This window comes from Bordetella genomosp. 5, assembly GCF_002261315.1.
In the GTDB taxonomy this organism is placed as follows: domain Bacteria; phylum Pseudomonadota; class Gammaproteobacteria; order Burkholderiales; family Burkholderiaceae_B; genus Bordetella.
The window spans coordinates 1-56,038 of the sequence record NZ_NEVP01000017.1 but is presented as its reverse complement, the minus strand read 5'-3'; the positions used below and the strand labels follow the sequence as shown (position 1 = coordinate 56,038).

Annotated in this window: 50 protein-coding genes and 1 tRNA gene (1 of these 51 cut by a window edge); 20 read left to right on the top strand and 31 right to left on the bottom strand. The window is 67.6% G+C overall.

The genetic code is table 11. The features are described 5' to 3' along the window. The 7 genes from CAL25_RS23330 to CAL25_RS23300 form a co-directional block, all read right to left on the bottom strand. Nucleotides 1-1,059, bottom strand: partial view of a type IV pili methyl-accepting chemotaxis transducer N-terminal domain-containing protein gene (locus CAL25_RS23330; protein ID WP_094804532.1) — the 5' portion only. 876 nt of this gene lie to the left of the window's left edge; 1,059 of the gene's 1,935 nt are visible here — the first part of the coding sequence; its start codon is at nt 1,057-1,059; the stop codon falls past the left edge of the window. A gap of 42 nt (nt 1,060-1,101) precedes the next feature. Then, a complete protein-coding gene (gene mobB, locus CAL25_RS23325; protein WP_094804530.1) occupies nt 1,102-1,650 on the bottom strand; it encodes a molybdopterin-guanine dinucleotide biosynthesis protein B in 549 nt (182 codons plus the stop codon). A gap of 73 nt (nt 1,651-1,723) precedes the next feature. Further along, nucleotides 1,724-2,407 (bottom strand): respiratory nitrate reductase subunit gamma, encoded by a 684-nt coding sequence (gene narI, locus CAL25_RS23320; protein ID WP_094804528.1) that lies wholly within the window; start codon nt 2,405-2,407, stop codon nt 1,724-1,726. Nucleotides 2,408-2,423: 16 nt separating this feature from the next. Then, on the bottom strand, nt 2,424-3,074 hold the full coding sequence (gene narJ / locus CAL25_RS23315) for a nitrate reductase molybdenum cofactor assembly chaperone (protein ID WP_094804526.1): 651 nt from the start codon (nt 3,072-3,074) through the stop codon (nt 2,424-2,426). A gap of 15 nt (nt 3,075-3,089) precedes the next feature. Further along, nucleotides 3,090-4,652, bottom strand: coding sequence for a nitrate reductase subunit beta (narH, locus tag CAL25_RS23310; RefSeq protein ID WP_094804524.1), 1,563 nt, complete (start codon nt 4,650-4,652; stop codon nt 3,090-3,092). Next, nucleotides 4,649-8,389: a nitrate reductase subunit alpha gene (locus tag CAL25_RS23305; RefSeq protein WP_094804522.1), complete on the bottom strand. Its 3,741-nt coding sequence runs from the start codon at nt 8,387-8,389 to the stop codon at nt 4,649-4,651. Before CAL25_RS23305 ends, narH begins: the two co-directional genes overlap by 4 nt. Before the next feature lie 77 nt (nt 8,390-8,466). Continuing rightward, entirely contained in the window at nt 8,467-9,837 is a 1,371-nt protein-coding gene (locus CAL25_RS23300) for a NarK family nitrate/nitrite MFS transporter (RefSeq protein WP_094804520.1), read from the bottom strand. A 234-nt stretch (nt 9,838-10,071) separates the two neighbouring features. On the opposite strand from CAL25_RS23300, the gene CAL25_RS23295 reads away from it, so the two are divergent. Continuing rightward, the gene (locus CAL25_RS23295; RefSeq protein WP_094804755.1) at nt 10,072-11,259 is read left to right on the top strand and encodes an NnrS family protein; all 1,188 of its coding nucleotides are present in this window, start codon (nt 10,072-10,074) and stop codon (nt 11,257-11,259) included. A gap of 62 nt (nt 11,260-11,321) precedes the next feature. On the opposite strand, the gene CAL25_RS23290 is transcribed toward CAL25_RS23295, so the two are convergent. The 6 genes from CAL25_RS23290 to CAL25_RS23265 form a co-directional block, all read right to left on the bottom strand. Continuing rightward, nucleotides 11,322-12,311, bottom strand: coding sequence for a tripartite tricarboxylate transporter substrate binding protein (locus CAL25_RS23290; protein WP_094804518.1), 990 nt, complete (start codon nt 12,309-12,311; stop codon nt 11,322-11,324). 62 nt (nt 12,312-12,373) lie between these two features. Further along, nucleotides 12,374-14,308 carry an acyl-CoA synthetase gene (locus CAL25_RS23285; RefSeq protein WP_094804516.1) on the bottom strand — a complete coding sequence of 645 codons (1,935 nt, stop codon included), beginning with the start codon at nt 14,306-14,308 and terminating at the stop codon, nt 12,374-12,376. After that, nucleotides 14,305-15,438 (bottom strand): acyl-CoA dehydrogenase family protein, encoded by a 1,134-nt coding sequence (locus tag CAL25_RS23280; protein WP_094804514.1) that lies wholly within the window; start codon nt 15,436-15,438, stop codon nt 14,305-14,307. The genes CAL25_RS23285 and CAL25_RS23280 overlap by 4 nt, the downstream gene beginning before the upstream one ends. An 11-nt stretch (nt 15,439-15,449) precedes the next feature. Then, complete coding sequence (locus CAL25_RS23275) at nt 15,450-16,646, bottom strand: acyl-CoA dehydrogenase family protein (RefSeq protein ID WP_094804512.1); 1,197 nt, start codon at nt 16,644-16,646, stop codon at nt 15,450-15,452. Nucleotides 16,647-16,655: 9 nt separating this feature from the next. Next, entirely contained in the window at nt 16,656-17,837 is a 1,182-nt protein-coding gene (locus CAL25_RS23270; protein ID WP_094804510.1) for an acetyl-CoA C-acyltransferase, read from the bottom strand. Next, a complete protein-coding gene (locus tag CAL25_RS23265; RefSeq protein ID WP_094804508.1) occupies nt 17,830-19,968 on the bottom strand; it encodes a 3-hydroxyacyl-CoA dehydrogenase NAD-binding domain-containing protein in 2,139 nt (712 codons plus the stop codon). Before CAL25_RS23265 ends, CAL25_RS23270 begins: the two co-directional genes overlap by 8 nt. 178 nt (nt 19,969-20,146) lie before the next feature. Between CAL25_RS23265 and CAL25_RS23260 the strand changes: the two genes are divergently transcribed. Next, nucleotides 20,147-21,085: a LysR family transcriptional regulator gene (locus tag CAL25_RS23260; RefSeq protein ID WP_094804506.1), complete on the top strand. Its 939-nt coding sequence runs from the start codon at nt 20,147-20,149 to the stop codon at nt 21,083-21,085. 49 nt (nt 21,086-21,134) lie between these two features. Then, entirely contained in the window at nt 21,135-21,542 is a 408-nt protein-coding gene (locus CAL25_RS23255; RefSeq protein ID WP_094804754.1) for a carboxymuconolactone decarboxylase family protein, read from the top strand. A 113-nt stretch (nt 21,543-21,655) separates the two neighbouring features. Here the strand turns inward: CAL25_RS23255 and CAL25_RS23250 are convergent, their stop codons facing one another. Genes CAL25_RS23250 through CAL25_RS23235 form a run of 4 tightly spaced genes read right to left on the bottom strand, consistent with a single transcriptional unit; the run spans nt 21,656 to nt 25,009 of the window. Continuing rightward, entirely contained in the window at nt 21,656-22,891 is a 1,236-nt protein-coding gene (locus CAL25_RS23250) for a pyridoxal phosphate-dependent aminotransferase (RefSeq protein ID WP_094804504.1), read from the bottom strand. A 27-nt stretch (nt 22,892-22,918) separates the two neighbouring features. After that, entirely contained in the window at nt 22,919-23,278 is a 360-nt protein-coding gene (locus CAL25_RS23245) for a RidA family protein (protein WP_094804502.1), read from the bottom strand. Beyond that, nucleotides 23,275-24,198, bottom strand: a complete 924-nt coding sequence (locus tag CAL25_RS23240; protein ID WP_094804500.1) for an NAD(P)-dependent oxidoreductase — start codon at nt 24,196-24,198, stop codon at nt 23,275-23,277. The genes CAL25_RS23245 and CAL25_RS23240 overlap by 4 nt, the downstream gene beginning before the upstream one ends. 31 nt (nt 24,199-24,229) lie before the next feature. Beyond that, complete coding sequence (locus CAL25_RS23235) at nt 24,230-25,009, bottom strand: GntR family transcriptional regulator (RefSeq protein WP_249279214.1); 780 nt, start codon at nt 25,007-25,009, stop codon at nt 24,230-24,232. Nucleotides 25,010-25,166: 157 nt separating this feature from the next. Between CAL25_RS23235 and CAL25_RS23230 the strand changes: the two genes are divergently transcribed. The 4 genes from CAL25_RS23230 to CAL25_RS23210 all read left to right on the top strand — a co-directional run bounded on the left by CAL25_RS23230 (nt 25,167) and on the right by CAL25_RS23210 (nt 29,592). Beyond that, nucleotides 25,167-26,837: a thiamine pyrophosphate-binding protein gene (locus CAL25_RS23230; RefSeq protein ID WP_094804498.1), complete on the top strand. Its 1,671-nt coding sequence runs from the start codon at nt 25,167-25,169 to the stop codon at nt 26,835-26,837. A 370-nt stretch (nt 26,838-27,207) separates the two neighbouring features. Beyond that, nucleotides 27,208-27,888 carry a GntR family transcriptional regulator gene (locus CAL25_RS23225; RefSeq protein ID WP_094804496.1) on the top strand — a complete coding sequence of 227 codons (681 nt, stop codon included), beginning with the start codon at nt 27,208-27,210 and terminating at the stop codon, nt 27,886-27,888. 112 nt (nt 27,889-28,000) lie between these two features. Further along, nucleotides 28,001-29,104 (top strand): hypothetical protein, encoded by a 1,104-nt coding sequence (locus CAL25_RS23215; RefSeq protein ID WP_212590934.1) that lies wholly within the window; start codon nt 28,001-28,003, stop codon nt 29,102-29,104. 128 nt (nt 29,105-29,232) lie between these two features. After that, a complete protein-coding gene (locus tag CAL25_RS23210; protein ID WP_094804490.1) occupies nt 29,233-29,592 on the top strand; it encodes a Rap1a/Tai family immunity protein in 360 nt (119 codons plus the stop codon). Nucleotides 29,593-29,610: 18 nt separating this feature from the next. Here the strand turns inward: CAL25_RS23210 and CAL25_RS23205 are convergent, their stop codons facing one another. Then, nucleotides 29,611-30,594, bottom strand: coding sequence for a Bug family tripartite tricarboxylate transporter substrate binding protein (locus CAL25_RS23205; RefSeq protein WP_094804488.1), 984 nt, complete (start codon nt 30,592-30,594; stop codon nt 29,611-29,613). A gap of 267 nt (nt 30,595-30,861) precedes the next feature. Between CAL25_RS23205 and CAL25_RS23200 the strand changes: the two genes are divergently transcribed. Both CAL25_RS23200 and CAL25_RS23190 read left to right on the top strand, forming a co-directional pair. Beyond that, on the top strand, nt 30,862-32,664 hold the full coding sequence (locus CAL25_RS23200) for a solute carrier family 23 protein (RefSeq protein ID WP_170948584.1): 1,803 nt from the start codon (nt 30,862-30,864) through the stop codon (nt 32,662-32,664). 333 nt (nt 32,665-32,997) lie between these two features. Beyond that, nucleotides 32,998-33,073: transfer RNA gene (locus CAL25_RS23190), tRNA-Phe, on the top strand. Nucleotides 33,074-33,232: 159 nt separating this feature from the next. On the opposite strand, the gene CAL25_RS23185 is transcribed toward CAL25_RS23190, so the two are convergent. The 4 genes from CAL25_RS23185 to CAL25_RS23170 all read right to left on the bottom strand — a co-directional run bounded on the left by CAL25_RS23185 (nt 33,233) and on the right by CAL25_RS23170 (nt 37,047). Beyond that, a complete protein-coding gene (locus tag CAL25_RS23185) occupies nt 33,233-33,592 on the bottom strand; it encodes a hypothetical protein (protein ID WP_212590933.1) in 360 nt (119 codons plus the stop codon). A 181-nt stretch (nt 33,593-33,773) separates the two neighbouring features. Then, nucleotides 33,774-34,964: an alpha-hydroxy acid oxidase gene (locus CAL25_RS23180; protein ID WP_094804484.1), complete on the bottom strand. Its 1,191-nt coding sequence runs from the start codon at nt 34,962-34,964 to the stop codon at nt 33,774-33,776. A 7-nt stretch (nt 34,965-34,971) separates the two neighbouring features. Then, the gene (locus CAL25_RS23175) at nt 34,972-35,979 is read right to left on the bottom strand and encodes a Bug family tripartite tricarboxylate transporter substrate binding protein (RefSeq protein WP_094804482.1); all 1,008 of its coding nucleotides are present in this window, start codon (nt 35,977-35,979) and stop codon (nt 34,972-34,974) included. A gap of 345 nt (nt 35,980-36,324) precedes the next feature. After that, nucleotides 36,325-37,047 carry a ribonuclease activity regulator RraA gene (locus CAL25_RS23170; protein WP_094804480.1) on the bottom strand — a complete coding sequence of 241 codons (723 nt, stop codon included), beginning with the start codon at nt 37,045-37,047 and terminating at the stop codon, nt 36,325-36,327. Between the two features lie 189 nt (nt 37,048-37,236). Here CAL25_RS23170 and CAL25_RS23165 point away from each other — a divergent pair, with 189 nt between their 5' ends. From CAL25_RS23165 to CAL25_RS23140, 6 genes are all read left to right on the top strand, one after another. Then, nucleotides 37,237-38,112, top strand: coding sequence for a LysR family transcriptional regulator (locus CAL25_RS23165; RefSeq protein WP_094804478.1), 876 nt, complete (start codon nt 37,237-37,239; stop codon nt 38,110-38,112). A 163-nt stretch (nt 38,113-38,275) separates the two neighbouring features. After that, nucleotides 38,276-39,550 (top strand): glutamyl-tRNA reductase, encoded by a 1,275-nt coding sequence (gene hemA / locus CAL25_RS23160; RefSeq protein WP_094804476.1) that lies wholly within the window; start codon nt 38,276-38,278, stop codon nt 39,548-39,550. A gap of 81 nt (nt 39,551-39,631) precedes the next feature. Continuing rightward, nucleotides 39,632-40,714, top strand: a complete 1,083-nt coding sequence (prfA, locus tag CAL25_RS23155; protein WP_094804474.1) for a peptide chain release factor 1 — start codon at nt 39,632-39,634, stop codon at nt 40,712-40,714. A gap of 5 nt (nt 40,715-40,719) precedes the next feature. Next, entirely contained in the window at nt 40,720-41,532 is an 813-nt protein-coding gene (prmC, locus tag CAL25_RS23150) for a peptide chain release factor N(5)-glutamine methyltransferase (RefSeq protein WP_094804472.1), read from the top strand. Nucleotides 41,533-41,580: 48 nt separating this feature from the next. Continuing rightward, nucleotides 41,581-41,907, top strand: coding sequence for a Grx4 family monothiol glutaredoxin (gene grxD / locus CAL25_RS23145; protein WP_094804470.1), 327 nt, complete (start codon nt 41,581-41,583; stop codon nt 41,905-41,907). After that, the gene (locus CAL25_RS23140; protein WP_094804468.1) at nt 41,907-42,473 is read left to right on the top strand and encodes a UbiX family flavin prenyltransferase; all 567 of its coding nucleotides are present in this window, start codon (nt 41,907-41,909) and stop codon (nt 42,471-42,473) included. The genes grxD and CAL25_RS23140 overlap by 1 nt, the downstream gene beginning before the upstream one ends. Nucleotides 42,474-42,568: 95 nt before the next feature. Here CAL25_RS23140 and CAL25_RS23135 read toward each other — a convergent pair whose 3' ends face one another. The 7 genes from CAL25_RS23135 to CAL25_RS23105 form a co-directional block, all read right to left on the bottom strand. Beyond that, nucleotides 42,569-43,093: a DUF934 domain-containing protein gene (locus CAL25_RS23135; RefSeq protein ID WP_094804466.1), complete on the bottom strand. Its 525-nt coding sequence runs from the start codon at nt 43,091-43,093 to the stop codon at nt 42,569-42,571. Continuing rightward, complete coding sequence (locus CAL25_RS23130) at nt 43,086-44,828, bottom strand: nitrite/sulfite reductase (RefSeq protein WP_094804464.1); 1,743 nt, start codon at nt 44,826-44,828, stop codon at nt 43,086-43,088. Before CAL25_RS23130 ends, CAL25_RS23135 begins: the two co-directional genes overlap by 8 nt. Before the next feature lie 409 nt (nt 44,829-45,237). After that, nucleotides 45,238-45,978 carry a branched-chain amino acid ABC transporter ATP-binding protein gene (locus CAL25_RS23125; RefSeq protein WP_094804462.1) on the bottom strand — a complete coding sequence of 247 codons (741 nt, stop codon included), beginning with the start codon at nt 45,976-45,978 and terminating at the stop codon, nt 45,238-45,240. A gap of 2 nt (nt 45,979-45,980) precedes the next feature. After that, nucleotides 45,981-46,688: an ABC transporter ATP-binding protein gene (locus CAL25_RS23120; RefSeq protein ID WP_094804460.1), complete on the bottom strand. Its 708-nt coding sequence runs from the start codon at nt 46,686-46,688 to the stop codon at nt 45,981-45,983. A 12-nt stretch (nt 46,689-46,700) separates the two neighbouring features. Then, complete coding sequence (locus CAL25_RS23115) at nt 46,701-47,582, bottom strand: branched-chain amino acid ABC transporter permease (RefSeq protein WP_094804458.1); 882 nt, start codon at nt 47,580-47,582, stop codon at nt 46,701-46,703. Between the two features lie 10 nt (nt 47,583-47,592). Next, complete coding sequence (locus CAL25_RS23110) at nt 47,593-48,585, bottom strand: branched-chain amino acid ABC transporter permease (protein ID WP_094804456.1); 993 nt, start codon at nt 48,583-48,585, stop codon at nt 47,593-47,595. A gap of 100 nt (nt 48,586-48,685) precedes the next feature. After that, nucleotides 48,686-49,567, bottom strand: a complete 882-nt coding sequence (locus CAL25_RS23105; RefSeq protein ID WP_094804750.1) for a LysR family transcriptional regulator — start codon at nt 49,565-49,567, stop codon at nt 48,686-48,688. A 160-nt stretch (nt 49,568-49,727) separates the two neighbouring features. Between CAL25_RS23105 and CAL25_RS23100 the strand changes: the two genes are divergently transcribed. Further along, on the top strand, nt 49,728-50,960 hold the full coding sequence (locus CAL25_RS23100; protein ID WP_094804454.1) for an amino acid ABC transporter substrate-binding protein: 1,233 nt from the start codon (nt 49,728-49,730) through the stop codon (nt 50,958-50,960). Between the two features lie 75 nt (nt 50,961-51,035). Continuing rightward, complete coding sequence (locus CAL25_RS23095; protein ID WP_094804452.1) at nt 51,036-52,454, top strand: amidase; 1,419 nt, start codon at nt 51,036-51,038, stop codon at nt 52,452-52,454. A gap of 88 nt (nt 52,455-52,542) precedes the next feature. Here CAL25_RS23095 and CAL25_RS23090 read toward each other — a convergent pair whose 3' ends face one another. Beyond that, on the bottom strand, nt 52,543-53,193 hold the full coding sequence (locus CAL25_RS23090) for a carbonic anhydrase (RefSeq protein ID WP_094804450.1): 651 nt from the start codon (nt 53,191-53,193) through the stop codon (nt 52,543-52,545). A 203-nt stretch (nt 53,194-53,396) separates the two neighbouring features. Further along, nucleotides 53,397-53,732, bottom strand: a complete 336-nt coding sequence (locus CAL25_RS23085; RefSeq protein ID WP_094804448.1) for an FxLYD domain-containing protein — start codon at nt 53,730-53,732, stop codon at nt 53,397-53,399. Between the two features lie 245 nt (nt 53,733-53,977). On the opposite strand from CAL25_RS23085, the gene CAL25_RS23080 reads away from it, so the two are divergent. The 3 genes from CAL25_RS23080 (at nt 53,978) to CAL25_RS23070 (ending at nt 55,626) form a co-directional block, all read left to right on the top strand. Then, nucleotides 53,978-54,310: a PsiF family protein gene (locus tag CAL25_RS23080; protein WP_094804446.1), complete on the top strand. Its 333-nt coding sequence runs from the start codon at nt 53,978-53,980 to the stop codon at nt 54,308-54,310. A 159-nt stretch (nt 54,311-54,469) separates the two neighbouring features. Further along, nucleotides 54,470-54,904 (top strand): hypothetical protein, encoded by a 435-nt coding sequence (locus tag CAL25_RS23075; RefSeq protein WP_141217986.1) that lies wholly within the window; start codon nt 54,470-54,472, stop codon nt 54,902-54,904. Then, nucleotides 54,901-55,626, top strand: coding sequence for a hypothetical protein (locus CAL25_RS23070; protein ID WP_094804442.1), 726 nt, complete (start codon nt 54,901-54,903; stop codon nt 55,624-55,626). Before CAL25_RS23075 ends, CAL25_RS23070 begins: the two co-directional genes overlap by 4 nt. Nucleotides 55,627-56,038 lie beyond the last annotated feature (412 nt).

The window sequence follows — 56,038 nt, the reverse complement described above, 5'->3', positions numbered from 1 at the left end:
GGCCTGAGGCATCAGGGTGGCCTGGCCGCAATGGCAGTCGTCCACGGGCATGCAGTGTTCTGCCGCGGCGAGGTCGGCGCCCAGTCCGATGGCGTGCATCAGATTGACCTGACCGTTGTCGGGGTCCAGGCTGCGCACGCTGGCGCCGGTCGCGCCGACCTGCTGCATCACGCGCCGCAGAAAGCCGTCGCACAGGGTCTCGACATCATTGGGCTGGTTCAGGAATGCCGCCACGTCGTAGAGCGTGCTGATGTCGCGATGCTGCGCGGCGAGTTGGCGCGTCTTCTCGTCGACGCGCTTCTCGAGATCGCTGTAGAGGTCTTGAATCTCGCCCGCCATGCGGTTGAAGCCGTGCGCCACGACGCCGAATTCATCGTTGGTTTCGATCGGCAGCCGCACGCTGAAGTCGCGCGACGCCATGCGCCGCAGGCCACTGTGCAGGCGCAGCAGCGGCGAGATGATCCACAGGTAGAGCAGGTAGACCATCGCCAGCGTGCCGGCGATGCTGATGGCGGCGAGCACCCCCTGCGACAGGCGCAGCAGGGTGGTCTTGCGTGCGTTGTCCTGTTCGATCATGCGCACGAGCGTATCGGCCTTGCTCACGAAGCCCTGCAGCGTGGCGAGATAGGGGTCGGCTTCGCGCGCACGGATCGCCTCGAACGCGGCCGGCCGCATGACGTCGTGCCAATAGTGCTCCACGTCGGCCCAATGGCGGCGGATGTCCGGATCGTTGGGGATGAAGATGGGCCGCGCCGGGTTGCCCCGGGCCAGCAGCGCAATGGTCTGGTCCATCAGCTCGACCCGGGCCGCCGGGTCGGCGGGCCGACCGTCCTGCGTGTGCACCAGCTCCAGGCCCACGCGGTTGGCGTGCATGCGCAGGCTGCCGGTGTCGTTGATTGCGGCCCCCGCGCCTTCGAGCTGCCACGACAGCCACAGCGTCCATCCCACCATCGCCAGCACGACCACGAGCGCGATGAGCGAGCTGGCCACGATGCGCGTGGAAAGGCGATGACGCGGCAAGGGCAGGGCGCGCGGTTCGGACTTGGAAAGCGGATTCATGAATATGCCGTCCCGCCCCGCGGGATGCGGAGCGCACGGGACTCAGGCAGGGCTCAGGCTTTCCAGTGTAGTCGCTGCGGCGCTGCGATCGTGACGCAACAGACCCAGCGAGGCGCAGACGAAGAGCGCGATGCGCGCCGGATCGCTCAACGGCAGCACGGGCAGGGTGGTGGGCAGCATGGTGTCGCTCGCCACGGCGATGAAGCCGGCGTCGTGCGGGTAGAGCGGCGGCAGGCCCAGCGCCGGCCGATGCACCTCGATGCGCGGAATGTCGGCGTTCTTGAAGCCCTCGACCAGCACCAGATCGACCGGCGCCAGCCGCGCCAGCTGGTCTTCCAGGGCGGGCTCGCCCTGGCCGCGCAGTTCATGCACCAGCGCGATGCGATAGGGCGAGGCGACCATCACCTCCTCGGCCCCCGCCGCGCGAAAGCGTGCGCTGTCCTTGCCGGCGGGCTCGATGGGGAAGTCGTGGTGGCTGTGCTTGATCACACTGGTGCGTATACCCCAGCCCTGCAGAAGCGGCAGCATGGCCTCGATCAAGGTGGTCTTGCCGCTGCCGGAGCGGCCGGCAATGCCCAGTACGTGTTGCATGGATGACTCCGAAATTCGGATGAAGGAAGCCGTGCGCAGGTCGCGGCGCGCTGGCCGCGCCTGCGCCAGGCCATCAGCGCGGCCGCACCAGCTGCCACGCGCGGCCCAGGTAAGTCACGGAAGCGAAGCCGCTCCAGACATGCACCAGGCGGGTGAACGGGAAGATCACGAACAGCGACAGGCCCATGAAGAGGTGCGCCTTGAACAGGAAGGGCGCCTCGGCCACGTGGCTGGCGGCGTCGCCGCGGAACGTGACGATGTGCTGGGCCCAGGTCATCAGGCTCACCATCATTTCGCCGTCCATGTGGCCCGCCGACACCACGATGGTCGACAGACCCAGGAGCAGCGTGACGAGCAGCCAGGCCAGCAGCAGCTTGTCGCCGAAGCGCGTGGTGCGTGCGATGCGAGGGTGCGTCAGGCGACGATGAATGAGGATCAGCAGGCCCGCCAGACACAGGACGCCCATGATGCCGCCGGCCACCATGGCCACGCCCTGCTTGAAGCTGTGGCTCACGCCCAGAAAGTCCCATACGGCCACCGGCGTCAGCAGGCCCACGAGGTGACCGAAGAAGAGCCCGAGGATGCCGACGTGGAACAGGATGCTGCCGAGCCGCAGCTGGCCGCGCTGCAGCATCTGCGAGCTGTCGCTCTTCCAGGTGTACTGCTCGCGCTCGAAGCGCACCAGGCTGCCCAGCAGGAACACGGTGAGGGCGATGTAGGGGTAGATGCCGAAAAGGAATTGGTTCAGGTTGCTCATTGCGTGCTCCCGTGCGTCAGCGGCGCGCCGCGCCGCGCGGATGGAACTGGATTGGGTGGACGCCGCCGCCCATGGCGTGCTGGCGCAGCAGCGGCTCGATGCCGTCGGGACCGGCGCCGAAGGTTTCCATGGCCTCGTCCATGTCGCGCACGGGCGGTTCGGTCTGCTCGCGCGGCGTGACGGTGGCGCGCTCGCGCAGCACCCCGAACACGACGGCGTAGGCGCTGCCGTCGCGCGCCAGCCGCGCGCCGATCGCGGCGAGCACATGGATGGCATCGTCGAGCAGCGACTGCGCCAGCGCGGGCTCGATCACGCCGAGAAACTCGAGAAACAGCGGCACGTGGTCGGGCAGCTCGGCCGCGGCCGGCTCATAGCCGTGCTGCTGGTAGGTTTGCAGCAGGTCGACCATGGCCTGGCCACGGTCGCGGCTTTCGCCGTGCACATGTTCGAACAGGTGCAGCGAATGCGAGCGATTGCGGTCGAACGTGGCGACGTAGTTTTCCTGCAGCTCGATCAGGCTGGCGCTGGCCAGGTAGTCGGTCAGCGGTGTCAGCATGTCGGCGGCCAGCGGCTCACCGGCGAGCGCGGCGGGAAACTCGGGCAGCGCGTCCAGCAAGTCCTGCTCGGGATAGCACAGCAGGGCGGAGAGAATGCGATAAAGGCTCATGATGCGGCTCCGGGATCAGGCAGTGGCTTTCTTGCGGGACTTGGGCATCTCGATGAAGATCTCGCTGCCCTGCGGCTTGCGCCCGAACAGCGTGCCCTCGGAGGTGCCGCCCGAGCAGCCGTTGCCGAACGTGAAGCCGCAGCTGCCCTTTTCGTTGAAGCTGTCTTCGGCCAGTTCCTTGTGGCTGGACGGCACGACGAAGCGATCCTCGTAATTGGCCAGCGCGAGGATGCGGTACATGTCCTGCACCAGCGCGTCGGTTAGGCCCACCTGTTCGAGCAACGCGGTGTCCTTGCGGCCGAACACGGTTTCCGAGCGCTTGTAGGCACGCATGGCGAGCATGCGTTCGAGCGCCTGGACGACGGGCTCTTCCTTGCCTGCGGTGAGCAGGTTGGCCAGGTAGCGAACCGGAATGCGCAGGCTCGACACATCGGGAATCATCGCGCTCTCGCCGAGCGTGCGCACCGGCATCTGGCCCGATTCGGCCGCGGTCTGGATCGGCGACAGCGGCGGGATGTACCAGACCATCGGCAGGGTGCGGTACTCGGGGTGCAGCGGGAACGCGACACGCCATTCCATCGCCATCTTGTAGACCGGCGAGTTGCGCGCGGCCTCCAGCCACGACTCGGGGATGCCCTGCTCACGCGCGGCGGCGATCACGTCGGGCGAGTTCGGGTCGAGAAAAATGTCGAGCTGCGACTGGTAGAGATCCTGTACATCCTCGACGGCCGCGGCCTGTTCGATGCGGTCGGCGTCGTACAGCATCACGCCCAGATAACGGATGCGGCCCACGCAGGTCTCCGAGCACACGGTGGGTTGGCCCGCCTCGATGCGCGGATAGCAGAACGTGCATTTCTCGGCCTTGCCGGTCTGCCAGTTGTAATAGATCTTCTTGTAGGGGCAGCCCGAGACGCACATGCGCCAGCCCCGGCACTTGTCCTGATCCACGAGCACGATCCCGTCTTCCTCGCGCTTGTAGACCGAGCCCGATGGGCAACTGGCCACACAGGCGGGGTTGAGACAGTGCTCGCACAGACGAGGCAGGTACATCATGAAGGTGTTCTCGAAGGTCGAGTACATCTCCTTCTGCACGCCATCGAAGAGCTGGTCGCGGCTGCGCGCGCTGAACTCGCCGCCGAGGTCGTCTTCCCAGTTGGGGCCCCACTCGATCTTGTCCATCTTCTTGCCGGTCAGGACGGAGACGGGGCGCGCGGTGGGCGGCGTCTGCGACAGCGGCGCGTTTTTCAGGTGCTCGTAGTCGTAGGTGAACGGCTCGTAGTAGTCGTCGATCTGCGGCAGGTTGGGGTTGGCGAAAATGTTGGCCAGGATGCGCAGCTTGCCACCCTGACGCGGTTCGAGCTTGCCGGCTTTGGTGCGCTTCCAGCCGCCCTGCCACTTCTCCTGGTTTTCCCATTCGCGCGGGTAGCCCACGCCGGGCTTGGTCTCGACGTTGTTGAACCAGGCGTACTCGACGCCGTCGCGGCTGGTCCAGACGTTCTTGCAGGTGACCGAGCAGGTGTGGCAACCGATGCATTTGTCGAGATTCAGCACCATGCCGATTTGTGCGCGTACTTTCATGATTGCTTCTCTTCCAGGGATTCGGTGGGCAGCGGGCCTTCGAGCCAGTCGACCTTGTTCATCTTGCGCAGGACCACGAACTCGTCGCGGTTGCTGCCCACGGTGCCGTAGTAGTTGAAGCCGTAAGCGAGCTGGGCATAGCCGCCGATCATGTGCGTGGGCTTGAGCACCGTGCGCGTGACGGAGTTGTGAATGCCGCCGCGCTTGCCGCTAACTTCCGCGCCCGGCACGTTCACGATCTTTTCCTGGGCGTGGTACATCAGGCACATGCCCACCGGCACGCGCTGGCTGACGACGACGCGCGCGGTCAGGGTGCCGTTGACGTTGAAGACTTCGACCCAATCGTTGTCGACCAGGCCGGCTTCGCGGGCTTCGGCCTCGGACACCCATACGTGGGGGCCGCCGCGGCTCAGCGTGAGCATGCGCAGGTTGTCGGAGTAGGTGCTGTGGATGCCCCATTTCTGGTGCGGCGTGATCCAGTTCAGCACCAGCTCTTTCTGCCCATTCGGATGGCGGCCGAGCATCGGCGCCACCGACTTGGTGTCGATCGCGGGCTTGTAGACGCAGAAGCCTTCCCCGAAATCCAGCATCCAGCGATGGTCTTGATAGAACTGCTGGCGGCCGGTCAGCGTGCGCCACGGGATGAGCTCGTGCACGTTGGTATAGCCGGCGTTGTAGCTGACCTCTTCGCTCTCCAGCCCCGACCAGGTGGGCGCGGAGATGATCTTGCGCGGCTGCGCCTGCACATCGCGGAAGCGGATCTTGTCGTGCTCGCGGCCCACGGCCAGATGCGTGTGGTCGCGCCCGGTGATCTTGCCCAGCGCGTCCCAGGCCTTGACCGACACATGGCCATTGGTCTCGGGTGCGAAGGTGAGAATCATCTCGGCGCAGTCGATCGCGGTGTTCAGCCGCGGCCGGCCCTGGCTCACGCCGGCTTCGGCGACGTTGCCGTTGATGCCGCCGAGCTCGTGCACCTCGTGTTCGGTGTTCCAGTTGATGCCCTTGCCGCCATTGCCGAGCTTGTCGAGCAGCGGCCCCACCGACGTGAACTTGCGGTAGATGTCGCGGTAGTCGCGTTCGACGATGGTCATGGACGGCGCGGTCTTGCCGGGCAGCAGATCGCACTCGCCCTGTTTCCAGTCGCGCGGCTCGAAGGCCTGGCCCAGTTCACCCGGGGTGTCGTGCATCAGCGGGGTCAGCACCAGGTCGCGGCGGGTGCCGAGATAGGGGCCGCCGATGTCGCTGAAGCGTTTGGCCAGCAGCTTGTAGATCTCCCAATCCGTCTTGCTCTCCCACAGCGGCTGTACTGCTTCGCTCAAGGGATGAATGAACGGATGCATGTCGGAGGTGTTGAGGTCGTCCTTCTCGTACCAGGTCGCGGTGGGCAGCACGATATCGCCGTAAAGGCAGGTGGTGCTCATGCGGAAGTCGAGCACGGTCAGTAGGTCGAGCTTGCCTTCGGCCGCGTCTTCGCGATAGTTGACCTCGGCCGGGCGGATGGCGTCGGTCTCGTCGCCCAGCACCGCGCTTTGCGTGCCCAGCAGATACTTGAGGAAGTACTCGTGGCCTTTGCCGCTGGAACCGAGAATGTTGGAGCGCCACACGAACATGTTGCGCGGGAAGTTGGCCGGATCGTCGGGGTCTTCGCACGACATGCGCAGCGCGCCCGATTTGAGCTGTTCGACGGCGTGTGCGATGGGGTCGCGGCCTTCGGCCTCGGCCTGCGCCACCACATCCAGCGGATTGGTGCGCAGTTGCGGTGCCGAGGGCAGCCAGCCCATGCGTTCGGCACGGGCGTTCAGGTCGATCATGCTGAGGCCGTCGTAGCGCTCGCGCTGCGCCGTGGGGCCGAGCACCTCACCGACGCTGACCTTCTCGTGGCGCCACTGGCTCGTGTGCGCGTAGAAGAACGAGGTGCCGTTCATCTGCCGCGGCGGCCGCGACCAGTCGGCGCCGAAGGCGAGCGGCGCCCAGCCGAATTGCGGGCGCAGCTTCTCCTGGCCCACATAGTGCGCCCAACCGCCGCCGCTCTTGCCGATGCAGCCGCACATCATCAGCATGTTGATGATGCCGCGATAGGTCATGTCCATGTGATACCAGTGATTCAGGCCGGCGCCGATGATGACCATCGACTTGCCTTCGGTATCGTGGGCGTTCTGGGCAAACTCGCGCGCCACCTGGATCACCTGCGCACGGGGCACCGAGGTGTGCTTTTCCTGCCAGGCGGGCGTGTAGGGCACGTCGTCGTCGTAGCTGGTGGCGACATTGCCGCCGCCCAGGCCGCGATCGACACCGTAGTTGGCCATCTGCAGATCGTGCACGGTGGCGACGCGGGCGAGGCTGCCGTCGGCCAGGCGCAGATGACGCACCGGCACGTTGCGGACCAGCATTTCGTCGTGCTCCGCGCCGAAGTAGGGGAAGCCCACGCCCACGACTTCGTCGGCCTGTTCGAGCAGGCTCAGCTCGGGTTCGATCTCGCGGCCGCTGCCGCCGTCGCGGGATTCGAGGTTCCAGCGGCCCACGCGGGCGCCGTCGTCCGCGCCCGCTTCGCCCCAGCGAAAACCGATGCTGCCATTGGGCGCGGCCAGCGTGCCGGTGCTGGCGTCGAACACGAGGGTTTTCCAGTCGGGGTTGTTCTGTCCGCCGAGCGTGTCGTCGAGTTGCGAGGCGCGCAGGAAGTGATCGGGCAGGTAGCGCTCGCCGTCATGACGCAGCAGCACCAGCATCGGCATGTCGGTGTAGCGCCGCACGTAATCGCGGAAGTAGGGCGAAGGCTTTTCGAGGTGGAATTCCTTCAGGATCACGTGGCCCATGGCCATCGCCATCGCGGCGTCCGTGCCCTGGCGCGGTGCCAGCCAGATGTCGCCGAACTTCACCATCTCGCCGAAGTCGCTCGAGACGGCCACGGTCTTGGTGCCCTTGTAGCGAACCTCGGTGTAGAAGTGCGCGTCGGGCGTGCGCGTCTGCGGCACGTTCGAGCCCCACACCATCAGGTAGGTCGAGTTGTACCAGTCGGCCGATTCCGGCACGTCGGTCTGTTCGCCCCAGATCTGCGGGCTGGCGGGCGGCAGGTCGCAATACCAGTCGTAGAAGCTCAGACAGGTACCGCCCAACAGGCTCAGGTAGCGGGCGCCGGCGGCGTAGCTCACCATGGACATGGCCGGGATCGGCGAGAAGCCGATCAGGCGGTCGGGGCCGAACTTCTTGATGGTGTAGGCGTTGGCCGCGGCGATGATCTCGCTGGCGGTGTCCCAGTCGGCGCGCACGAAGCCGCCCAACCCGCGCACCGACTTGTAGCGACGCGCCCGCTCGGGATCCTGGCTGATCCATTCCCAGGCGTCGATGGGGTCGCGGGTCTTGCGTGCCTCGCGCCACATCTCCATGAGGCGGCCGCGGATCATCGGATACTTCACGCGCTGGGCGGAATAGACGTACCAGCTGTACGAGGCCCCGCGCGGGCAGCCGCGCGGCTCGTGGTTGGGCAGATCCGGACGGGTGCGGGGGTAATCGGTCTGCTGCGTTTCCCAGGTGATCAGGCCGTTCTTTACGTAGACCTTCCAGGAACACGAGCCCGTGCAGTTCACGCCGTGCGTGGAGCGCACGATCTTGTCATGCTGCCAGCGGGCGCGATAGGCGTTCTCCCAGCGGCGATCTTCCGCCACCGTGGCGCCATGGCCTTCGGAGAACGTGGACTGGGTCTTGGACAAAAACTTAAGACGGTCGAGGAAGTGACTCATCGTGCATCTCCAAAGGCGCCGGCACTGCGGCGCGTACTGCGATTCGTGGGGTGGGCGGAGTGGCTCATGGCTCGGCCTCAGCAGGGCATGGCCGCGCGGCGGCGCGCGTAGTTCCACCAGGTGACCAGCAGGCAGCTCACGTAAAAGCCGATGAAGCAATACAGGGCGGCGTGCACGCTGCCGGTGAGCTCCAGCGAGGTGCCGAAGCTGCGCGGGATGAAGAAGCCGCCGTAGGCACCGATCGCACCGGCGAAGCCAAGCACCGCGGCCGATTCGGTGGCGGCTTCGGCGGCGGCGCGCTTTTCGGCCTCCTGGCCCTTGCCGGCGGCGGCCTGCGCGCGCTCGGTCTGGAAGATCACCGGAATCATGCGGAAGATCGAGCCGCAGCCCAGGCCGCTCAGCGCGAACAGCACCACGAAGCTGGCGAGAAAGCCGGCAAAGGTGTCGTCGGCGGGGCCGTTGGGAATGAACTGCAGCAACACGCCCACCGTGACGATCATCGCCGCGAAGGTGGCGAGCGTGACGCGCGCGCCGCCCACCTTGTCGGCCACCCAGCCACCGAGCGTGCGTGTCAGCGAGCCGACCAGCGGACCGAGAAACGCATAGGTCATCGGGTCGACCTGCGGAAACAGGCCCTTGGTGAGCAGCGCGAAGCCCGCCGAGAAGCCGATGAAGGAGCCGAAGGCGCCGACATACAGCCAGCACACCAGCCAGTTGTGCTTGCGGCGAAAGATCACGGCCTGATCGGCGAACGAGGCGCGCGCGCTGGCGATGTCGTTCATGCCGAACCACGCGGCCAGCGACGTGGCCACGATCGGGAACACCCAGATGAAGCCGGCGTTCTGCAGCCAGAGCGGTTGCGCGTCGGCGGTGACCTGCGGCGAGCCCGAGCCCATCAGGCTGAAGGTGATCACGACCGGCACCACGAACTGCACCAGGGACACGCCGAGATTGCCGATGCCGGCGTTCAGTCCCGTGGCCAGGCCCTTGCGCGACTTCGGGAAGAAGAAGCTGATGTTGGCCATGCTGGAGCTGAAGTTGGCACCGCCCAGGCCGCACAGCAGCGCCAGGATGAGCAGCGTGGGAAACGAGGTGGTCGGGTCACGCAGCGCGAAGCCCATGCCCAGCGCGGGAATCAGCAGCGACGCGGTGGAGAGTGCCGTCCACTTGCGGCCGCCGAAGATCGGGACCAGGAACGAGTAGAAGATCCGCAGCGTGGCGCCCGAGAGCGCGGGCACGGCGGTGAGCCAGAACATCTGGTTCTCCGACAGCCGGAACCCGGCGCGGTCGAGGTTGACCACGACCACGCTCCACAGCATCCAGATGCTGAATGCGAGCACCAGCGCGGGGATCGAAATCCACAGGTTGCGGTTGGCCACGCGCGCGCCGGTCTGCTTCCAGAAGCCTGGGTTTTCGGGTTCCCAGTGATGTAGCACTTGAGTCGACATGATGTTCCGTAAAGGGAAGGATCTTGTCGCCAGACTAGGGATCGCGCGCCTGGGGGGCCATCCGCTGCCAGGGCAAAACCCATCGGCTGAAGTGACTAGTCACCGGCTTCTTTGCGGCGGGTTTGCGCAAGATCAAGCTTCCGGCCGGTCTGTCGATGGGCCGAGGAACATGTACTTAGAATGAATATTCATTCCTTCCCCCTTCAGCTCAGGCGCCGCAACGCGGTGAAGCGCATGCAAGTTCTTCTTCCGATACGTGAAGCCACCCCGCCCGGCGCGCCGTCCAGGCCGAGCTGGCGCGCTTTTACCGAAATGGGTTTTCGGCCGCTATACCTGCTGGGCTGCGCGTGGGCCCTGGTGTCGGTGTTGCTCTGGATTCATGCGCCCGGACTGCTGCGCGGCGATCTGGGTGGGGTCTTCTGGCATGGCCACGAAATGCTGTGGGCCTTCGTGGGCACGATCGCCGTGGGCTTTCTGCTGACGGCGGGCGGCAACTGGACGGGCCACAACCCGTTGCGCGGCAATGCGCTCGCCGCGTTGTGCGCACTGTGGCTGGTGGCGCGCGTGTGGTATCTGGTGCCGGGCCGGCCCGCCTTCTGGGTGGCGACCGCCGCCGATCTGGCGTTCTTCCTGTGGGCCGCCGCCGCGTTGGGCCGTTCGGTCTGGCGCTCGCGCAACAAGCGCAACTACGGCGTGCCCTTGATGCTGCTGGCGCTCGCGCTCACGCATCTGGTGTACGCGCTAGGCGTGGTGCGTGGCGACTACCCCGGTCTCATGCGGGGGCTCAATGCCGGGCTGCTGAGCATGGCGGTCCTCACGCTGCTCATCGCGCGGCGCATCATTCCGTTCTTCGCGGGCCGCGCGGTGGCGGGCCTCACGATCCCGCCCCACACGCGCAGTGGTCATCTGCAGATCGCGGCGGGGGTGATCGCGATCGCGATGTTGCTGGCGGGCATGAACACCCTGGCCGCGCTGGCCCTGGCGGCGAGTGGCGCGATCGCGATCGTGCAGTGGGTGGCATGGAAGCCGTGGGCGGTGCGGCGTGTGCCGCTGCTGTGGATTCTGTATGCCGGCTATCTCGGGCTGGGCGTGGGCCTGCTGGTGGGTGCGGCCCATCTGGCGGGCGCCGTGGCGTGGGGTGCGTGGCATGTGCACACCATCGGCGTGGCCGGCTTCTCGGTGCTCATCATCGGCATGGTGACGCGCACCGCGCTGGGTCACCTGGGCCGGCCTTTGCGCACCGACAAGAGCATGGTCGTGAGCTACGTCTTGATGCTGATGGCGGCGCTGCTGCGGCTGGCGGCGCTGTGGCCGCAGGCGCCCGCCGTACCGCTGCTGCACGCGTCGGCAACGGCGTGGGTGCTGGCGCTCGGCCTGTATCTGTGGCGCTTCACGCCGTGGATGATCCGGCCCAGAGCTTGAATCGCGCGGGACAGCCCGCCGGCGGGCCGGGCATCTCGCAATGCCCGGCGGCCAGATAGCCCTTACTGCTTCGCCATCAACCCCAGGTGCTCGATGAGCGTCTTTTCCTTGGCGAACGTGGATTCGGCCCAGGCCTTGTAGTCGGCGCTGTTGCGATACGCCGGCTGCTGGTTGAGCTGCTGCATCACGTCCATGCTGGGCTTGCTGTAGAGCGCTTCCTTGAACGCATCATGCAGCTTGGCGACGACCTTCGGGTCCATGCCCTTGGGGCCGGCCAGGCCGTAGGGCGAGACCGACACGACCTTGTAGCCCAGCTCCTGGGCGGTGGGCACATCGGGCCAGCGGGTGGTGCGCTTTTCCCCGAAGGTCACGAGCAGCCGCATCTTGCCCGAGTCCACGAACGTGTCCCAGCCGGTGGCGTCGCTCTGCGCCATCACGTGGCCGCCCAGCAGCGCCTGCTGCATGTCGGCATTGCCCTTGAACGGCACGTGGTTGAGCTTCACGTCGGCGTTGATGGCAAGCTCTTCGATGAGCAGGTGCGGCGACGAGCCCACGCCGGTCGAGCCATAGTCGATCTTGCCCGGCGCCTTGCGGGCCGCTTCGATGTACTCGTTGAACGTCTTGTACGGCGAGTCGGAGCGCACCGTGAAGCCGAAGGTGTAGCCCGAGAGGCCGGTGATGAACGTGAAGTCGTTGATGGGATGCCAGCTCGTCTTCTGCATATACGGCATGCGCAGCATGCCGAGTGTGTAGAGCGCGATCGTGTAGCCGTCGGGCTTGGCGGTCATGGCCATCGTGGCCGTGCCGAGCGTGCCGCCCGCACCGGGGCGGTTCTCGACCACGACGGGCTGGCCCAGGACCTTGCCGGCTTCCTGCGCCACGATGCGCAGGTGGCGGTCGGTGGAGCCGCCGGCCGGGAAGGGCACGATCAGCGTGACAGGCTTCTCGGGGAAGTTGGTTTGCGCGGCGGCCGTGCCGGTGAAGGCGATGGCGCCGGCGGTGCTGGCGAGCAGTGCGGCGAGGCACTGCCGTCGGGTAAAGGTGATGGCCATGGTGGAGTCTCCTGATCGTTGTGTTTTTGTATCTTTCCGGGCGTGGCGTGGCGGTTGTCCCGCTACTCGCGCAGATCGACCTTGAGCGGCAGGCGGGCGAGCGCCTGCCGCAGGTGCTGCCAGTGTTCCGGCGTGGCACGCCGGCCTTGCACGGCGATGTCCGGTTGGGCATCGGCCAGTACTTCGAAAGGGGCAGCGCCCTGTGTGCGGGCGATGCCATCGATGACGTCCTGGACCGCTCGCACCGCCGCGAGTCGGCGCAGGTCCGGCTTGAATATCTTGCCCACGTTGGTCATGGGCATCTGGTCGAGGATGGTGACGCGACGCGGCCGCGCGGGCGCCTCGTCGACGTGCCGCGCGGCGTGCGCGCACAACTCCTCCTCGGTCACGGTCGCGCCTTCGACCAGGGTGACGAACGCTACCGGCAGTTCGCCCGCATACGCGTCGGGCGCGCCCACGGCGGCGGCGATGCGCACGTCGGGGTGGCGGCCCAGGGCATCCTCGATCACCTTGGGATCGATGTTGTGACCGGCGCGGATGATGAGGTCTTTGGCGCGCCCCTGCAGATGCAGCCGGCCGAGCTCATCCACAAAGCCGACATCGCCACTGATGAGCCAGCCGTCGGCGGCGAAGGCCTGCGCGGTGTCTTCCGGGTCGACGAAGCCCGGGATCACGTTCGGCGCCTTGAACAGCACCATGCCGGGCTGGCCGGGCGCCATGTCGTGCGCCGGCAGGCCCGGGGCCACATCCAGCGCCACGATGCGAACCTGCACATGGGGCAGCGGAAAGCCGACGCAGTTCACCGGCGCATGCACGCCGGGCGGCGTGATGGACGAAATGCCGGCCATCTCCGTCATGCCCAGACTTTCGTTCACACGCAGCCCGAACTGGCGCTCGAAGCGCGCCGCGAGCTCGGCAGGCAGGGGCGCGGCGCCGGTGCGGCAATACTGCAGCGAGGAGATGTCCGCGCCGTCGAGCGGCACGTCGGTCAGCGCCGCGAGTACGGTGGGCACGCCCAGCAGCGAGGTGGCGCGATAGCGCTCCACCAGCTTCCAGTAGTTGCGCACCACCTCCCGATTGCGCAGCAGTTGCGTGGTCGGGATCACGGTTTCGGCGCCGGCCGACAGCCCCGCCAGCGAAGCGGGCAACACACCCGCGACGTGAAACAGCGGGTAGCCATTGATCATCACGTCGCCGGGCTTGGCGTTCTGCGCCTGCACCGCGGCCCAGGCCGTGAAGACCTGATTGCCGTGGGTGTGGATCGCGAGCTTGGGCGAGCCGGTCGTGCCCCCCGTGTGGAAGTAGGCCGCCACGTCGCTGGCGCGGATGCGGCGCCCGCTGACGAGCCTGTCATCGGGCTGGCGCGCGCGGGCACTGTCGAAATCGTAGGCGCCGGGCGGCAGGTCCGGACGGTCGGCAGGCGCTTCGTCCAGCGGCGCCACGCGCAGCAGCGTCTGCAGGCTGGGCACCAGCGCGCGCAGCGCCAGGGCTTTGGTCCAGGACTCGCACTCGGCGTTCGCGCCGTAGGCGATCAGCACGCGCGCACGGACCTTGTTCATCAGCGCCGCCAGTTTGTCGGGCGCCTGCAGCGGATTGAGCGGTTGCACGATGCCCGCGGCCTCGCCGCCCCAAAGCGCGAGATGATACTCGAGGCAGCCGGGCAGCAGGATGGCCACGGTGTCGGTCGGGCCGACACCGAGCTCGTGCAGCAGGTTGGCCGTCTGGTGTATGCGCGCGAGAAGCTCACGATACGTCCATCGCACGGGCTCGTCGGCCGGGTCGGCGGTGCGCAGGAACGTGAGTGCGGGGCTGTCGCCGAACGCGGCGGCCGCATTGCGAAAGATCTCGTAGGTGCTCTGCGCGGTCAGGCTCTCGGAGAGCGGTGTCGCTTCGATGCGGCGGATATCCTCGATCGATCGGACCGGAAAGGGCGCGCGGAAGGGCTGCCCCGGCGCGCCCAGCACCTCGGTGTCGGCGGGGCGGGAGGCGACGTTCATGCGCTCGCCTCCGCTTCCTGCCCGAGCGCGATGTAGCGGCGCAGATGATGGTCTTCGTCGCCGAGCTGGTGGTCGATCATGACGAGCCGTTTGGCGTGATGCGCCAGCGGCAGTTCCCATGTCATGCCTATGCCGCCATGCAGCTGGATGCTCTCTTCGGCCACGCGTGTGCCGACCCGGCCGATCGTGACCTTGGCGGCCGAGAGGGCGCGTTCGCGCGCGGCGCGCTCGGGCTTGTCGAGCGCCGCGGCGGCGTTGATCACCGCGGAGCGGGCCTGCTCGATCTCGATCAGCAGATCGGCCATGCGGTGCTGCAGGGCCTGGAAGCTGCCCAGGGGCGCGCCGAACTGGCGGCGCGTGCCGAGATACTCGAGCGTGGCCTCGCGGGCGGCGTCCATCGCGCCCAGCGCCTCGGCGCACAGCGCAAGCACGCCCCGGCCCGCGGCGTGTTCGATGAGCGCGGCGCCCTCCGACGGTGCGCCGACGGCATGATCGGCCGGCACGCGTACGCCCGACAAGGTGATTTCCGCGGCGCGGCCGCCGTCGATGAGGGGATAGCCCTGGCGGGCCACGCCCGCCGCGTCGGCGGGCACGAGGAACAGGCCGATGTCGGCCTCCGACACGCGCGCCGACACCAGCAGCCAGGACACCTGGTCACCCAGCGTGACGACGGCCTTGGCGCCGTCCAGCACCCAGTGATCGCCATCGCGCCGCGCGGTGGTCTCGACCTCGTCGAGCGCGTAGCCGTTGCCCGGCTCGGCGTGCGCCCATGCCACCGTCGCGCTGCCTTCGATCAGCGCAGCGAGCCGCTCGCGCTGCGCGGACGTGCCTGCGCGGGCGAGCACGCTGCCGACCATCAGCGTATCGAGGAAGGGCTCGAGCACCAGGCCGCGGCCCAGGGCTTCGAACACCACAATGATGTCGAAGCCGGCGCCGCCCAGGCCGCCATCTGCCTCGGTGAACAGGGCGCCGATGGCCCCGAGTTCGGCGTAACGCTGCCACATGGCCTGGCTCCAGCCGGCCTCGGAGCGCGCGATGGCGTCGCGGGCCGGGAAGTCGTATTGCTCGGAGACAAAGCGGCGCAGCATGTCGGCGAGCATGCGGCGGTCTTCGGTATGTTCAAAATTCATGGCACGGCGTCCTACAGGCCGAGCATCATCTTGGTGATGATGTTCTTCTGGATTTCGTTGGAGCCGCCGAAGATCGACAGCTTGCGATTGTTGAAGTACTGCGCGGCGGCGCTGTCGGCGCCGTCCGGGCCGATCCGCGGCCCCTCGTATCCGGCCTCCAGCGCCTCGGGAATGTAGGGCCTTGCATACGGGCCCATGGCGCGGCGCTGCAGCGCGTTGATCTCCTGGCGGATCTCGGTGCCGCGGATCTTCAGCATCGAACTCTCCGCGCCCGGCACGCCGCCGTTGGCGGCCGCCGCGATGACGCGCAGATTCGTGGTGCGCATGTTCTCGAGCTCGATCTCCACGCGCGCGATGCGGGCGGCGAAATCGGGATCGTCGGCCAGCGGCTTGCCGTGACGGCGTTCGCGCCTTGCCACGGCCTTCAGGCGCGCGAGCGCGGCGGTCGACTGGCCGACGCCGGCGATGTTGGTGCGCTCGTAGGTCAGCAGATACTTGGCGCAGGTCCAGCCGCGGTTTTCGCCACCCACCAGATTCTCGACGGGCACGCGCACATCCGAGAAAAACACCTCGTTGACCTCATGCTCGCCATCGAGGGTGATGATGGGCCGCACCTCGATGCCGGGGCTGTTCATGTCGATCAGCAGAAAGCTGATGCCCTCTTGCTGGCGGCCTTCGTTGGAGGTGCGCACGAGGCAGAAGATCATGTTGGCGTACTGGCCCAGCGTGGTCCAGGTCTTCTGGCCGTTGACGATGTAGCTGTCGCCGTCGCGCACGGCCGAGGTCTTGAGCGAGGCGAGGTCAGAGCCCGCGCCCGGCTCGGAGTAGCCCTGGCACCACCAGTCGTCGCCGTTGAGAATGCGCGGCAGCCAATAGCGCTTCTGGGCTTCGTCGCCATACTTGATCAGTACCGGTCCCAGCATGCTGAGACCGAACGGCACGATGCGCGGCGCGCCCGCGAGAGCGCATTCATTCTCGAAGATGAATTTCTGCACGGTGGTCCAGCCGGTGCCGCCATGCTCCACTGGCCAATGGCTCGCGAGCCAGCCGCGGGCGTTCAGAATGGCGTGCCACTCGACCATGTCTTCGCGTGTCAGGTGCTTGCCGCCATGCACCTTCTCGGACAGCCGTGCCGGCAGATGCTCGCGCAGAAAGCTGCGCACGCTGTCGCGGAAGGCGCGTTCCTCGGGGGTGAATTCCAGATCCATCTCGTTCCTTCAGTAAATGTCGAACAGGCCGGCCGCGCCCATGCCGCCGCCCACGCACATCGTCACGACGGCGCGGCGCGCGCCACGGCGGCGGCCTTCGAGCAGGGCGTGGCCCACGAGGCGCGCGCCGGTCACCCCGAATGGATGGCCCAGCGCGATCGCGCCGCCGTTCACGTTCAGGCGTTCCATCGGGATGCCGAGCTTGCGCTGGCAGTAAAGCGCCTGCGAGGCGAACGCCTCATTGAGTTCCCACAGATCGATGTCGTCGACGGTGAGACCGTGGCGCGCCAGCAGGCGCGGCACGGCGTAGACCGGGCCGATGCCCATTTCGTCGGGCTCGCAGCCCGCGACCGCGAAGCCGCGGAACGCGCCCAGCGCCTGTAGCCCCGCGCGCTCGGCCTCGCCGGCTTCCATCAGCACGAGCGCCGCGGCGCCGTCGGAAAGTTGCGAGGCGTTGCCGGCGGTGATGCTGTTGCCGGCGCCACGCACGGGCTCGAGCTTGGCCAGCGACTCATAGCGCGTGCCGGGCCGGTTGCAGGTGTCGGCGTCGACGGTGACCTCGCGCTCTTCGGTGGCGCCGGTCGCCTTGTCGGTGACGCGCATGCGCGTCGTCACCGCGATGATTTCTTCCGCGTAGCGGCCCGCGGCCTGGGCGGCTTCGGTACGGTCCTGGCTCTGCGCGGCGAACCTGTCCTGATCTTCGCGGCTGATGCCGTAGCGCGCAGCCACGATGTCGGCCGTCTCGATCATGGGCAGGTACAGCTCGGGCTTGTGCGCGAGAATCCACGCGTCCATGCCGCTCTGGCCGTCGTCGCGCGTGCGGATCTGCGACACGCTCTCGACGCCGCCCGCGATCATGGCCGGGGCGCCGTCGACAATGATGCGCGAGGCGGCGGACGCCACAGCCTGCAGGCCCGAGGCGCAATAGCGATTGATGGTCGCGCCGCCCACGCTCACCGGGAGCTGCGCGCGGATCACGGCCTGGCGCGCCACGTTGCGGCCGGTCGTGCCTTCCGGATAGCCGCAGCCGATGAGCGCGTCTTCGATCAGGTCGGGGTCCACGCCGGCGCGGTCGACGGCCGCCCGTACCGCATGCGCGGCCAGGGTCGGGCCATCGATCAAGTTGAACTCACCGCGATGGGCCTTGGTGATGGGGGTGCGCGCGGTGGCGACGATGACGGCTTCACGCATGGGTTTTTCCGGTGGCAGACGAGTTGAGACTGGCAAAGTCCTGGCCGCGTTCGACCAGGGCGACGAGCAACGGCGCGGGGCGCCAGAAGTGCGGGTCGTCCTGCGCGAAGGCCTGGATATCGGCGAGCACGTTGGGCAGGCCCATCCGATCGGCGTGGAACAGCGGACCGCCAAGGTGTCGCGGAAAGCCATAGCCGCGCAGGAACACCACGTCGACATCGGACGGGCGCTGCGCGATGCCTTCGTCGAGCACGCGCGCGGCTTCGTTGATCATCGCGGCGAGGTAGCGCCGCATAATGTCCTCCTGCGTGAAGGCGCGCGGCGTGATGCCGGCGCGTTCGCGTTCGGCGTCGATGATCGCGAGCACTTCCGGATCGGGCGTGCCCTGGCGCGCCCCGTCCGCGTAGCGATAGAAGCCGCGCCCGGTTTTCTGGCCGAACCAGCCGCGTTCGCACAGGCGGTCGGGAATCTGCACGTAGCGCAACGCCGGGTCGCGCGTGGGTGCGCGACGCTTGCGCGTGGCCCAGCCGATATCGCCGCCGGCCAGGTCCGCCATCTGGTACGGTCCCATCGGGTACCCGAACTCGCGTACCGCGGCATCGATGTCGTAGGGCGATGCGCCGTCCTCGAGCATGAGGTCGGCCGCCTGGCGATAGACTGCGAGCACGCGGTTGCCGATGAACCCGTCGCATACGCCCGCCCGCACGGCCGTCTTGCCCAGGCGCTTGGCAAGCGCGAAGCCGGTCGCGATCGTGTCGGGCGCGGTGGCCTCACCCACGACCACCTCGACCAGCTTCATGATGTTGGCCGGTGAAAAGAAGTGCAGCCCCAGCACATCCTGCGGCCGGCCGGTGGCGGCCGCGATACGGTTCACGTCCAGATAGGAGGTGTTGGTGGCCAGCACGGCTCCCGGACGCGCCACGCGGTCGAGTTCACGGAACACCCCGCATTTCACGTCCATGTCTTCGAACACGGCTTCGATGATCAGATCGGCCTCGGCCAGCGCGTCGTAATGCGTGGCGCCGGTCAACCGGGCCATCCGCTCCGATTGCTGCGCCGCGCTCAGGCGCTGGCTCGCAACCAGTCTCGCGTAGACGTGCTCCACGCGTTCGCGACCGCGTGCGAGCGCCGCGTCGTCCTGTTCGAGCATGATGACGCGCAAGCCGGCATCGATCAGGCTGACGGCAATGCCGGCGCCCATGGTGCCGCCGCCGATCACGCCGCAGACCGAGACGGGGCGTGGCGAAGCGTCGCCGATCTCGGGCACGCGCGCCGCCTCGCGTTCGGCAAAGAACGCGTGCACGAGGCTGGCGCGTTGCGGACTGTCGACGCACTCCAGGAACAGCTTGCGTTCGAGGGCCTGTCCTTCGTCGAAGGGCAGATCGAGCGCCGCGCGCACCGCCTGCACGATGCGGGGCGGCGCGCTCAGGCCGCGGGCCTGCCGGGCATTGCGTGCCTCGGCGGCCTCCAGGGCCTCGAGGGCGGCGGCCCGGTCGGCCAGGCCGCGCGCGTGTCGGGTCGGGCGCAGCGGCAGGCCGAGCGCGAGACGCGCTTCGATCCATGCGACGGCCGCGGCTTCGAGCGGCTCGTCGGTCAGCACCGCGTCGATCAGGCCGGCGTCGAGCGCGCGGGTCGCGGTGATCGGTTGGCCGCTCAGCATCAGGTCGAGGGCAGGGGCCGCGCCCATCAGGCGCGGCGCGCGCTGCGTGCCGCCGGCGCCCGGCAGCAGACCGAGCGTGACTTCAGGCAGGCCCAGGCGGGTGCCGGTGGCGGCCACGCGGTAGTGCGCGGCCAGCGCCAGTTCCAGCCCGCCGCCCAGCGCGTGGCCGTGCAGTGCCGCGATCACCGGCTTGGCGCTCGCTTCGATGTGATTGCAGACCTCGGGCAACGAAGGGGATAGTGGCGGCTTGCCGAACTCGCGGATATCGGCGCCAGCGCTGAACTGGCGGCCGCTGCCCAGGAGCAGGATGGCGCGCACGGCGTCATCGTTTTGCGCGGCGGTGATCGCGTCGTGCAGCGCGCGGCGCACGGGCGCGCTCAGCGCATTCACGGGTGGATAGTCGAGCGTGAGAACGAGCAGGGTGTCCAACCGGCGCGCCTGTACGGCGCCGGTGGCGTGGGTGTCTGCCATCGGGCAATGTCTCCTTGCGCGCTGCCTGCGGTCTGGGCCGGGAAACGCGTCGATGATGTTGTGCTTTTATTCTTTCTCAGCAAATCTTTCTTGACAATGGCATCGGTCATTGACATCGCGTCAAAGAAGATTTGACAATGCAGGCGATTGACCCCGATCGCCACGAGAGAGACAAGGCTTGGACACCAAATCCCTGACCCTGCTGGTCGAGATCCTCGACGCGGGCAACCTGAGCGAAGCGGCGCGCCGCCTCAAAATGACGCGCGCCAACGTGAGCTATCACCTCACGCAGCTCGAGCGCTCGGTGGGCATGCAACTGGTGCGGCGAACCACGCGGCATGTCGAGCCCACCGAGGTCGGCCTCAAGCTCTATCAGCACGGACGTGCCATCCGCGAAGAGCTGGTGGCCGCACGCGAGTCGATCGATACGCTGGGCAAGACGCCGCAGGGCCGCGTGCGCCTGAGCGTGCCGAGCGGCTACGGGCAGTTCGTGATGCAGCCGTGGTTGCTGGCGTTCAAGCAGCAGTACCCGGATATCGTGCTCGACGTGCTGTTCGATAACAGCGTCGAAGACCTGCTGCGCAACGAGGTCGATATCGCCGTGCGCATCATGTCCGAGCCGCCGCAGAATCTCGTGGCGCGCGAACTTGGGCAGGTGGGCTACGTGGCCTGTGCCTCGCCCGAGTACGTGGCCCGGGCGGGCGTGCCGCAGGAGCCCGCGGCGCTGTCGCACCTGCCGGTGATCTGCGCAGCGGTGATCGGGCGGCCACTGCGCCTGTCGGCCTATCGGGGCGGCACGCGCGAGCACGTCATCCTCGAGCCCACGCTGGTCTCGCGCAATTATCCTTTCCAGCGCGCAGCGGTGCAGGCTGGCATCGGTATCGGCGTGGTGCCCGATTACGTGGTCCACGAAGACATCGCACGGGGCGATCTGGTCCAGCTCCTGCCGCAGTGGCGGCTCAGCATTTACGGGCGGGGCATGTACATGCTGTACATGCCCAACCGGCACCATCCCCGCGCGATCGCCATGATGATCGAGTACATCCTGGCGCGTGCCCAGGAGGCGCACGAGGGGCGGCCCGGCTTGCTCGCGCCGGCCGCGCGAGCCGCGATATAGTCGTTGCACGGAGCGCGCCGCCTGGCGCGCCATGCTGGAGGGCAAGGCCATGACGACCGTGCGTTTGCTGAGCGACGATGAAGTGCGCAGGATTCCCGAAGCCTGGGCGGTGTTCGAAGACATCCGTGCCACGCGCAAATCGGATTTCGTTAACAACTTCTGGCGCGCACTGGCCAATGATCCGCCCGCGCTGGCGCGCACCTGGGCGCAGCTCAAGGTGGTGATGATGAGCGAGGGCGAGCTCTCGCCGCTGGTGCGCGAGATGATCTACATCGCGGTGTCCACGGCGAACGGCTGCTCGTACTGCATTCATTCGCACACCGCCGCCGCCAAAGCCAAAGGCATGACCGATCGGGCGCATGCCGAGCTGCTGGCGGTGATCGGCATGGCCGCGCAGACCAATGCGCTCGTCACCGCGATGCAGGTGCCGGTGGACGAGGCGTTCCAGGTGAAGTGAAGGGCCGACCGCCGCCGGCGCGGCCGGTTGCGCGGCGGCGCCACACGTAAAAAAGCCCGCGCGATCGCTCGCGCGGGCTTGTTGCCGGATGCCGCGCGGCGCGGCAGCGGCGGTTACTTCAGCTCGCTGACGGCGCGCGCGATGCGCTCCATCGCGGTGCGCAGCTGTGCCTCGGACGTGGCATAGCTGATGCGGAAGTACGGCGCCAGGCCAAAGATGCTGCCCGGCACCACGGCCACGTCGTGGTCGTTGAGCAGGTAGGCGCAGAAGTCCGCGTCGGTCTCGAGCTTCTGGCCCTTGGGGGTCGTCTTGCCCAGCACGCCCTCGCAGTTGGCGTAGGTATAGAACGCGCCTTCGGGACGGCGGCAACGAATGCCGGGGATCTCGTTGAGCGCGTCCACCACCAGGTCGCGGCGCTTGCGGAACGACTCGCGGCGCTCGGCCAGGACCTCTTGCGGACCATTGAGCGCTTCGATCGCGGCAGCCTGCGTGACCGAGCACGGGTTGGACGTGCTCTGGCTCTGCACCACGGCCATGGCCGCGATGAGTTCCTTGGGGCCGCCGGCGTAGCCGAGGCGCCAGCCCGTCATGGCGTAGGCCTTGGACAGACCATTCACGGTCAGCGTGCGATCCGCCAGACGCGGCTCCACTTGCACCATGGTCTTGAAGGCGAAGCCGTCATAGATCAGGTGTTCGTAGATGTCGTCGGCCAGCAGCCACACGTGCGGGTGGCGCAGCAGCACTTCGGCGATGGCGCGCAGACGCGCTTCGTCGTAGGCCGCGCCCGACGGGTTCGACGGCGAGTTCAGCATCAGCCAGCGCGTGCGCGGGGTGATGGCGCGCTCGAGGTCGGCCGGGTCCAGCAGAAAGCCGTTTTCTTCGCGGGCATCCACCTGCACCGTGACGCCGCCGGCGATGGTGATCATGTCGGCGTAGGACGTCCAGTAGGGCGTGACCACGATGACTTCGTCGCCGTCGTCCAGCGTGGCGAGCAGGGCGTTGTGAATGACCTGTTTGGCGCCGGCGCTGGCCGTGACCTGATCCAGACCGAATTCCAGACCGTTTTCACGCTTGAACTTGTTCACGATCGCGGTCTTGAGCGCGAGGGTGCCGTCGAGCAGCGTGTATTTGGTCTCGCCCGCCGCGATCGCCCGGACCGCGGCTTCTTTGACGTTGTCCGGCGTGTCGAAGTCGGGTTCGCCGGCGCCGAGCACGATCACGTCCCGGCCTTCGCGCTTGAGCTGGGCCGCGCGCGCGCCGATGCGCAGGATTTCGGAGACTTCGATCTTGGCGATGCGTCGGGCGCGGCGCAGTACCGGTTTGCCCGAGGAGGTAGCAGAAGTAGACATGGCTTGCTTTGCTTCAGGTGAGGTCGGCTAGACGGCGGCCGTGACCATGATTTCAACGAGGATGTCGGGAGCGGCGAGTTCGATGGCGCCGCAGCACCGCGCCGGCGCCTGGCCGGGCACGATCCACGCATCATAGACGGCATTCATGCCGGCGAAATCTTCCATGCTCTTGAGCCAGATCGTCACGTTCAGCGCGCGCGATTTGTCGGTGCCCGACGCGGCCAGCATCTCGTCGACCTTGGCCAGCACCTGACGGGTCTGGCCGCCGATGTCCTGCGAACGGTCGTCGGCGGTGTGGCCCGCCAGATACACGGTGTTGTTGTGGATCACCGCGCGCGAGCGGCGGGCGTTCTGGTCGAGGCGGGTGATAGGCTGGCGATCGCTCATTGCTGGGCTCCCTGGCCGCTCACACGGCGTGCGTGGTTCAGTGCGGCCTGGATCAGGTTGTCGCTGGCTTCCGGCGTGCGGAAGGCCGAGTGGGCCGACAGCACGACGTTGTCGAGTTCGTACAGCGGGTGCTGGGCGGGCATGGGTTCGACTTCGAACACGTCCAGGCCGGCGGCGCCCAGCTTGCCGCTCTTGAGGGCGGCAATCATGGCGGCTTCGTCGACGATGGCGCCACGGGCGGTGTTCACCAGGATCGCGCCGTCGCGCATCTGTTGCAGGCGCTGGGCCGACAGCAGGCCGCGGGTTTCGTCGTTGAGCAGCAGGTGCACGGACACCACGTCGCTTTGCGCGAGCAGTTCGTCGAGGGTGACGAAGGTCACGCCAGCGTGGGTCTTGGGGCTGCGGTTCCAGGCCAGCACCTTCATGCCGGCGCCCTGCGCCAGGCGAGCCACTTCAGCGGCGATACCGCCGAAACCGACCAGGCCGATGGTCTTGCCGGTGAGTTGCACGGCGTCGGTGCGCAGCCAGTTGCCGGCGCGCATGCCGCGGTCCATCTTGGCGAAACCCTTGGCGGCGGTCCACATCAGCGAGAACGCGCACTCGGCCACTGCCGTGTCGCCGTAGCCCTTGATGATGTGCACTTCGATGCCGATCTCGGCCAGCTCTTCGGGGTTCATGTACGAACGCGCGCCCGTGCCGAGAAACACGACATGCTTGAGCGCCTTGCACTGGCGCGCGATGTCGGTGGGCAGGTGGGTGTGATCGATGATCGCGATCTCGGCGTCGCCCAGCTTGGCGGGGATCTGGTCCGGCGTGATGTCGGGCTGGCGATTGATCTCCAGCTTGGGATCATCGGCGCGGTGCAGGCGTTCGGCCACGGCGGACAGCGTGGGGTTGGCATCGAGGAAGACAGCTTTCATGGGGATCCTTGAGAGAGTCGAGGGGTGAGTGTCAGGCAGGGGGCAACAGGCTGGTTTCGGCCAGCCTGGCTTCTGCGTAATCGGCGAGCGCATTGCCCATGTAGATCTCGGCGTAGCCGCGCCGCGTGAGCTCGATCAGGTGATCGAGGTGATGATCGATGTGGCGCGCCATGAGGGCCTCGACGCGAGCGAGGTCGCGGGCGATCAGGGCGCGCACGATGTCGGGATGGTCGTTGTGCGTGAGCGAGCGGCGCGAACGCAGATCCATCCAGCGCGCGAACCGGATGCGCTCGTTGATGGACCGGATCGAGCGCTGAAACTCGGCATTGCCGGTGAGCGCGGCCATGCGCTCGTGAAATTCTTCGTCGCGCCACAGCAGACGGATCGCCTGGCCGTCGGTCTCGGGCTCATCGCGATGCAACTCGGCCAGCTCGAGCAGGGCGGCGAGTTCGTCGTCGGTGGCGCGCTTGCACACGGCGCGCACGATGCCGAGCTCGACCGTGGCGCGGTACTCGTAGAGCGCCAGGATCTGCTGGGCATCGAGCGTGCGCACCGTGTAGCCCCGGCTGGGCGTGGCCACCAGAAAGCCCTCGGCGGCGACGCGATTGAGCGCCTCGCGCACGGGCGTGCGCGACACGCCCAGGCGTCGCGCGAGCTCCACCTCGTTGATGCGCTCGCCCGGACGCAGGCGAAACGTGGTCGCCATGACCTTGATGCGGTCATAGATGTTGCTGGCGTGGGGCGCGGGCGCGGCGGTCATGGTGGTGCCGGGGATCCTGGCGGTGGCGGCCCGCAGCGGGGCGGGCGGCATCAAGTCTTTGATAAGTCGGCGTAATTCTGACGACACAGCTTGCCCTGGGGCAAGAAAAAACTGCTGTATCCGTTGCTGCATACAGATGATGATGCTTGGACTGTATGCAGTCAAGTGCTATCATTTTTTCACCCTTGCTCATTCCGAGACGCCCGCTATGACCTCTGCCAGTTCCGCTTCGCTTGCCGACCGCACCGGCGGCCAAATCCTCATCGATCAATTGCTCGCCCAGGGCGTGGAACGCGTGTCCTGCGTGCCCGGTGAGAGCTATCTCGCCGCGCTCGACGCGCTCTACGACAGCGGCGTCGAGGTAATCTCGTGCCGCAACGAAGGCGGCGCGGCCATCATGGCAGAGGCCTACGGCAAGCTGACCGGCCGTCCGGGCATCTGCTTCGTCACGCGCGGCCCCGGCGCCACCAACGCTAGCCATGGCGTGCACATTGCAATGCAGGACTCCACGCCGATGATTCTGTTCATCGGCCAGGTCGACCGCGCCATGAAAGAGCGCGAGGCGTTTCAGGAAATCGACTATCGCGGCATGTTCGGCGCCATCTCCAAGTGGACCGTCGAGATCGACAGCGCCGCCCGCGTGCCCGAAATCGTGGCGCGCGCCTTCCGCGTGGCGATGCAGGGCCGTCCGGGCCCGGTCGTGATCGCCTTGCCCGAGGACATGCTGGTCGAGGTGGCCAAGGTGGTCGATGCGCCGCGCGTCGAGCCCGCGCTCGCCTGGCCGGCGCCCGCCGATCTGCAGGCGCTGTCGGGTCTGCTGGCCAAGGCGCGCAAGCCCATCGCCGTGTTGGGCGGTTCGGGGTGGGACGAGCAGGCCTGCGCCGCGTTTGCCCGCTTTGCCGAGCGTGCGCAGCTGCCGGTGGCAACCTCGTTCCGTCGTGCCTCGCTGATCGACGCCGACCACCCGAATTACGCCGGCGATCTGGGCATCGGCCCGGACGCCAAGCTCAAGGCCCGCATCACCGAGGCCGACCTGATCCTGCTGGTGGGCGGCCGCCTGTCGGAGATGCCGTCGTCCTCGTACACGCTGCTCGACGTGCCGGTGCCGCAGCAAACCCTGGTGCATGTGCATCCGGGCGCCGAGGAACTGGGCCGGGTGTACCAGCCCGACCTGGCCATTCTTGCCTCGCCGCGCGGCTTCGCCGCCGCGCTCGAGCAGGTGCAGGTGCCGGCCTCGCCCGCGTGGGCCGGCAGCGCCGCCCAGGCCCACGAGGAATACCTGGCCTGGACCGACGTGCCGCGCAAGCTGCCCGGCGACTTCCAATATGGCGAGGTGGTGGCCTGGCTGCGTGACCGCCTGCCCGCCGATGCCGTGATCTGCAACGGCGCGGGCAACTACGCCGGCTGGCTGCACCGTCATCACCGCTTCCACCGCTACGGCACCCAGCTGGCACCCACCAGTGGCTCGATGGGCTACGGCGTGCCGGCGGCCGTGATGGCCAAGCGCCAACTGCCCGACCGCGCGGTGGTGGCCTTCGCGGGCGACGGCTGCTTCCTGATGAACGGCCAGGAGTTCGCCACGGCGGTGCAGTACAACGCGCCGATCATCGTCGTCGTGCTCGATAACGGCCAGTACGGCACCATCCGCATGCACCAGGAGCGCGACTACCCGGGGCGTGTGGTGGCGACGCAGCTGTCGAACCCGGACTTCGCCGCGATGGCGGTGGCGTTCGGCGGCCACGGCGAACGCGTCGAAACCACCGAGCAGTTCGCGCCCGCCTTCGAGCGTGCGCTGGCCAGCGGCAAGCCGGCCATCCTGCACTGCACGCTGGATCCCCGCGCCCAATCGCACGCCCGCGACTTCACGCCCAAGGGCTGAGCCGTAAGGGGGCTGGCCGCGGAGGCGCGGCTGGCCAGGTGCGGCTGGCGAGGTGCGGCTGGCAAGGTGCGGCCGGCGAGGTGCGGCCGACCAGTGCCCCCGCCGCTGCGCACCGCGGCGGCCTCCCGCCGTCGCGTCCTGTCACTCCTCCCTCGACGAATCCCGGGCGCGCCGCGTTCGCACGGCCGGCGGATCGACTAATATCCCGCCGTGCGCCGCGGCGGCCGATCCTGATCCCGCCCGGACCGCACGGTCTGCCTTGAAACCCCCGGCTTCGCGCGCTGTGCGTCGTTTTGCCCGCGGCGGGTGAGGGGCCATCGCCCACCCCCTGGCCGGGTGCAAGGCTTACGTGTCATCGTCCGGAGAATTCATGAGCGCTACCAGTGACAGCGTCGTCGACAAGGTCTACGAGCAGATCCGCCATATGGCGATCGGCTACGTATTCAAGCCCGGCGAACGCCTGAACGAGGTGGCGCTGGCCAAGCAGCTCGGCGTGTCGCGCACGCCGCTGCGCGAGGCGCTGAACCGCCTGAGCATCGAAGGGCTGCTGCGCTTCCTGCCCGGCAAGGGCTTCTATTGCCGCGATCTCGATGTGCACGAGATCTTCTATCTCTACGAGCTGCGTAAGGCCATCGAAGTGTCGGCGATCAAGCTGGCGATCGAGCGCGCCGAAGAGGCCGACATCCGTGCGCTGATCGACTTTCTCGATGCCACCGGCCCGGACGCCGGTGAACGTGACATCGCCGAGCTGGTCGATCTCGACGAGATGTTCCACGAGCGCGTGCTCGGCATGTCGAACAACGTCGAGATGCTGCGCGTACTGAAGAACGTGAACGCGCGCATCCGCTTCGTGCGCTGGATCGACATGAAACGCGCCGACCGCCCCGCCTCGCAGGACGAGCACCGCCGGCTGGCGCATGCCCTGCTCGCGCGCGACGAAGCCGCCTGTGTCGCGATTCTCGAAAAGCACATCGGCCGCCGCATGGACCAGATCGTGGTGGCGATCCGCGAGGGTTACGCGCAGATCTACATGAGCGGCATCCCCGCCTGAGCGACCGCGCCGGCGCGCGATGCGGGGCGCAGCAAGCCGTTGCGACTTGTGACGTCGTGGGCGGGGCGACCTGCGTACACTCGGACGCTCTCGTTACGCCGGCCGTTTCGCCATGTCGCTGCCCGACCCCGCCGTCCGATCCCCGATCCGCTCCGTGACGCACGGCGATGCGCCCGACGCCTGTCGCCGCGGCCTCCTCGCCATGATGGGCGGCCTGGCGCTGGGCCTTCCGTGGCCGGGTTCGGCGGCCACCCCCTCCAGGAGCGCTTCCCGCATGCAGGCCTACGATCTCGTCATCGAACATCGCAGCGTGCCGGCCGATGGACCGCGCGGTCATGGCTGGTGCTTCGGGCTGCCGCCCGGCATCACGCCGGCGCAGTGGCCGCTCGACCCCACCAACGGCTACCCGCTCTCGCACGGATTCACGCTGTTGCTGCCGCCCGAGTATCGAGTGCGGGGCGCGGATCTGGTGGCGCTGTCGTTCTTCGGCATCGCGCCGGATCACAATGACGGCGGACCGGCCGAGGTCGCGGAAGTCAAAGCGTTCTATGACAGCTGGCGCGACGGCATGGACGTGCCCGCCGATCCCGAGCTGCTGCCGTTCTGGCGCGCGCAACAGAGCGCGCACCCGCATCTGCACCGCATGCGGGATCTGCTCGGCTGCCCGTATGCGGTGATTTTCCATACGCAGGCCTCGTTCGAGGGCGAGTTCTGCGAGCCGCCCGCGCTCGAGCCGAACCGCTATCGCGACCGACTGCGCGCGCCTGCGTGGATGAACGTGGGCTCGGCGGCGGCGTTCTGGGGCTATGACCACGCATTGTCGCCGCCGATCGACCAGGGTTTCTACCGCGAGATCATCGGCGAGGATCCCGGGCGCACCCCCGGCTATAACCGCGCCATCGCCTGGTCGCCGCGCCGCACGGACCCCAACGCCGGATTGGCACCGCTGGAAGATCCGCCGGCCGGCGAGGGGCAGTATCAGCGCGAGTTCTATTGGGAGGGCGGGCAGGTCGCGCGCGAGCATTACCGCGAGCATGCGTGGGCGCGCGACCTGAAGCCCAACCATATCGGTGGGACCATGCGGCCGGCGCAGGCCATTCCCGACGGGATCAGCCCGTATTACATCGAGTTCGAAGAAACCTTCGGCGGCTACAACTTCGGCACCGGCAACGCCTGGCTCGATCTGCAGCACCTCACTTTTGACTGGAGTCAATGATGGCAGGACGCGCTATGCGCACATCACCCGCTAGCCTCGCAACCCGCGATGGCCAGGCGGCGCAGTTGGTTTTACATGCCGAACCCCGGCGGGCGCGGCTGTCGGCTTTGCGGTGCGCCGCGGCCGGGTTGCTGGCGCTGACCGCCTGCGTGGCGCATGCCGAGCAGGCGCCACGCACCTACCATTTCAGCGGCGCCGAATTGCTGGCCGCGATCGAGGGCAACATGCCGTCGGGCAATGCCGATGTGGGCCAGCGCCAGCGCGCGTCGGCGGCCTTCGGACAGGCCTATGTGGTCGGAGTGGCCGATCTGAGCCAAGGACGCCTGTGGTGCACACGCACCGGCGTGCTGCCGCACGAGCTGGTGGACCGCGTGCACACCTATCTCACCGATCTGCCGGCCAACGCATTACGCGGCAACGCGGCCACGCTCACGGGTCAGGCGCTGCGGCGCGCGTTCCCGTGCGCAACGCCGGCCGGCGGCCGCTGAACACGGCGGCTGCGGCGTTCAGTTGGGGCTGATGTTGGCGCGCTGCGCCAGTTCCTTCATCTGCGGCAGCTCTTTCTGAATCAACGCGGCGCTTTCCGTGGCGCCGACAAAACCCGATTCGAAGCCCAGGTTCTCCAGCGTCTCGCGCACGGCCGGGGAGTTGGCGGCCGTGCCCAGACCCTTTTCCAGGCGCGCTTTTACGTCGGCCGGCAGGCCCGCGGGCGCGGCGATCAGCAACCACGAATCCATCGCCACCGACGGGTAACCCAGCTCGGCAAAGGTCGGCACGTCGGGCATCAGGCTCGAACGCGCCGGGCTCGAGATCGCGAGCACGCGCACCTTGCCTTGCTTGCTCTGCGGCAGGGCCGCCGCAACCGTGTCGACCGCGAACGGGATCTGGCCGCCGATCAGATCGGTCATCGCGGGGGCGCTGCCCTTGTAGGGGATGTGCGTCATCTGCAGCTTCGCGGCATGAATGAAGGCTTCGGCCATGAAGTGGGCCGACGAGCCCGAGCCGAACGAGCCGTACGGCGGCGGCTCGCTCTTGTGCGCATTGGCGTAGGCCACGAATTCCGGCAGGGTTTTGACCGGCACATTCGGATTGGCCAGCAGCGCCAGGCCGGTGCGGCCGATGATGCCGATGGGGTCGAAGCTCTTGACCGGGTCGTAGGGCAGGTTGGCCTGGATGGCCGGATTGACGGTAAACGTCGTGCCCGGGCCGGCCAGCAGCGTGTAGCCGTCGGGCGCGGAGCGCGCCACATAGCCCGCGCCGATCGCAGTCGCCGCGCCGGCGCGGTTCTCGACCACCACGGTCTGTCCCAGCTCCTGCCCCAACTGCTTGGCCACGACGCGGCCCAGCGCGTCGGTCGCGCCGCCGGCAGGGTAGGGGATGACGAGTGTGATCGGGCGGGAGGGGTAGTTGTCCTGGGCGCTGGCCGGAGCCGCGAAGAACGGGGCGGCCGCGAGCGACAGGCTGGCGGCGAGCAGGGCTTTCTGAATCATGGACTTCTTCTGGTGAGGCAACGTGCAAGGGCCGCCATTGTCCCGGAAAGCACGCGCCTGCCACCACGCGGGGCTAGACCGACGAGCAATAAGCTTATGGCGCGGGATCAGTGGCGGCCACGCGCCCCGGACCCAGGCGGCGGCCACCGTGCCCGCCGCCTGGGTCCGGCCACGCGCGGCGTGGAACCGAAGCGCGACTCGCGTTACTCACGCCCTTTGGGCGTGTGCATGTCGCGCGGGCCCGCCATACGCCATCGGGTGTCGTCCGTGTCCGTCTCCTCCCTGTTATCGCGTCTGCGTCTGCCGCCTCTGCCGCCGCAGAAGCGGCCCGCCGATCTCGTTTACGCCGCGCCCGACCTGCCGCCGTCCGGCGCGCTGCTCGGCCTGGGCATGCAGCACGCCGCCACCGCGCTGGCGCTGATCGCGTATGTGCTCGTGGCGGCACACATGGCGCAGTTGCCGCTGGCCGCCACCAACAGCCTGGTCACGGCCACCGTCCTCGGGATGGCGCTCGCGACCCTGCTGCAGGCCTGGGGCGGCCGCGTGGGGGCGGGCGCCTTGATCGTGCACATCCCCGATCCCGTGATCATCATGACGGCGGCCGCGATCCTGGTGCATTACGGCCCGGGCGGGCTGGTGGCCGCGGGTCTGGTCAACGGCCTGGTCGGATTCTTCGTGGCGCAGGTGTTGCCGCGCCTGCGCGCGCTGTTTCCGCCCACGGTGGCGGGCGTCGTCGTGTGCCTGACCGGGCTGTCGCTCGTGACGCCCGCGCTCGAGCACAGCACGGGCATGGGCGACGGCGGGCCGCTCGATCTGCACGCGGTGTTGATCACGACGGTGGCGCTGGCCGTGGTGGTCGGCATGTCGGTGTGGGGCACGCGCCGCATGAAGCTCTTCGCGCTGCTGAGCGGCTTGCTGGCCGGCGTCGTCGTGGCGGCGCTGTTCGGTCGCCTCTCAGGCGGCGAGCTGCTCGCGGCCGCGCCGCTCTTTGCCTTGCCGGCGCTGCCGGTACCGGTGCTCAACGTGGATCTCGGCCTGTTGCTGGCCGTGGCGCTGCTCTCGCTGATGGTGCAACTCGACACGCTCGGCACCGTGATCCTGATGAACAAGATGGACGATGCCGACTGGCGCCGCGCCGATATGCGCCGGGTGGGCCGCGGCATCCGCGCCGGCTCGATCTCGGCCATCGCAGGCGGCTTTCTCGGCGGCCTGCCGAGCTCGACGTCGTCGGCGAACATCGCGCTCTGCCACATCAGCCGCTCGACCTCGCGCTACGTCGGCATCGCCGCCGCCGCGCTGCTGGCGCTGGTGGCGTTCATGCCCAAAGGCACGCTCGCCCTGACGCTGATCCCCACGCCGGTGATCGGCGCCGTCGAGATCTACGCCGCCGCCTACCTGATCGTCTCCGGCGTCGAGCTGATCGCCTCGCGCGCCATGGACTCGCGCGCCATCTTCATGGTGGGCCTGTCGGTCGTGGCCGGCATGGGCGTGATCCTGCTTCCCGCGCTGCCGCGGCATGCCCCCGAGGTGCTGCAGTTTGTCGTGAGCAACGGCGTGATCCTGGGCGGCATCATCGCCATCTTGCTGAACATGATCTTCCGGCTCGGCACCTCGCGCCGCGCGGCCCGGGCGATCGATCCGCTGCCCGAGTCGACGGCCGACTATCCCCATCCCCCGCCCGACGCGGCCACCGCCATCGTGCAGTTCGTCGAGCACCAGGGCGGCGTGTGGGGCGCCCGCCGCGACATCGTCCACCGCGCCGCCGCCGCGGCCCTCGAAGGCGTCGAAGCCATCGGCCAGGCCGACGGCCGCCGGCTGCTCCAGGTGCGCGGCACCTTCGACGAGTTCAACCTCGACATCGAACTCCTGCACAGCGGCCCGCCGCTACCGCTCGCAGGCGTCCCGGCCGACACCGCGCACCTGCTCGACACCGACGATGCCAATTTCCACGCGGCCCTGGACGCCGCGCTGGCCGGCGTCTCTACCGCCCTCCTCAAACGCCTCACCGACCGCGTCACCACCGGCGAGCGCAATGGGCAGGCGTATCTGAGGCTGCACTTCGATCACTGAGGCTTGGCCGCCGTGCAGAAGTGGGAGTCGGGCGCGAAGCAGCCGAGTGGCCCCGCGGCTCGATTGCTCCAGGTCGTTCAAAAGTACGGACTCGAAGTCCTGGCATAGGCGTTTGCCGTCGTGCCCGTCGGTGATTCGCTGCTTCGAGAGCACGCACTGGCCGGTCCAGCCGGCATTTGGCGCGGGTCGACCGGCCGCTCGCGTGCCGTCATGGCTGCTCAAGGCCTGCGCAATTTCCGGTGGCCGACCGTCCCGCCGTCGAATCCTCGCAAACTTTTTGCCAGCATCCGTGCACACGCGCGAAATTTCATGTATAGTTTCGTTCTTCGCGTTGGCCTGGTAGCTCAGTTGGTAGAGCAGCGGATTGAAAATCCGCGTGTCGGTGGTTCGATTCCGCCCCAGGCCACCAAAGATTCAAGTCAAAAAACCCAGCCTTCGCGCTGGGTTTTTTGCGTTTGTGCATTCAGTGTGCCAATGGATCGCACAGCCAGGTCGCCTCAGCGGTGATGTTCTGGTGAAGGCTCATTGGCTGCATCTCTTCAGGCGTTCCATGACGAGGTCGGCGCGCTCAGGTTCGGAAAGAAGGCCTGGCAGTATGTTGCCGAAGTCGGGATTCTCGATGAGTCGTGCGAACGTCGCGCCCACGGCTCGGCGCAAGTCGACGGGTGCGGCGCTCAATTCCGGCAAGTTCCTCGCGTCCGTCGATGATGTTCAATACATCTTCCATGTCATGGCTGCTCATGAAGTCGCCGCCGCCTCGACCAACGAAAGCTTCCAGTTTGGTGGCAATAAAGGCCACGGCGCTCATCGGCTTGATCCTGATGCCATTGCCAAGGTCCATGATGCCGGCGGTCTCGACCGCATAGGGATACCAGCGATTGGAGAAGCCCAGGACGTCCGGGTGCACGGGCACGAGGTCAAAGAGCACACCAGATTCCTTGCGGACCCAGCGGCAAATGAGCTCGCTACTCACATCGCGGGAGAACCGACGTGCCGCATGGCTTCTTCGAAGCGATGAAACATGGCGCGATTGGCCTCCAACACGGCATCCACGTCGCGCGTGGTGCGTACGGGGTCGGCCAACGTGTCTGTGATCCCGGTGGCTGCTCTTAATCACCGTCCCGCCGCGCCAGATGCCGCGCGGCATCCAGCTGCGCCACGTCGGTGACGCCCAGCATCGCCATATCGCGCGACACTTCCGCCGACAGCAGGCCGATCGCGTGCCGCAGGCCGGGCATGCCGCCCACCGCTGCCGCATAGCCGAAGGGCCGCCCGACGAATGCGCACTTCGCGCCCAGCGCCAATGCCTTCAGCACGTCGGTGCCGCGCCTCACGCCGCTATCGATCATCACCGGGATGTCCGGGCAGGCCCGCACGATCTCGGGCAGGGCGCGCAAGGGTGCGATGGCGTCGTCGAGCTGGCGGCCGCCGTGGTTGGACACGATGATGCCGTCGGCGCCGGCATCGCGGGCCTGGCGTGCGTCGTCGTCGCGCAGCACGCCCTTCACGACCAGCCGGCCGCGCCACTGCGCGCGGATCGCACGCAGGGTTTCCCAGTTCAGGTTGCCGCGCTCGGCAAAATCGCGCATCACGCTCGGCGAGAGAATGGGCGCGCCGCGCGTGGCGTAGTTGTTCTCGAAGTGCGGCATGCCGTGCCGCCACAGGGTGCGCAGAAAGGTCCCGAACAGCCAGCGCGGATGCGTGATGCCTTGCCACGCCAGGCTGACGCTGGGGCGCATCGGCGCCGAAAATCCGCTGCGCGTCATGGTCTCGCTGTTGGGCTTGACCTGCGTGTCGACGGTCACCACCAGCGTCTGGAACGCGGTCCTGGCGACCCGGTCGATCAGGGCTTCGATGGCCGCGCGGTCGCCGGGCAGGTAGGCCTGGAACCAGGCCTGCGGATGCGCCTCTGCCACGGCCTCGAGCGGGATCAGGGACGAGCCGCTCATGATCATGGGCACGCGCGCCTCGGCCGCGGCCTGCGCCATCACGACATCGCCACGATAGGCCGACAGCGCCGACAGGCCGAGCGGGCACAGCCCGAACGGCGCGGCATACTCCTGGCCGAACAGCGTGATGGCGGTGCTGCGCCGGGACACGTCCACCATCACCGACGGCCGGAACACGTAGTCGCGAAACGCGTTCCGGTTCTCGTCGTAGGACGCGCCCGTCTCGGCCACCGCCCGCAGGTATCCGAAGACCGGCCGCGGCAGATGACGGCGCGCGGCGGCTTCGAAATCGTCCAGCGATAGCACGCCGCGCAGGCGGCGTGGCAAAGAGGACGGTGCAGCTTGAGCCATGCTTCTATTACTCCGATTTGATGCCAGATTTGCGGACCAGGTCGCCCCACTTCACGCTCTCGGTCTGCATGTACTGTTTGAAGGCGGCGCTGTCGCGGCCCTCGATCTTCATGCCCTGTTCGCCCATCTTCGTGCGCGTGGCGGGATCGGCCAGCGCGGTCTTCACGCCGGATTCCAGCTTCTTCACGACCGCGTCGGGCGTGCCTTGCGGTGCATAGAGGCCGAACCACGTGAGCGCCTCGAAGCCTTTCAGACCCGACTCGGCGACCGTGGGGATCTCGGGCGCGGTGGGCGAGCGCTCCAGGCCCGACACCGCGATCGCGCGCAGCTTGCCGCTCTTGATGTGCGGCAGCAGCGTGGGCAGGTTGCTGAACATCAGCGGCACCTGGTTGCCCAGCACGTCGGTGATGGCGTTGGCCTCGCCGCGATACGGCACGTGCACCATCTTCACGCCGGCCATGGAATTGAAGAGTTCCATCGAAACGTGCTGCGGGCCGCCCAGGCCGGACGAGGCATAGGTCAGCTCGCCGTTTTTCTCTTTGGCGTACGCAATCACGTCCTGCACGGTCTTGAGCGGCAAGGACGGGTGAACCACCAGCACCAGCGGTACCGAAGCCACCAGCGAGACCGGCACGAAATCCTTGATCGGATCGAAGCGCAGCGAGGGATACATGCCCGGCGCCACCACCATCGTCGATTGCGTGCCCAGCAGCAGCGTGTAGCCGTCGGGCTGGGCGCGCGATGCCGCCTCGGCGGCGATGGTGCCCGTGGCGCCCGCGCGGTTCTCGATGACGTAGGTCTGCCCGAAGGCCGCGCCCAGGCCATGGCCGAGCTGGCGGGCGACGTTGTCGACGGCGCCGCCGGCAGAGAAGCCCACCAGGATCGTGGTCGGCTTGCTGGGATAGGCGTCGGCGGCATGGGCGGCGGCGCCCATCATCAACGGGGCGGCGATGACACCGGCCAGGGTGGCGCCAAGCAGGCGCCGGCGCGTCTGCGCGGTCAGGGGATGCGGCATGGTTTGTCTCCGTAATGTCGCGGCTGCGACTTGATATGTTTTTTATGTATCGGGTCGTGCAGGTACGGCCGTGCTGCGGGTCGTTCGGGTAGTGCGGATCACTCGGATCGTCCGGGTCGTTCAGAGCGTTCGGATCGTCCAGAGCGTTTGGGGCGTTCGGGTCGCTCGGATTGTTCGGGTCGTTCGGGTCGTGCGAGTCGTTCAGATCGTCCCGGTCGTTCGGATCGTCCCGGTCACGCGCAACGTGCGCGTCACTCCAACCCCCGCCGCGGGCGACAGGAGTCCCGCCGTGCCGCGGCCAGGGCGCGCGGCACGGAATCACTCGCGTCGAAAGCGCGCGAAAACTTACTTCTGCGTGTCGCGCCAGCTCTTGTAGCGGGCGGCGGCGGCTTCGTTGGGCGGGTAGAGGCCGGGCAGCGGCACGCCGGCATCCACTTCCTTCATGATCCAGCCCTCCAGGCGCTCTTGTTCGACGGAGGCCTCGACCACCTCGTCGATGAGGTTCGCCGGAATCAGCACCGCGCCATCCCGATCCAGGACCAGGTAGTCGTTCGGGAACACGGCCACGCCACCGCAGCCGATGGGTTCCTGCCAGTTGACGAACGTCAGGCCGGCCACCGAGGGCGGGGCGGCGGCGCCGCTGGCCCAGACCGGCAGCTCGGTGCCCAGCACGCCTTCGAGGTCGCGCACGGCGCCGTCGGTGACCAGCGCGGCCACGCCGCGTTTTTTCATGCGGGCGCACAGGATGTCGCCGAAGATGCCCGCGTCGGTCGAACCCATGGCGTCGACCACCGCGATCGCGCCCTCGGGCATGGCTTCGATCGCCGCCCGCGTCGAGATGGGCGAGGACCACGAGGCGGGCGTGGCCAGGTCTTCGCGCGCCGGCACGAAGCGCAGCGTGAAGGCACGGCCCACGATGCGCTTGCCTTGCGGCACGAGCGGGAAAGCGCCGCGCAGCCAGACGTTGCGCAGGCCCTTCTTCAGCAGCACGGTGGTGAGCGTGGCGGTGGTCACGCCTTCCAGCGCGCGTTGGATCTTGGGATCGATGGGCAAAGCTTCGACGGACATGTTCACTCCAAAAAGACCACCCTCGCCATTCCCGGCGGGGAACGCCGCGGGCCGAACGCCTGTGCGGCCGAGGGGCCATTCACGATGGACTCAGCCAGGGCGACTGCCCTGACACCGGTCATTGTGGCCATGCTCAAACTGAACCACAATTTGCTTTTAGAACATTGAGAACGAAGGATTTGTGGATTCATGGATACCCGCTACATCGACACCTTCGTACTCGTGGCCGAGTGCGGCTCCATGGCCGAGGCCGCCCGCCGCATGAGCATCACGCCCACCGCCCTGGCGCAGCGCATGCACGCGCTCGAACGCGAGTTCGGCGTCCCGCTCTTCAGCCGCTCGGGGCGCTTCGTGCGCATCACCGAGGGCGGCGCACGCCTGCTGGAGCGCGCACGGCGTTTCCAGCGCGAAGTGCGGGCGCTCAAGACCGCGGTCTCGACGGAGGGTTTTCCGGGCGGGCTGCGCATCGGGTCCATCCGCACCGCGCTGGGCAACATGGTCCCGCAGGCGCTCAAGCACATTGCCGAGCGCCATCCGGGTCTGGATGCCATGATCGACCTGGGCGCGTCGCACGAGCTCTATCACCAGGTGATCGCGGGCAAGGTCGACGCCGCCTTTCTGGTCGAACCGCCGTTTCGCACGCCCAAGTCCTTCACCTGGCACACCTTGCGCGTGGAGCCGCTGGTGTTGCTCGTGCCGGCGGCGACGGCCGGGGTCGAGCCCGACACGCTGCTGGTCCGGGAGCCGCTGCTGCGCTATGACCGGCGCACCTGGGGTGGCTCGCTGGCCGACCAATACCTGCAGTCGCGCAACCTGAATCCGCGCGAGCGCTTCGAGCTCGACTCGCCCGACGGCCTGGCCGCGTTGGTGGAGATGGGTCTGGGCATCGCGCTGGTGCCGAATTGCTTTCGGCCGGGGGCGCTGCCCGCGGGCGTCGCCGTGGTGGCGCTGCCGCGCAATACCCTGGCGCGGCGGCTGGGGTTGTTGTGGCCCCATCATTCGACCTACGGCCGCCTGTTCGAAACCCTGGTGGCCGCCATGGAGGCGCCGCCCGCCGCGGCCTAGCGCCCGCGGCGGCGCGGGGCCGGCTATGGCGCCTCTACCACAGACTCCCGACTGCCGGGGTAGGGTATCCGGGTCTACCCGGGGCAGGGGGGTATAATCTTTTTCGGTCGCTGTTACAACTTAGCAGCTTTGCGCCGGACGGGTCGCACTTGTCCGAACCCTCATGTCAGTCGCCGTTCTTGCCTTCGGTCTGAATCACACCTCCGCGCCGGTCTCGGTGCGCGAACGTGTTTCCATGCCCGCGGACTTGCTCAAGCCCGCGCTGGACGGCTTGCGCCTGGCGTTTGGCGGATCGGTGCGCGAAGCCGCGATCCTCTCGACCTGTAATCGCACCGAGATCTACTGTGCCGCCGACGCGGTCGCCGCCGAGCAGCTGCCGGCCTGGCTGGCCGAGCATCACAGCCTCGAGACCTCCGCGCTGTCGCCCCACCTGTATCGCCATCGTCAGGACGACGCCGTGCGCCACGCGTTCCGCGTGGCCAGTGGCCTCGATTCGATGGTGCTGGGCGAGCCGCAGATCCTGGGCCAGATGAAAGACGCGGTGCGCGCGGCCGACGAGCTCGGCTCGCTCGGCACCTTGCTGCATCAGCTGTTCCAGCGCACCTTCTCGGTCGCCAAAGAGGTCCGCTCCCAGACCGCCATCGGCGCGCATTCGGTCTCGATGGCCGCTGCCGCCGTGCGTCTGGCCGAGCGCGTCTTCGGTGACCTCGGTCAGGCCCGCACGCTGTTCATCGGCGCGGGCGAGATGATCGAGCTGTGCGCCACGCACTTCGCGGCGCAAAACCCCAAATCCATGGTCGTGGCGAATCGCACCGTCGAGCGCGCCGAGACCCTCGCTGGCCGTTTCTCGGCCAGCACCATGAAGCTGGCCGATCTCACGGATCGCCTGGCCGAATTCGACGTGGTGGTGTCCTGTACGGCCAGCTCCCTGCCCATATTGGGTCTGGGCATGGTCGAGCGCGCCACGCGTCTGCGCCGTCACCGTCCGATGGTCATGATCGACCTGGCGGTGCCGCGCGATATCGAGCCCGAAGTCGGCCGTCTCGACGACATCTATCTGTACTCGGTCGATGATCTCGGCCGTCTCGTGCAGAGCGGCACCGACGCGCGTCGCGCGGCGGTGGTGCAGGCCGAGGCCATCATCGAGACGCGCGTTCAAAACTTCATGCACTGGATGCAGTCGCGTGAAGTGGTGCCCGTGATCCGCGACCTGCATCAGGCCGCCGAAGACGTCCGCGCCGCCGAACTCGAGCGCGCCCGCCGCATGCTGGCGCGCGGCGAGTCGCCCGAAGCGGTGCTCGAGCAGTTGGCGCATGGCCTCACGCAGAAGTATCTGCATGGCCCGCTCGCCGCGCTCAACCGCAGTCAGGGCGAAGAGCGCAAGGAACTGCTGGCCTGGGTGCCGCGCCTGTTCCCCGGCCGCGACTCCCGCCGTTAGCGGCGCCCCTACACGCCGCGTCTGATGCCGCGTGCGCTGGTCGCACGCGCGCCCGTTTTTTATTTTCTTCGAGTTGATCCCATGAAATCGTCCATGCGCAGCCGGTTGGAGCAGCTGGCTCACCGTCTGATTGAAGTCGATGCCTTGCTGGCGGATCCCGAAAGCGCGTCCGACATGGATCGTTTTCGCAAACTCTCGCGTGAACGCGCCGAACTCGAGCCCGTCGTCGAAGCCTTCAAGACCTTCCAGGCGACCGAGGGCGATCTGGCCACCGCGCAGGAGATGCTCTCCGATCCCGACATGAAGTCGATGGCGGAAGACGAGATCAAGGCCGGCCGCGCGCGCATCGAAACGCTCGAAGCGGATCTGCAGGTGCTGCTGCTGCCGCGCGATCCCGACGACAGCCGCAGCCTGTTCCTCGAAATCCGCGCGGGCACCGGCGGCGACGAGAGCGCGCTGTTCTCCGGCGACCTGCTGCGCATGTACTCGCGCTATGCCGAGCAGCGCGGCTGGCGCGTCGAGATCATGTCCGAGAGCGCATCGGAGCTGGGCGGCTACAAGGAAGTGATCGCGCGCATCGACGGCGACGGCGCCTACGGCCGGCTCAAGTTTGAATCCGGGGCGCACCGCGTCCAGCGCGTGCCCGCCACCGAGGCTCAGGGCCGCATTCACACCTCGGCCTGCACCGTGGCCGTGATGCCCGAGGCCGACGAGATGAGCGACATCGTCATCAATCCGTCCGACCTGCGCATCGATACGTTCCGCGCGAGCGGCGCGGGCGGCCAGCACATCAACAAAACCGACTCCGCCGTACGCATCACGCACCTGCCCACGGGCCTGGTGGTCGAGTGCCAGGACGACCGCTCGCAGCATCGCAATAAAGACAAGGCGATGCAGGTGCTGGCCGCCCGCCTCAAAGACAAGGAAATGCGCGAGCGCCAGAGTAAGGAAGCGGCCGAGCGCAAGAGCCTCATCGGCTCCGGCGACCGCTCCGAGCGCATCCGCACGTACAACTATCCGCAGGGCCGCGTCACCGACCACCGCATCAACCTCACGCTCTACAAGCTGGGCCACATCATGGAAGGCGACCTCGACGAGCTGACGGGCGCGTTGCTGGCCGAGCGTCAGGCCGAGCTGCTGGCCGCGCTGGGCGACGACATCTGATCGCCATGGCGCAGATCAAGGACCTGCTCGCCGACCCGCGTCTGCCGCGTCTGGAGGCGCGCATGCTGGCCGAGCGCGCGCTGGGCCGCACGCGCGCCTGGATGATCGCGCACGACACCGACGCGCTCACGGCCGCGCAGCACGAGGCCTACCAGGCCCTGGCGGCGCGGCGCATCGCCGGCGAGCCCATGGCTTATGTGCTGGGCGAACGCGAGTTCATGGGACATGTGTTCGCCGTCTCGCCGGCCGTGCTGATCCCGCGCCCCGATACCGAGCTGCTGGTCGAGACCGCCCTGGCGTTTCTGCGCGAACGCCCACGCGCGCGCGTGGTCGACCTGGGCACGGGCAGCGGCGCCATCGCGGTGTCCGTGGCGCTGGGCGCGCCCGAGGCCGACGTCCGTGCGACCGACCTGAGCGCCGATGCGCTGGCCGTGGCCGGGGCCAATGCGGCGCGGCTGGACGCGCGCGTCACCTTTCATCAGGGCAGCTGGTATCAGGCCCTGCCGGCCGATGCCGTCTTCGATCTGATCCTGTCGAATCCGCCCTATATCCATCGCGACGATGCGCATCTGACGCAGGGTGACCTGCGCTTCGAGCCGCCGGGCGCGCTCACCGACCACCAGGACGGCCTGTCGGCCCTGGCCGAGCTTGCGCACGGAGCCGTGGCGCGGCTGGCACCCGGCGGCGCGATCTGGCTCGAGCACGGCTGGGACCAGGCCGTGGCGGTGCGCGCGCTGCTGGTCCAGGCGGGCCTGCGCCAGGTCGAAAGTCGGCGGGATCTGGGGGGAATCGAGCGGATTTCCGGCGGCTACCTATAATTGACCCATGCAGTCTGAACAACCGCTTCCTATTTTGCGAGACCTACCATGAGCGACGTCCAAGAATTCATCCGTGAAACGGTCACCCAGCACCCGGTGGTGCTGTTCATGAAGGGCACGGCCCAATTCCCGCAGTGCGGCTTTTCCGGCCGTGCGATCCAGATGCTGAAAGGCTGTGGCGTGAAGAAGCTGGTGACCGTCAACGTGCTCGAAGACGACGAAGTGCGTCAGGGCATCAAGACCTTCTCCAGCTGGCCCACCATTCCGCAGCTCTACGTGCAGGGCGAGTTCATCGGCGGCTCCGACATCATGGGCGAGATGAACGAAAGCGGCGAGCTCAAGAAGCTGCTCGACGAAGCCGGCGCCACCGTTTGATGGCAAAGCGCAGGCTCGTCATCGGCATCACGGGCGCCACGGGCGCCCTGTATGCCGTGCGCATGCTGCAGGCCCTGCGCGGCGTGGACGACGTCGAATCGCATCTCGTGATCTCGTCGTCGGGTGTGCTCAACATCAAGCACGAGCTCGACATCGGGCGCCACGAGGTGCAGGCGCTCGCGGATCACGTCCACAGCATCCGCGACGTGGGCGCCACGCTGGCGAGCGGGGCCTTCCAGACCGCGGGCATGGTGATCGTGCCGTGCTCCATGCGCACGCTCGCCGCCGTCGCGCATGGTCTGTCCGACAACCTCATCACCCGCGCGGCCGACGTCACCCTCAAGGAGCGCCGCCGCCTCGTGATGATGGTGCGCGAAACGCCGTTCAATCTGGCGCACCTGCGCAACATGACCGCCGTCACGGAAATGGGCGGCATCGTGTTTCCGCCGTTGCCGGCGTTCTACCATCGCCCCACCTCGATCGAGCAGATGATCGACCACACCGTGGCGCGCGTGCTCGAGCTCTTCGAGATCGAAGTGCCCGGGCCGCACTGGGAAGGCATGTAGGCGCGTGGCTGGCCGGCGCGCAGCACATCTGCATTCACGCCTGCACAAGCAAAAGGCCACGCTCTCGCGTGGCCTTTTGGTTTGGTGGATGGCGTTCAGGCCGCCTGCGGCACCGGGTAGGTCTGCTGATAGCGCACGCTGAACGTGCGCAGGGCCTCGAGCGCGGCCTGCGGGTCGTGGCCGGGCTTGACCAGAAAGCTGTCGAAGCCCACGCGGGCCTGGTAGAACACCGTATCGATCATCACGTCGCCCACCGCGCGCAACTCGCCTTGCCAATGATACTGGCGGCGCAGCAGTTGCGCGATCGAGTAACCGCGGCCGTCGGTGTAGGCCGGAAAGTCGATGGCGATGAAGGCGATGTGCGCGGCGTCGATGTTGCCGTTTTCATCGGCCAGCTGCGAGAGCTCGGTGTCGGGCGGCAGCAGAACCGCCACCGGATGCCGGCGTGCGCTCAGCGCCGCGCGCTGCGCGGTCCAGAGGGCCAGCGGAACCTGCCAGCCGGGCTCGTCGGCGGGCAGGCTGTCGGGGGCGTCTTCGGGCGCGCTGAAAACGCGGGTGGTATCGGCCTGCAGGTGACCGGCCCGGATCAGACGGGCTTCGGCGGAAGTGTGCTCAGACATGGGCGGCCTCGCGGTCGGCGGCGGGCTTGGCGATGACCGGATCGGCATAGACATCGCGTTTGAAGGGATCGATACCGACGCGGTCAACCACATCGATGAAGCGTTCGGCGTCGCTGTCACGCAGCTCGAGATAGGTGCGGATCAGGCGATCCACCACGTCGGGCATTTGTCCGCGGGCAAACGAGGGGCCGATGATGCGGCCGATCGCGGCGCCACCGCCACGGCGCGACTCCAGGTCGGGCAGGGGCTTGGCCGCGCCATTCTGGCGGCCGCCGATCGTGACCTGATACCACTCTTCGCCCGCCTTATCCACGCCGAGGATGCCGATGTGGCCCACGTGGTGGTGGCCGCAGGCGTTGATGCAGCCGGAGATGTTGAGATCGAGCTCGCCGATCTCGAACAGATAATCGAGATTGTCGAAGCGCTGCTGGATCGACTCGGCCACCGGGATCGACACCGCGTTGGCGAGCGCGCAGAAGTCGCCGCCCGGACAGGCGATGATGTTGGTCAGCAGGCCGACGTTCGGCGTGGCGAGGTTGAGCGCCTTAAGCTCCGCCCACAGCTCGGGCAGGCGGGCGCGTTCGACGTCGGCCAGGATCAGGTTCTGCTCGTGCGACACGCGCAGCTCGCCGAAGCCATAACGTTCGGCCAGATCCGCCACGGCGTCCATCTGGTCGGCGGTGATATCGCCCGGCGGCACGCCGGTGGGCTTGAGCGACAAGGTCACGGCGGCGTAGCCGTCGATCTTGTGGCTGTGCACATTGGTGCGCAACCAGCGGCGATACGTGGGATCCGCCTCGGCCAGGGCCGGGCTGGGATCAGCGGCTTGCGCGGCTTCGGCGCGGTATTGCGGCCACACGAAGCGGCTGGCAATCGTATCGAGCTGCGCCTGCGTGATCGTGTCGGGACCACCCTTGATGTGCTGCCATTCTTCTTCGACCTGCTGGCCGTACACCTCGGGCGTGAGATCCTTGACCAGGATCTTTATGCGCGCCTTGTACTTGTTGTCGCGGCGGCCATGCAGGTTATAGACGCGCAGCGCGGCCTGCAGATAGGTCAGCAGATGCTGCCAGGGCACAAAAGGCTTGATCAGGTGGCCCACGATCGGCGTGCGGCCGAGGCCGCCGCCGATCCACACGCGAAAGCCGATCTCGCCGTCCTGTTCGACCGCCTGCAGGCCGATGTCGTGCACGCCGACCGCGGCGCGGTCCTGTACGGCGCCGGACACGGCGATCTTGAACTTGCGCGGCAGGAAGGCGAATTCGGGATGCAGCGTGGACCACTGGCGGATGATCTCGCACCACACCAGCGGATTGACGAACTCATCGGGGGCGATGCCCGCGAAGTGGTCGGTGGTGGTGTTGCGGATGCAATTGCCGCTGGTCTGGATGGCGTGCATCTGCACTTCGGCCAGCTCGCCGAGGATGGTCGGCACGTCTTCGAGACGCGGCCAGTTGAACTGGATGTTCTGGCGCGTCGAGAAGTGGCCGTAGCCGCGATCGTAGGTGCGCGCGATATGGCCGAGCTTGCGCAGCTGGCGCGCGTTGAGCATGCCGTACGGGATCGCGACGCGCAGCATCGGCGCATGGCGCTGGATGTACAGGCCATTCTGCAGGCGCAGAACGCGGAAGTCGTCTTCGGTCAGCTGGCCGTCGAGAAAGCGGCGCGTCTGGCCGGCGAACTGGGCCACGCGCTCCTCGACCAGTTGCTGGTCGACGGGGTCATACACATACATGGTCAATGCCCTAACAGGTGTCGGTGCGGCGCGCCGTGGCGCGCGGATGCGGCGGCGCCGGCAGGGCGCCATGACGGATGGATGTACATAACCGTAGCAGCAGGGCGCGGACCCCGTCTAAGTCATTCTGGTAATAAGGTTGGTGGCTATGGTTCTGAGCCGCAGAGCCTTGTCTGGCGCGGGTTTCGGCGGTGTGGGGACCCTGCGCCGCGAGCGCGGGATCGCGTCGTGCGCGGCCATTTTTGAGAATGAGAATCAGCCATTAGGAAAGGGCGCGCCGAGGGCGGGCGCGCCCGCGCAGGCATGGCGAAGGGCGCGCCGAGGGTGGTGCGCACTTGCGCCGGCACGGTGACCGCCGCGGCACGACTGACGGTGAAGCGGCGAGGGGCGCGGCGGCCCCGCGCGGGCCTCAATCGATCTTGTAGTCCATCCAGGACGCGACCATGTCGTGCAGTCCGCCTTCCTGGTCGAACGCGGCCCGTTCGCCCTCGGCCTTATTGCGACCGAGCTCGAGGATGTACATGTAGTCGGACACTTCGGCGCAGCGGCGCACGTTCTGGTCGACCAGCACGACCGTCATGCCCTCGTCGGCAAAGCCGCGGATGACGGCGTAGATCTCCTTGGAGATCTTGGGCGCGAGCATGGCGGTGGGCTCGTCGAGCAGGATCACCGAGGGCTCGATGAGCAGCGCGCGGCCGAACTCGACGAAGCGCTGCTGCCCGCCGCTCATGCTCGAGACGGGGTCGTTGCGCTTGGCGGCGAGAATGGGAAAGCGCTGGTAGATGCTGTCGATGCGGCGGCGCACGCGGGCCTTGTCGCGACGAAACGGCCAGCAACCCAGCAGCAGGTTGTCTTCGACGGACAGCTCGCCGAACAGGCTGCGGTGCTGCGGCACGAAGGCCACGCCGCTGCCGGCGCGCTGATGCGAGGGCTGACGCGAGATGTCCTGCCCGCGCAGCGTGATCTTGCCGCCGCGCAGCGGCAGAAAGCCGAACAGCGTCTTGAGCACGGTGGACTTGCCCGCGCCGTTGGGCCCGATGATGCCCGTGACCTGGCCCGCGCGCGCATGCACGTTCACGCCGTTGAGGATGGTGATGTCGCCGTGATAGGCCACGGTCACGTTGTCCAGCGAGAAAACGGATTCGGCCATGCTCAGGCTCCGAGATAGGCTTCGACCACGCGCGGGTCGCTCTTGACGCGGTCGGCGTCGCCCTCGCACAGGATCGCGCCTTCGTTCATCACGATGATGTGGTGCGACAGCTGATAGATGGAAGTGAGGTCGTGCGAAACCAGCACGACCGAGCAATCGTGTTCGCGGGGCACCTCCGCGATGATGCGGATCAGCAGCTGCGCGAGCGTGGGGTTCACGCCGGCGAAGGGCTCGTCGAGCAGCACGACCTTGGGCCGCGCCACCATGATGCGGGCGAGCTCCAGCAGCTTCTGCTGGCCGCCCGACAGCTCTTCGGCGTGGTTGTGGCGCAGGCGGTGAAGCTCCACCTTGTTCAGCCAATACTCCGATTGGGCGTAGCGTTCGTCGGCGTTGCGTCCGGTCTGTTGCTGGGCCACGTCGAGATTGTCGAGCAGGCTCAGGTGCGGAAAGACGCGCGGCACCTGGAAGGTGCGGCCCACGCCGAGCCGTGCGACCTCGTGCGTGGCCTTGCCGGCTATGGGTTTGCCGTCGAGCAGGATGCTGCCTTCATCGGGCAGATACAGGCCATTGATGCAATTGAGCAGCGTGGTCTTGCCGGAGCCGTTCATGCCGATCACGCCCAGGATGGCGGCGCGCGGAACATGCAGGCTCACGCCCTGCAGGGCGACCAGGCCGCCGAAGCGCTTTTTCAGGTTGTCGATCTTCAACATGGGTCCGCTCCTTCAGCGCAGCGCGCGCTGGCCGAACAGGCCGGAGGGGCGCACGAAGATCATGGCCACCATCAGCGCAAAGCCCAGCATCGTCGCGATCGAGGGGTTGAAGAACACCACCGAGACCTGCTCGGTCACGCCGAACAGCAGCGCGCCCACGAGGGCCCCGACGGGGTGGCCGAGTCCGCCGAGCACGATGACGATGAAGCCGATCAGCGTGTAGTCGTTGCCCATGAAGGGCGAAAAGGACGGGAAGACCAGCGCCACCAGCACACCGGTGACGGCCGCGAGGCCGATGCCCAGGCCGAACGCCACCGCCGACAGCCGCTCGGCGTTGATGCCGACGATGCGGATCGCGTCGCGGTTCATGATGATGGCGCGCAGCGCCTTGCCAACCTGCGTGCGATAGAGGAACCAGGCCAGCGCGCCGATCACGGCCAGCGCGATCGCGAGCGCCACGAGACGCACGGTGGGAATCAGCACCGGGCCGAACTTGAGGAACACGGGCTCGAGGCTGTAGGGCAGCGAGCGGGCGTCGGCCTCGAACATCAGCAGCATCAGCGCGCCCAGCATGATGGACACGCCGAACATGAGCAGCAGCGAGCTGATCTCCGGGTCTTCGGCGCGCGAGAGGCGCGGGATCAGCAGGAAGTACAGCACGTAGCCGACGCCGAAGAACACCAGAAACGCCAGCGGCAGGGCGAGCAGCGGATTGATGCCGAAGTACTCGAGCATCAGGTAGGCGAAGTAGGCGCCCAGCACGAGAAACTCGCCGTGGGCGAAGTTCACGACGCGCAGCACGCCGAACACCACGTTCAGGCCCACGCCGATCAGGCCGTAGATGGCGCCCAGGATGAGGCCGTTGACCAGCCCCTGGATGATGAGTGCACTCATGAGGCTTCCTTCAGGCGATGTAGCGGCGCAGATTGGGATAGCGCTTGAGCAGGCTGCCCACGATGCCGCGCGGCAGGAACAGCATCAGCAGCACGATCACCAGGCCGAGCAGCAGCAGGTTGAGCACCGGGAATTTCTGCCAGATCAGGTGGTCGACGCCCACCAGTGCCAGCGTGCCGATCACGGGGCCGAGGATAGTGCCGAAGCCGCCCGCCATCGCATAGATGATGCTCTTGGCCGTGATCAGGACATGGAAGGCGTACTCGGGGTCGACCACGTTCGTGTACCAGGCCTCCACGCCGCCGGCGAGCGCCGGAAACAGCGCGGCCAGCATCCAGGCCTTCAGGCGCGTGTTGGGCACGTGGATGCCGATGCAGGCGGCCGCGGCGTCGTCGTCGCGGATGGCCTTGAGTGCCTTGCCCAGCGGCGAGATCGACAGCCAGGTCACGGTGGCCAGCGTGGCGGCCATCACGGCGAGCATCGCGTAGTAGCTGTGCACGGGATTGTTGGCGCTGGCGAGGATCAGCCCCATGCTGCCGCCGGTGAAGTCCTGTGGCAGATTCGAGATCAGCAGCCTCATGATGGTGGCCAGCGCCAGGCTCACGATGCCGAAGTACACGCCGCGCAGGCGCAGCGTGGGCGCGAAGAGCAGGGAGACCAGCACGCCCACCGCGCCCGCCACCAGCAGCGAGGGCAGCATCGGCCACTGCAGGACCTTGTAGCAGATGCCCGTGGCGTACGAACCCACGCCGTAGAACACCACGTAGCCGAAAGGCAGGTAGCCCGTGAAGCCCACGCAGATGTTCATGGCGCTCGCGAGCGTGACCCAGAGCATCAGGTAGAACGCGAACGAGATATTGGTGGTGGACGCCGGTACGACCGCCAGGGCGGCGGCCAGCAAAACGAAAACTGAGATGGCGATGCGGGTGCGCAGGCGCAGGACGCGTTGGTCCTGCGCGCGGGCGGGCGGGGTGCCTGCCAGCGCGTCGGGGCTGCTGCTCATGTCTCTATCCCTCTTGGTGCGGTGGGAAAAGCGTGGCCGTGTCGTTTGAACGGATTATGAACAGGTCAGCCCATCAAGGCCATAACTTGGTGTTAAGTGTTTACCCCAACTTATTGCCGAAAGAGGCGTTCAGCACCACCCGCAGGTCGTCGATGAACTCGGCGGCGATGCGGGGCAGCGGGCGGTTGCTGGCGTGCACGGCGGTCACGTGCAGCGGGATGTCGTCGGCCAGCGGCACGATGGTCACGTCGGGCCAGTGGTTCTGCATGACGGTGAATTCGTCGATGATCGCGATGCCCGTGCCGGCATTGACCAGCGCGCAGGCCAGCTGGCTCCAGGGCACGTCGGCACACATGCGGCAGGGCAGGCCCGCCTGCTCGAAGGCGTTGGTGACCAGCATGCCGAAGGGCATCCGCGTGCCCACGACGATGTGCGGATAAGGCGAGAGGTCGTGCAGGCTGACCTGCGCGTGGCTCGCCAGCGGGTGCTCGCGCGGGATCGCCGCCACCATGCGGCCCGTGTGCAGCGGGATGGTGGTCATGAAGGGGTGCTCGGTCTGCATCACCACTAGGCCCAGATCGGCCTCGCCATTGAGCACGTCGGGGATCAGGTGCGGCAGCGCGTTGGTATTGAGGCGCAGCAGCACGTCGGCGCGCCGGCCCTGGAAGCGCGCCACCGCGCGGGGCACCAGGAACTGCGCCAGGCTGGGGATCGAGGTGAGGCGCAGCACGCCCGCGCCGTGGCCGGCCAGGGCATCCGCCAGGTCATTGACCCGCTGCATCATGCGCTGGGTTTTCTCGATCTCTTCGAAAAGGGCGTGGACCTCGGCGGTGGGCTGGAGCCGGCCTCGCACGCGTTCGAACAGGTTCAGTCCCAGTTGCTTTTCGGTGGTGGCCAGCATGCGGCTGACCGCCGGCTGGCTGATGCCGAGCAATCGCGCTGCCCCGCTGATGGAGCCCGCGACCACGATGGCCCACAGCATTTCGGTCTGGCGATAGTTGAGTTTATTCAAGGCGTGCGCTCCATGCCTATTTGTTATACGCTATTTGCCAATCTGCGCAAACATGACGCAGATTTGCGGTTTGCCCAGTGCGGCGGGCCTGTCGGTATCTCCCCTTTTGTGCAATTCAAGGAGTTTTCCTATGTCCAGAAGTCCGTGGTTATCCCGTCTGCCCGCGCTGTTGCTGGCGGCCGCCGCGCTCACGCCCGCCCTGGGTTCGGCGCAGAACAGCGACAAGGTGCGCATCGGCATGACCGTCTCGTCGACGGGCAGCTTCGCGCTCGCCTCGCAATCGGGTGTGCGGGGCGTGGAGGTGTGGGTCGATGATGTGAACCGCCGCGGCGGCATCGAGATCAAGGGCAAGAAGTATCCGGTCGAACTGGTCAAGCTCGATGACCGCAGCGACAAACAGATGGTCACCCGCGTCTACGAACGCCTGATTGTCGATGAAAAAGTGGATCTGGTGTTTGCGCCGTTCGGTTCCACGCTGACGGCGGCGGCGGGCACCGTGACCGAGCGCCTGGGCAAGTACCTGATGGTGTGGTCCGCCGCGAGCGACGATCTCTACAAGCAGGGCTTCAAGAACATGGTGTCGGGCACCCAGATGCCGGTGTCGTCCATGCTGCGCGCGCCGATGGAGCTGGCCAACAATCTGGGCGTGAAGAAGGTCGCGCTGCTCTACGCCGACGAGCCGTTCCCGGCGGGCCTGGCCGATGGCGGCCGTGCGCACGCCAAGCGTCTGAATATGGACGTGGTGCTCTACGAAAAATACCCCAAGGGACAAAAAGATTTCAGCACGCTGTTGCAGAAGGCCAAGGCCATGGGCGCCGAAGCGCTGATCCCGACTTCGTATGAAGGCGACCTGATCAGCATGACGCGCCAGATGAAGCAGCTCGACATCACGTTCCCGTATGTGTTCATGGTGTATGCCTCGACGCCGCAATTCCAGGCGATCGGCGCGGACTCCAACTACATCTTCAGCCACACCAACTATCACCCGTCGATCAACTGGAAGGTCGATGCGGGCCTCACGCGCGAGCAGTTCGCGCAGGCCTACGATCGTCTGTTCCCGAAGGCCGAGTTCCCGCCCGATTTCCAGACCGCGCTGGCCTATGGCGCGGGCGCCCTGACCGAAGAGATCGTGAAGAAGGCCGGCTCGACCGACGCGGCGGCGCTCAAGCAGGCCTCGATGGACCTGTCGGGCAAGGTCACGGTGATGGCCGGCCCCTATGCGATCGACGAGACCGGCAAGCAGTTGCAGATGCCGTTCCCCGTGGTGCAGCTGCTGCCCGGCAAGGGCATGGTGCCGGTGTGGCCGCAGGACGTCGCGGTCGAGAAGGCCGTGTACCCGGCCCCCGCCTGGAACAAGCGCTGAGTCCGTACCGGACGCCGCGTTCCCTGGCGCTGGCCGCATCACGAGTGCGGCCAGCGCCGACTCAATGAGGAAAACATGTCAGAACTAGCCTATGCCAGCCTGTCCGTGCTGGCCGAAGGATTGGCGAGCGGCCGCTTCAGCGCCGTGGAATTGGCGCGGCTGTATCTCGATCGCATCGAACGCGGCAACGCGGCGTTGCACGCCTACGTGTCCGTCGATGCGGAGGGTGCCCTGGCGCTGGCGCAGGCCGCCGATGACCGGCGCGCGCGCGGCTACACGCTGGGTCCGCTCGATGGCCTGCCGATCGCGCTCAAGGATCTGTGCGAAGTGCGCGGCACGATGACCACGGCAGGCTCGCAGGCCTGGCTTGAGCGCGCCAGCGAGGCCACCGGCGTCGTGGCGCACCGTCTCGTGCAGGCCGGCATGGTCGTGCTGGGCAAGACGCATATGGTGGAGTTCGCGTTCGGCGGCTGGGGCACCAATCCCGTGATGGGCACCCCGCGCAACCCCTGGGACGCCCAGGCGCATCGCGTGCCGGGCGGATCGTCGAGCGGATCCGGCGTGGCCGTGGCGGCGGGGCTGGCGCCGGCGGCGATCGGCTCCGACACGGGCGGCTCGGTGCGTATCCCGGCGGCACTCAATGGCATCACCGGCCTCAAGACCACCTGCGGCGTCATCAGCCGCGATGGCGCGGTGGCGCTGTCGCAGACGCTCGATTCGATCGGGCCGCTCACGCGCGATGTGCGCGATGCGATGCTGATCACGCAGGCGCTCGCCGGCCCGGACGCCGCGGATCCCGTGACGCTCGGCGCGCCGCCGTTTCGCATCGAGCTGCCGCGCGACAGCGCCGCGCCGCTGGCAGGCATGCGGATCGCCGTGATGCCGCCCGAGGCCTACCCCATCGGGGTCACCCCGGCCATCACGCGTGCCGTGAGCGATGCGCGCGCGGTGCTCAGCGGGCTGGGCGCCGAGGTGTTCGAGTGCGACGTGCCGTTCGACTTTCACGCGATGATGCTCGCCAATGGACGCATCATCGCGGCCGAGGCGTATGCGCTGCATCGCGCCTATATCGAGGATGCCGGACTGCCTATCGGGCAATACGTGCGTGCCCGCGTGCTGGGTGGCAAGTCGCTCAGCGCGGCGGATTATCTCGAGGCCTTGCGCGAACACGCGCAGACGCGCGCGCGTTGGCAGCAATGGATGGCGCAATACGATGCGCTGCTCACGCCGGCGCTGCCGTTCGAGGCACGCCGCCTCGACGAGGTCGACGAAAACGCCACCCCGCTCGCGGCGTTTTCGCGCGCCGGAAATTTCCTGGGCGCCTGCGGCTTGTCGCTGCCGGCGGGCCATGGCGAACACGGCCTGCCGGTCGCGGTGCAGCTGCTGGGCAAGCCGTTCGACGAAGCCACGCTCGGCCGCATCGGCATCGCGTTCCAGAGCGTGAGCGACTGGCATCGCCGCACGCCGGATCTGCGCGCGTTCGGACTCGACTGATTGCCCGGGCCGGGGCGTGCGGGAGGGGGGAGCCCGAAGGACCCGCCCGCCCCGGCTGTCAGGGCAAGACGGGTCGCGCGTCGCGCGATCAGTTTGCGATCGGCGCTTCGAGGCAGGGCGAGAATTCGCCGGTGGCCGGATCGCGCACGAACAGCAGGCCGGTGGCCACGCCAAAGTACGTGCCGTGCAGCTGCAGCGCGCCGCTTTCGACGCGGCGGCGGATCGAGGGGAAGGTCATCAGGTTGTTCAGGCTGTGCTCGACCACGGCCAGTTCCATGCGCTTGATGTCCTTGTCGCGGTCGCCGGTGGTGGCGCCCAGGCGCTCGGCTACGGGGGCGATCTGCGACATCCACTTGCCGATGAAGTCCATCTTCGACAGCGGCTGCGATTCGTCGTAGAACGAGCGGATGCCGCCGCACGACGCATGGCCCAGCACCACGATGTGCTTGACGTTCAGGCCGTTGACCGCGAATTCGATCGCGGCGCTGGTGCCGTGGTACGAGGACTCGGAGTCGGGATCGCAAGGCGGCACCAGGTTGGCCACGTTGCGCACCACGAACAACTCGCCGGGGCCGGCATCGAAGATCGTTTCGGGCGCGACACGGGAGTCGCAACAGCCGATCACCAGGATCTCGGGGGTTTGGCCTTTTTCGGCCAGGGCTTGGTAGCGGGCGCGTTCGCTATCGAAGCGGCCTTGCAGGAACGCCTGATAGCCGTCGGTCAGTCTTTTGGGAAACATGATGGTCCTTCCTGGAGTTCGTTGCCCGCCGGCGGCGGCCCGGATGGGCCGGTCGCCTGACCTGCACGTAAGGCAGGCACCGACGGCGCGCGAGCAAGACCTCGCCAGAAAACCTGCGCCGGTACGCGGGAGCAGGTGAATTTTCCCACAACGGCCTTACAACGGCTTGGCCAGATCGCGGAATAACCTTTATTAACAAAGGGTTATTCGGCGCGGACGTGCATCGCCGTGAAGCGCGAGAAGCTCAGCGGCGTGGCGGCCCGGAACTGCCAGACCTCGCCCGGCTCGAGCGGTTTGTCGGTCTTGTCGCTGACCCGGCCGATCTCGCGACCATCGGCGTCGTACAGGGCGAACTCCACTTCGGCGCGCTCGATGCGCTTGGCGCCGAGGTTCGAATAGGTGCCGGTGATGGTGGTCTGGGAGGTGTTCGTGTCGCGCACGGCTTCCAGATTGCCCACATTGACCCCGTAGGGCAGGCTCTGGGCGCCCGCGGTGGCTGCGGCGAGGGTGAGAAGCAGGACGGCAAAACGCGTTTTCATGGTCGGTTCCGGTGGCTGCGACGAATTCACCTTACCGGTGGGCCTGGCTGGCGGACAAGCCGCGAAACCGTAACGTTTGTCGCCAGGTTTGTCGGCATTTGGGACGCGCCGTTGTCAGCACACGCGAAGATGCTTGTCGGGCGCGAAGGTTTGACCGAAGATTGAGCCGCCGGTGGAGGCTGGCCGGCGTCATTCGCACCGCGTCGCACGCCGGTCGCGCGCAGCCGGTGCCAGGGAGGAATGCCATGTCTTTCCGCACGTTCAGCATCGCCGCCGGCCTGTGTCTGGGCCTTACCCTCGCACACGGCACCGCCGCCGTCGCTCAGACCGCCGCGCCCGCCAAAGAACTCACCCCACAGCAAAAGCGCATGGCCGAATGCAACCAGTCGGCTACCGGCAAGACCGGTGATGAGCGCAAAACCTACATGAGCAGTTGCCTCAAGGGCGAGACCGCGCCGGCCAAGGCGCTCACGCCGCAACAGCAGCGCATGAAGGACTGCAATGCCAAGGCCAGCGCCCAATCGCTGGCGGGCGACAAGCGCAAAACCTTCATGAGTACCTGCCTGAAAGGCGCGTGAGGCGGCTGGCTGACGGGGCCGCTGGCCGGCGTCCGCCGGCCGGCGGCGGCGCCGCTGCGCGAGCCTCGGGCGGTGCGATGCGCGCCATGGGCGTATGAGAGCCTCGGGCGGTGCGATGTGCGCAATGGGCGCATGACGGGATTCGTTATAGTGGCCCGCATGCGCAGACAACGGTATCTCCATCCTCTTTCCGTGCCGCTCGGCATCGTGACGGCGTTGCTCGTCGTGGTGGCGGTGTGGGCAGTCAGCCTGCCTTTCGCGCGGCTGCAGATCAATAACGGCACTCAGCTACTGCTGCATTGGGCCGGCTGCCTGGCCGCGCTGGCCTTCGTCTATGCGATGCGATTCCAGTTGGGCGTCTGGGCCCATAGCGCCGTCGCGGTGGCGATGTGGTCGCGCTTGTATGCCGACCTGGATCTGCTGCGCGCGAGCGACCTCGCGCCGCGGGGTGCAGCCGTCTACGCGGACTACCTCGGGGCGTGGAACCTGACGCCGCTCTTTCTCATGGCGGCGGCGACCAGCCTGACCTTCGTGGCGCTGGTCGCACTGGCCCTGTCGATGTATCGGCGCGTGGGGCAGGGGGCGGTGTCATGAGCCTCACGACGCTGGTTGTCGCCCATTTCTGGAATCTGGCCTGCTTCGTGCTGGCCGTCGCGGCGCTGCACGGTCTGGTCGCCGTGTGGGTGCTGCGTGCGCGCGGGGCGGCATTGCCCCGATGGTGCCCCCGCGTGGCCACCGGACTGCTGCTGGCCGGGGCAGGCGGGCTCGTGGCGGGCAATTTGTTGCGCGCGCAATCATTGTCCGGGCTGCAGGCCGCGCTGGTGGATCAGGTGCAGGCGATCTGCCGTGCGGCGGATGAGCGCGTGACGCAACTCGGCGGTCGAGGCGCGAGCGACGATGCCGCGACGCGCCAGCGCATCGGGGCGGCGATCGACGCGGAGTTCCGCGATGCCGTGCGCACGCACTTTGCATCGGCGCGCTATACGCCGCTCAGCGTGGTGGCGCCGCGCGGCGCGGATCAGCGTCACCGTGATCTGGTGATCCGCGTGGCGAACCGGGCGCGCTCCACCGAACCCATGTATGTGGGCTGCTACAACCAGTATGCGCACCCGCCGGGCTCGATCGGCTTCGGCGCGACGCCTTACTGGCGCATCGGTGTGAGCGGCGTACCGTCGGGCGGCGCTCCGTCGGGCGGGGTGCCGTCGAGCGGCGCTCCGTCGGGCGCCGCATCCTCCAGCCACGTGGTGTTCTTCTGGCAGGAACGCGTGGATGGCGCGTCCCGGGTGAGCTTCCAACCGCCGGCCGCGCGGCCCTGATGCGCGGCCACCGCCATATGCGGTGGCCGCACGACATCCGCTCGAACCCCCGCCCGAGCCCCCGCCGGAACGTTCACCGGAGCATTCGCCGGAACGTTCGCCGGAACATTCGCCGGAACATTCGCCGGAACATTCGCCGGGCGGCCTGATTCCGCACCCTGGGGCGGCGCCCGCCGCAGCGTGGCTCTGCGCGGGCACCGGGGCATGAGCCTTCCCTTTTTCGGCCGGCCGGTCGCACCGGTTCTTCGGCCTGCGCGCCCATCGTTCTTTAAATAGAACGTTGAGGCGAATTTTCACCATCTACCGGGCTTTCGTCCTGTTCTTTAAAGTTCTGTTCATGGCAGCGACGCAACGACGCAGACCTGCAAACGGCGCCCCACTCAACCCCGCGCCCCTCAACCGAACCGGAGAA

Coding starts and splice junctions, on each gene's coding strand:
- mobB (WP_094804530.1), bottom strand. CDS start 1,650: ATGCAACACGTACTGGGCATTGCCGGCCGCTCCGGCAGCGGCAAGACC.
- narI (WP_094804528.1), bottom strand. CDS start 2,407: ATGAGCAACCTGAACCAATTCCTTTTCGGCATCTACCCCTACATCGCC.
- narJ (WP_094804526.1), bottom strand. CDS start 3,074: ATGAGCCTTTATCGCATTCTCTCCGCCCTGCTGTGCTATCCCGAGCAG.
- narH (WP_094804524.1), bottom strand. CDS start 4,652: ATGAAAGTACGCGCACAAATCGGCATGGTGCTGAATCTCGACAAATGC.
- CAL25_RS23305 (WP_094804522.1), bottom strand. CDS start 8,389: ATGAGTCACTTCCTCGACCGTCTTAAGTTTTTGTCCAAGACCCAGTCC.
- CAL25_RS23300 (WP_094804520.1), bottom strand. CDS start 9,837: ATGTCGACTCAAGTGCTACATCACTGGGAACCCGAAAACCCAGGCTTC.
- CAL25_RS23295 (WP_094804755.1), top strand. CDS start 10,072: ATGCAAGTTCTTCTTCCGATACGTGAAGCCACCCCGCCCGGCGCGCCG.
- CAL25_RS23290 (WP_094804518.1), bottom strand. CDS start 12,311: ATGGCCATCACCTTTACCCGACGGCAGTGCCTCGCCGCACTGCTCGCC.
- CAL25_RS23285 (WP_094804516.1), bottom strand. CDS start 14,308: ATGAACGTCGCCTCCCGCCCCGCCGACACCGAGGTGCTGGGCGCGCCG.
- CAL25_RS23280 (WP_094804514.1), bottom strand. CDS start 15,438: ATGAATTTTGAACATACCGAAGACCGCCGCATGCTCGCCGACATGCTG.
- CAL25_RS23275 (WP_094804512.1), bottom strand. CDS start 16,646: ATGGATCTGGAATTCACCCCCGAGGAACGCGCCTTCCGCGACAGCGTG.
- CAL25_RS23270 (WP_094804510.1), bottom strand. CDS start 17,837: ATGCGTGAAGCCGTCATCGTCGCCACCGCGCGCACCCCCATCACCAAG.
- CAL25_RS23265 (WP_094804508.1), bottom strand. CDS start 19,968: ATGGCAGACACCCACGCCACCGGCGCCGTACAGGCGCGCCGGTTGGAC.
- CAL25_RS23255 (WP_094804754.1), top strand. CDS start 21,135: ATGACGACCGTGCGTTTGCTGAGCGACGATGAAGTGCGCAGGATTCCC.
- CAL25_RS23250 (WP_094804504.1), bottom strand. CDS start 22,891: ATGTCTACTTCTGCTACCTCCTCGGGCAAACCGGTACTGCGCCGCGCC.
- CAL25_RS23245 (WP_094804502.1), bottom strand. CDS start 23,278: ATGAGCGATCGCCAGCCTATCACCCGCCTCGACCAGAACGCCCGCCGC.
- CAL25_RS23240 (WP_094804500.1), bottom strand. CDS start 24,198: ATGAAAGCTGTCTTCCTCGATGCCAACCCCACGCTGTCCGCCGTGGCC.
- CAL25_RS23235 (WP_249279214.1), bottom strand. CDS start 25,009: ATGCCGCCCGCCCCGCTGCGGGCCGCCACCGCCAGGATCCCCGGCACC.
- CAL25_RS23230 (WP_094804498.1), top strand. CDS start 25,167: ATGACCTCTGCCAGTTCCGCTTCGCTTGCCGACCGCACCGGCGGCCAA.
- CAL25_RS23225 (WP_094804496.1), top strand. CDS start 27,208: ATGAGCGCTACCAGTGACAGCGTCGTCGACAAGGTCTACGAGCAGATC.
- CAL25_RS23215 (WP_212590934.1), top strand. CDS start 28,001: ATGTCGCTGCCCGACCCCGCCGTCCGATCCCCGATCCGCTCCGTGACG.
- CAL25_RS23205 (WP_094804488.1), bottom strand. CDS start 30,594: ATGATTCAGAAAGCCCTGCTCGCCGCCAGCCTGTCGCTCGCGGCCGCC.
- CAL25_RS23180 (WP_094804484.1), bottom strand. CDS start 34,964: ATGGCTCAAGCTGCACCGTCCTCTTTGCCACGCCGCCTGCGCGGCGTG.
- CAL25_RS23175 (WP_094804482.1), bottom strand. CDS start 35,979: ATGCCGCATCCCCTGACCGCGCAGACGCGCCGGCGCCTGCTTGGCGCC.
- CAL25_RS23170 (WP_094804480.1), bottom strand. CDS start 37,047: ATGTCCGTCGAAGCTTTGCCCATCGATCCCAAGATCCAACGCGCGCTG.
- CAL25_RS23165 (WP_094804478.1), top strand. CDS start 37,237: ATGGATACCCGCTACATCGACACCTTCGTACTCGTGGCCGAGTGCGGC.
- hemA (WP_094804476.1), top strand. CDS start 38,276: ATGTCAGTCGCCGTTCTTGCCTTCGGTCTGAATCACACCTCCGCGCCG.
- prfA (WP_094804474.1), top strand. CDS start 39,632: ATGAAATCGTCCATGCGCAGCCGGTTGGAGCAGCTGGCTCACCGTCTG.
- prmC (WP_094804472.1), top strand. CDS start 40,720: ATGGCGCAGATCAAGGACCTGCTCGCCGACCCGCGTCTGCCGCGTCTG.
- grxD (WP_094804470.1), top strand. CDS start 41,581: ATGAGCGACGTCCAAGAATTCATCCGTGAAACGGTCACCCAGCACCCG.
- CAL25_RS23140 (WP_094804468.1), top strand. CDS start 41,907: ATGGCAAAGCGCAGGCTCGTCATCGGCATCACGGGCGCCACGGGCGCC.
- CAL25_RS23135 (WP_094804466.1), bottom strand. CDS start 43,093: ATGTCTGAGCACACTTCCGCCGAAGCCCGTCTGATCCGGGCCGGTCAC.
- CAL25_RS23130 (WP_094804464.1), bottom strand. CDS start 44,828: ATGTATGTGTATGACCCCGTCGACCAGCAACTGGTCGAGGAGCGCGTG.
- CAL25_RS23125 (WP_094804462.1), bottom strand. CDS start 45,978: ATGGCCGAATCCGTTTTCTCGCTGGACAACGTGACCGTGGCCTATCAC.
- CAL25_RS23120 (WP_094804460.1), bottom strand. CDS start 46,688: ATGTTGAAGATCGACAACCTGAAAAAGCGCTTCGGCGGCCTGGTCGCC.
- CAL25_RS23115 (WP_094804458.1), bottom strand. CDS start 47,582: ATGAGTGCACTCATCATCCAGGGGCTGGTCAACGGCCTCATCCTGGGC.
- CAL25_RS23110 (WP_094804456.1), bottom strand. CDS start 48,585: ATGAGCAGCAGCCCCGACGCGCTGGCAGGCACCCCGCCCGCCCGCGCG.
- CAL25_RS23105 (WP_094804750.1), bottom strand. CDS start 49,567: ATGCTGTGGGCCATCGTGGTCGCGGGCTCCATCAGCGGGGCAGCGCGA.
- CAL25_RS23100 (WP_094804454.1), top strand. CDS start 49,728: ATGTCCAGAAGTCCGTGGTTATCCCGTCTGCCCGCGCTGTTGCTGGCG.
- CAL25_RS23095 (WP_094804452.1), top strand. CDS start 51,036: ATGTCAGAACTAGCCTATGCCAGCCTGTCCGTGCTGGCCGAAGGATTG.
- CAL25_RS23090 (WP_094804450.1), bottom strand. CDS start 53,193: ATGTTTCCCAAAAGACTGACCGACGGCTATCAGGCGTTCCTGCAAGGC.
- CAL25_RS23085 (WP_094804448.1), bottom strand. CDS start 53,732: ATGAAAACGCGTTTTGCCGTCCTGCTTCTCACCCTCGCCGCAGCCACC.
- CAL25_RS23080 (WP_094804446.1), top strand. CDS start 53,978: ATGTCTTTCCGCACGTTCAGCATCGCCGCCGGCCTGTGTCTGGGCCTT.
- CAL25_RS23075 (WP_141217986.1), top strand. CDS start 54,470: ATGCGCAGACAACGGTATCTCCATCCTCTTTCCGTGCCGCTCGGCATC.
- CAL25_RS23070 (WP_094804442.1), top strand. CDS start 54,901: ATGAGCCTCACGACGCTGGTTGTCGCCCATTTCTGGAATCTGGCCTGC.